Here is a 57,671-nt window from a genome sequence, read left to right as displayed (position 1 = left end):
GTGTTCCAGATGCACTTATGAAAGTCCTTCTTCACAATGAATGGGATTTACTTTCACTGATTACGCTTTATGTCCATTCTACAAATTTGCTATTTGAAGAGACAAGCGAAGAATCGGCAAAAACGTTTACAAATATCGGGAAATGGTATGCTGATTTAAAAGAGGGTTCACAGAGCGTAAAAGTTTTGGAAAAGGTAACGACCCAATTTGATGCACTTGAAGCAGGAAATGCACAATATTATTTAGCAATCCAGCATAAAAGAAATAAAAAGTTTAGTGAAGCGATCGATGCATTTGTGGCTGCTCTCCATTTCGTTGATCTACGAAAAAAGTTGCATGCATTAGAACAGCTCGCTATGATATATGAGCATCAAATGAAAGATTATGACCAGGCCCTTTATTATACGCAAGAGGGCATAAAATTAATTAAAAAGAATGAGCAATGGAGAGTAGAACAAAAGCAGAAATGGGAAATTTCGTGGGAAAAGAGGTTACTCAGGTTAGGAAATAAGAAATAATTTCCTGGGTAAGCGCAAGAAACGACAAGTTTAGCCTTACATTTGATGTTTTCAGACGATATAATGTGATGAAGTATGCTATAATGTAACGCATGTAGTGTGAGGAAGGGCGATGTGAATGGATATTAAATTAACGTCAAAAATGATCCTTGAAAAGGAATTTAAGAAAAATTTTAAAGGCTACAATGTAGAAGAAGTCGATTCATTTCTTGATGAGATAATACAAGACTATGAAACGTTTGAAAAAGTGGTGGCCCAACTTCGTGAAGAAAATAAACAGTTAAAAGAAGAAATGGATAATACGCCTAAGAGACAACCTGTCGCATCGGCTACTGGTACGACAAACTTTGATATTTTAAAACGTCTTTCGAATTTAGAGAAACACGTATTTGGTAGTAAGTTGTACGAATAATTTTTTATCAAATATATTGTATTTATCATAAAACTCTAGTATAATCTTTTTATCATCATGAAATTCTGGTAATCGCTGCGGCGCTAGACGTCGTAGAGGAAAGTCCATGCTCGCACGGTTCTGAGATGACCGTAGTGTTCGTGCTTACTGAAAAAATAAGGTAAGGCAGCTGTAAAGGCTGACGGCGGAAGGAAAACCTAAGTCTTAATGATATGGTTGAAACTTCCTGAAAGTGCCACAGTGACGTAGCTTGCTTGGAAACATGCAAGGTGGAACGAGGTAAACCCCACGAGTGAGAAACCCAAATTATGGTAGGGGCACTCTCTAGAAGGAATTGAACGGATAGAGGGACAGAGTTCGCTCTGTAGATAGATGATTACTACCCGGTCGTACGAGGCGATAGCTGTTTGAGTACTCGGGAACAAAACATGGCTTATGGAATTTTTTGATGCTTATTATGAAATGACAAGCGCTCTCCAATTTGGTGGAGAGCTTTTCTTTTGAATATAGTAAGAAAAAGTTACTTGTTAATCATGTCTAGGCATGCGCGATATACGTTTGAGAATAAGGCTGTACACTGCTGGTCATGCCTCTGTCGCTACGATTCGAAACATAAACATCTAATAAACTATTATCGCAACGATGTACATATTGTCTACATACGAGTAGACTGACGCAAAAGCGCTTTTCAGAAAAATGAGGGTAGTAAAGAGAGATAGGATGGAGCGGAAACATGAACGGAGTGAACGATAGTCTGGAGAAGCTAAATTCGATTTCCAAATATCCTACTGCATTAATGACAAAAATCTTCGAAAATGTATCTGAAGGCATCATGATTACGGATAAAGAGAAAAGAATAGAATTGGTCAATCCTGCATTTGAATTTGTAACCGGCTATAATCGTAATGAAGTAATTGGAAAAACGCCAGCCGTTTTACAGTCAGGTGTTCATGAATTGCAATTTTATTTAGATATGTGGCAAAAGATACGACAAGAAGGCAATTGGCAGGGGGAAATATGGAATCGTCGTAAAACCGGAGACGTATATCCAGAATGGTTAACAATAGTTGGTGTAGCCAATGATGAGGGAGAAATTACAAATTACTGTGGTATTTTCACAGATTTGTCTGAAAGAAAAATAGTAGAAAATGAACTAGAAAAGCGTTTATTAACGGACTCATTAACGGAAGTATCAAATCGATTTGCATATATTGAAAGAATGGATAATCTATTAGAATCAACTTCTACTATTTCTCATTCAGTACAGCATGCAGTCTATTTTTTAGATTTAGATCGATTTAAGCAGATTAATGATACGTTAGGTCATGCAGTCGGTGATACCATTTTAGTAGAAGTGGCAAAGCGCTTAAAAACATTGTTAAAAAATAAAGATATCATTGCTAGATATGGCGGTGACGAATTTATAATTACGTTAACAAACGTGAAGAATGCCAAAGAAGCCGCAAATTTTGCTGAACAAATTATTGGGATTATTGAACAGCCTTTGGATATTAATGGTCAAGATATTTTTATTTCTACGAGTATTGGTATCAGTATGTATCCATTAGATGGTGGAGCAACGGAGCAATTGATTCATAGCGCTGACAAGGCAATGACTTATTCAAAAAAGAATGGCCTCAACGACTATGCTTTTTATTTTGATGAATTGAAGACTGACTCTCAGCGTGTTTTATTATTAGATTCAGAACTACGGAGAGCAATCGAAAGCCGGGAATTTGAGCTGCATTTCCAACCTAAAGTATCTATGGAAAATGAAGAAATTCAAGGGTTAGAGGCACTTGTTCGTTGGAATAGTGAAAGACTAGGCTTTGTCTCTCCAGCAGAATTTATTCCGTATGCTGAGGAAACAGGATTAATCATTCCTTTAAGTGAAGTAATCATAGAAAAAGCTTGTGAGGCAGTAATAGAGATGCGTCAATGTGGCTACAAAACGCCAGTTGCTATTAATATTTCAAGCATTCACTTTAAGCAACAAAACTTTTTGGACTCTGTTCAGTCAATATTAGAGCGTTATAACACGGCTGCTAACAATTTTGAAATCGAAGTGACAGAACGTACTGTGATGAACAGTGCCAATGAAACGGTAAGCAAGCTTGTGCAACTGAAGAAAATGGGCTTTAAAATTTCTATTGATGATTTTGGGACAGGCTATTCGTCTCTTAGTTATTTAGTTCGCTTCCCCCTTGATTATTTAAAAATCGACCGAAGCTTCATTCAGCATATTGGCTCACTCGATGAAAAACAGGCAGTAGTGGATGCGATTATTCAAATGTCGCATCGCCTAAAAATGAAAGTTGTTGCTGAAGGTGTAGAACAAGCACAACAAGTGGATATACTACGTAAAATGAACTGTGATATAATTCAAGGTTATTACTACAGCAAACCATTGCCACTTCACGAACTTATTGAGTTTATGGAGTATTGGGAAATTGAACATCAAGGAAGGAATTAGTGTATGGCAAACTATAAATTAGTAGCAACTGCTGCAATGGGATTAGAGTCGATTGTAGCACAAGAGGTACAGGCATTAGGCTATGAAACGACAGTCGATAACGGCAAAGTGTATTTTGAAGGTGATGAAACAGCCATTGCACGAACAAACTTATGGCTACGTGTAGCTGACCGAGTAAAAATCGTTGTAGGACAGTTTCCTGCAAAATCTTTTGAACAGTTATTTGAAAGTGTAAAAGCTCTACCTTGGGAAAAATACTTACCAGTTGATGCAGCTTTCCCAGTATCGGGGAAATCTGTTAAATCCAAATTATTTAGTGTACCCGATTGTCAGGCAATTACTAAAAAAGCAATAGTAGAGCGCATGAAACAACATTATAAGCGTTTAGGATTTTTAGATGAATCCGGTGCAACTTATAAAATTGAAGTTTCAATTTTAAAAGATGTGGCTACACTTACTATTGATACTTCGGGTGCGGGCTTGCATAAGCGTGGTTATCGTCAAGCACAGGGCGAAGCACCATTAAAAGAAACATTAGCAGCGGCACTCGTACAAATTTCAAAGTGGAATCCGAATCGACCATTCGTTGATCCATTTTGCGGTTCAGGTACGATTGCATTAGAAGCAGCAATGTTTGGACAAAATATTGCACCGGGCTATAATCGTGAATTTATTTCAGAGAATTGGCCATGGATGAAGGCAAAAATTTGGGATGAAGTGCGAGATGAAGCGGATAGTTTAGCGAACTATGATCAACCATTAGAAATTATTGGGTCTGATATAGATCATCGCATGGTGAGTATTGCACAAGAAAATGCACTAGAAGCAGGATTTGGTGATATGATTGCGTTCAAGCAAATGCAAGCACGTGATTTTACAACTCAGCTAACAGATGGTGTTATGGTTGGTAATCCACCGTACGGAGAGCGTATTGGTGACATCGAAGTCGTGGAACAGGTAATTCGTGATTTAGGAAAAGTCATGAAAAACTATCCGACTTGGTCTGTATACATGTTATCCTCGATGAAAAACTTTGAGGAATTGTACGGTCGTCAAACGACGAAGAAGCGTAAATTATTCAATGGCTTTATTGAAACGAATTATTACCAGTTCTGGGGACAAAAGTCTAAAAGAGATTAACAAACGGTAACGGAAGATAAGATTTTTTCTTATCTTCCGTTTCGTCGCGTATAATAGGAACAGATAGTTAGAGGGGGAACGTCAATTGCGTAAATCTTTACCATTTGTATTAACGAAGGACCGCTCATTTTTTGAGTCATTAGGTGACTGGATGGGGGACGTCCTTTACGATGAATTACCTGAAAAGGGCTTTGAATGCCGTGATGAACAAATTTTTATGGCCTATCAAATTGAGCAGGCCCTAAAAGAGAAAAACGTGCTTTTTGCAGAGGCAGGTGTAGGGACTGGGAAAACAATTGCCTATTTACTACCAGCTGTATCTTATGCACGGTATACTGGAAAACCAGCCCTGATCGCATGTGCTGATGAAACCTTAATCGATCAGCTAGTAAAAGAGGGCGGCGATATTTATAAGCTACAGAAAACGTTAGGTCTTGAAATTGATGTTCGCTTAGCAAAGTCACGAGACCAATATTTATGCTTAAAACGTTTTGAGGAAGCTGAAAAAGTAGTGTCTGATGAATGGATCGACGATATTGCGTTTTCTATACCTGATGGAGTATATGCACAGGGCTCGATGATTGCTATACAACCTTATGGTGAACGTAGTGATTATCCAACTGTCAGTGATGAAGATTGGCAAAAAGTAAACTACAACTCGATTATGCAGTGTTCAGTATGTGACCAGCGTAATCGATGTGGTCAAACATTACATCGTGCACATTATCGTAAATCGGCGGATCTCATTATTTGTTCACAAGATTTTTTAATGGAGCATTTAGCTACAAAGGATTCTCGTGAACGTGAAGGGCAATTAGCTTTATTGCCTGAAGTGTCAATGATGGTGCTAGATGAAGGCCATTTATTAGAATATGCCGCACAAAAAGCAATGACGTATAAAGTACAGGCGACAACAATTGTTACATTGTTAGAGCGTTTAATGGTAGATGGTGTGCGAGAACGTACATTATATGCGATGGAAAAATTACAAGATGACCATGAGTTATTTTTTGACCAGCTACGAGATGATTTAGTAGCTTCTGAAGAAGAGCGTAAACGTATTAATAAATCGCCAAATCTATTGAAATACGGTAAACAACTTGTTGCTGATGTTGAAACATTACTCGAGGAATTTGTCTTTGAATCTGAAATGTATATGATTCCAGAGTATGAATTAAATATGGCAGAGGAGTATTTAGAACAATACGAGGCATCCTTACGTATTTTCATAGCGCAAGGAGATGCAGTCGATTGGTTGGAGGAAACTGATGGAGAGGAAACGCTCGTAATTATGCCGCGTCTCATCACAGAAGTTTTAGCAGAAAAATTATTCTCTAAAAAACTGCCAATAATATTCTCTTCAGCAACTTTATCAGTCAACAAAGATTTTTCCTATATTGCATATAGCTTAGGAATTCGTGATTATCAATCGTTTTCTGTTCCATCTCCATTCGATTATAAAGAAGTTATGCGAATTTATTTACATGAGCTATCTCAAAAGGGGAAAACGGCGCGTGTTCAACAGCTATTACGTGACGGTGAAAAAACATTAATTTTATTTAAATCAAAACAAGCAATGTTAGATTTCAAAGCGGAGTTACCTCTTATGGAACGGATGTATGTAGCGTTTGAGGGGGACCGTGAACTATCAGGAATTGTTCGTGATTTCCAAGAAGGCACCATCAAAACATTATGCTCCTATCATTTATGGGAAGGTCTAGATTTGCCAGAGGAGGCATTAACACGAGTTATTATTTATGATTTGCCTTTCCCTCCACATGATCCATTATTTGATGCGAAACGTACATTTGCAGAAAATCCATATGAAGAGGTGGAATTACCGTTTATGCAACTTCGTTTACAGCAAGGAATGGGGCGTTTAATTCGTACTTCAAACGACCATGGAGATATTCATATCTTGTTAAATGAAGAAGAATCAAAGCAACGTGAAACATTTGAAAATATATTAGCCGTTACACCAGAAATAAAGTAGAAAAAAGCGAGTTTGCAGCTGTTGCAAACTCGCTTTTTTATATATTAAAATAATATTTTTATCGTGCGATAATAATGAGTTTGAAAAAAGTGTTGAATATTTCTCTTTCAAGCTATATAGTTCTTTGTAATGCGATAAAAATTATTAAAATTATTTATTTTTTATATTGAAAATAATATTACAAAAGGTTTATAATAATGACAAGAAATTTCAAGAATAGTCAAAATAAATTTGTTTCAGCGGAAGTCCAAACTCCCGCTGAAACAAATTAAAGCCTCCGGACGCAATTATGCCGAGGCATAATTGATTTGTTGATTATTCCATGATAGGGGGTTTGAACCTGTCGAACATTCAATTGGTGTGCCAAAAATATACGAGCTTATCTGCCACAGATGTAGAAAAGTTAATAGAAATAGAAGCTACATTATCGTATTATGCTGAGTTGACAGATTGTTATATGTTCATAGATTGTATGCTGGAAAACTTACCACATGCAATTGTTGTGGCAGAGGCTTTCCCAAAAACAGAAAGTGGATTATACGAAAAATCTGTAATTGGCAAATTTGTATTTGAAAGCTTCGAACCAGCAGTATTTGCTGCGTTTAAAAATAAAGAAAAATCATCAATTACTAGAGCAATCACACAAGAAGGTTTAACGGTTGAACAAAACGTTGTCCCTCTCTTTAATGACCAACAACAGGTTATTGCAGTGTTAATCCAGGAAAAAAAGGTGGAAATGCAAACAACACCTATAGATGATTTTCGACATATGCCTTTTGCGTTAATTGAGCATATTGTAGAGCCAAATTCTCAACCGATTCCAGTGGTTTCTGATTTGCTAGTAGAATCAATTATTCTCACAAATCATGAAAACAAAGTGATCTATAGCAATCCTGCAGGTCACCGATTTATATCGGAACTATCAGGGCTAGAACGTTTTGACAACGTTGCATTGAATAAGATTTTACCTTTTTTACAGGAGGTCTATGATAAAGGCGATGATGTCTTTTTCTTAGAAATTACGATTGATCGTAAATCCTTTATTGTGAAGAAAATTCCTATTCGTGATCAAAACGATAAAGTGACACTCCTCATTATTCACGATCTTACAGAGCTTAAACTGAAAGAAAATGAACTAATGATGAAAACATTTGCTATACGAGAAATTCACCACCGAGTGAAAAATAATTTACAAACAGTTACAAGTCTATTGCGCTTGCAAATGCGAAATGACTTGTCAGCTTCTAGTGCAAGTGCTTTTCAAGAGGCGTTAAACCGAATATATAGTATTTCATCAGTTTATGAACTTATTTTAGAAAATGAGGATAATGCTGAAGAGAAAGTAGACGTTATCGCGTTGGCTAAAAAAATTGGACATAAAATGGTTGGGACATCCAACACACCATCTATTCAGTTAACTTTTCATGATGATAATGTACAGTTATTTTGTCATTCTAAAAAAGCTGTTTCGCTCGCGTTAATCATTTGTGAGCTACTGCAAAATGCACTGAAATATGCTTTTATTGGTCGTGAGGAGGGTACAATCAATATTCAATTTCAACAGGATGCTTCCACTATTTCACTTTATATTTCTGACAATGGCGTTGGAATGCAAGAGGTGAAGGCATCATTTGGAATGGAGATTATTACAAGGCTTGTTGAATATGATTTAGCTGGCACATTTTCAATTATCCCTAGCGAACAAGGTACACATACTCAAATTCAGTTCCCTGTAAGTGAGGAGGTATTTATCCTAAATGACTAGGAAAGTTATGATTGTCGAAGATGAGTCGCTTATTGCAATTGATTTGAAGTTTATACTAGAGGATAACGGTTACGAAGTGGTAGCACAAGCGAATAATGGAGAATCAGCAATTGAGTTGGCTTTTACACATAAGCCACAGTTAATCTTAATGGACATTAAAATGCCAAAGCTAGATGGTTTAAAGGCAAGCAAAATTATTGAACAGCAACTCGGTATACCGGTGTTATTTATATCAGCTTATAGTGAAAAAGAATTGTTACTGTACATGAAGCAGGACAATATTTTAGGCTATGTTATGAAACCGTTTTCTGAAAGGAATGTCCTTCCAGCATTGGAAGTGGCGTTTCACCAGATTGATAAGTTTAACCGTCTAAATGGAGAATTGCTGCATAAACAAACAGAATTAGAAAAGCGAAAGATCATCGAACGAGCAAAAGGTTTGCTAATGCAGTCAGAGAACCTTAGTGAGGACGAGGCTTATAAAAAAATTCGCAGTGAGAGTATGCAGACTCAACAGGAAATGGTGCTTATAGCAAGTCGCATAATCAATACATTACAAGTAAATAGATAAAGCAAAGACGCTTTAAAGAGAATTCCTCTTTAATGCGTCTTTTTTTTATAAATAACAAAATTAAATATTTTAGCAAAACTAAAGGGGTGATGAGAAGGATGGCAATGGTAGGAACGGTGATCGTTTATATTATTATGATTTGTGCAGTTTTAGGGGCAATCGGAGCAATTCGAGATGCTGAATATGGAATCGGGAAAGAGTTTATGAATGGTATTCATACGGTTGGACATATTTTTGTACCTGCTGCAGGGATCATGGCTGCTATACCTTACTTAACGTGGTTTATAAGTCATTTTATTAGTCCGATTTTTGAATTGATTGGTGCTGATCCAGCAATTGCAGCAACGACAATTTTAGCCTCAGACATGGGAGGATACCAATTAGCAAATGCATTAAAAGAGTCTTATGAAGGATGGGTTATGGCTCTAGTTGTTGGATTTATGTCAGGCGCAACAATCGTGTTCTCTATTCCAATGGGACTTGCCATGTTAGATAAGCGAGATCATAAATATATGGCTTTAGGTATTATGGCGGGTGTATTAACAATTCCGATTGGAGCATTTATTTCTTCCATCATGATTGTGACGTTTAATACAGACGTTCGTGAAGTGATTAGTACAACAGCTGCACCAACATATGTTTTTGCCATTTCAGTTTTACAAATATTAATTAATTTATTGCCTTTATTTATTTTCGTCGTGTTAATTGCGTTAGGTCTCAAGCTAATTCCAAATGGCATGATCAAAGGCTTCATGATTTTTGGACGCGTGATGGATGCTGCTATCAAGCTTGTGCTAGTGTTCTCGATTGTAGAAATTTTCACAGGTATTTTTACAAAGATTTTCGGTGCATGGGGCTTTGATCCGATCATGGCAGATAAAGTCGATCAATTCCGAGCACTAGAAACAGCTGGGTATATTGGTATTATGCTAGCGGGAGCATTCCCAATGGTGTACTTAATTAGAAAATATGCATCGAAACCTCTAGAAGCAATAGGTGGAAAATTAGGCTTATCATCAGTAGGAAGCGCAGGTCTTTTAGCGACGATTGCCAATATTTTAGCCATGTTTACACTCGTTCGACATATGCCACCGAAAGATAAGGTTATTAACATTGCCTTTGGTGTTTGTTCAGCATTCCTTCTAGGGGACCATTTATCGTTTACGGCTAACTTCCAGCCGACAATTATTTTACCTGTTATTACGGGTAAGTTTTTAGCAGGTGTGATCGCTATTATTTTAGCCTATAAGCTCTCTGTTCCAACAGCTCTAAGGCTAGAACAAGAGGATCGCAAGGCAGGCATTATTAAAGAAGGTGAATATCTAACAGATAAGAATCTTGAAAGAGGTGATGATGTGTGAGTGAAGAAAAGAAACGGTTTATTCAGGAGTTCGTGCCAGGAAAGCAACTAACATTGAGTCATCTAATAGCAAATCCTGATCCTGATATGTTTCAAAAGCTGGGCATTCAAGAAGCAGGTGCACTGGGCATCATGACATGTACACCGAGTGAGACAGTTATTATCGCAGGGGATTTAGCAACAAAGGCGGCCAATGTAAGACTAGGATTTTTAGATCGCTTTACTGGCAGTCTCGTTATTGTTGGGAGTGTTTCCGAGGTTGAAATGGCGATGTTAGAGATTAATCGTTTTCTATCAGAGATGCTAGGCTATACGCCATCAAAAATAACTAAGTCATAGGATGTGCCGTATGAAAAATCGAGTAATGATCATAGGTGGTGTGCAAGCAGGTAAGTCGACACTGATGAATGCGTTATTAGGGAAAAATAGACAAGCCAATAAAACACAGGCGCTCGTTTATGATGACTGGATAGTTGATACACCCGGAGAATATATAGAAAATCCGATGTATTACAGAAACATTATGGCAACATCGCTTGAAGTGACACATGTGATCTATTTGCAGGATGCCACTTCATCAAAGAGTGTTTTTCCTCCGCAATTTAGCTTAGGAATTCCTAAACTACAAATTGGTGTCATTACAAAAATTGATGCACCCCTTGCAGATGAAGAAAGAGCGATAAAGTTATTACAAAATGTCATGACGCATGGTCCAATTGTGAAAACCTCTTCATGGCAAAAGCTTGGTATTGAGTTTATTGCGCCACTTATTCAGCTCAATTCTGAAGAAGAAATTCGTCAGTTTGTCAAGGATCGTGATAGTCCTTATCTCATGTATTGCCCGTAGTGGCGAGAGGGGAGTGTAAGTTGAAGACAGAAAAAATTTATAGTGCAGGTATTGATATAGGTACAAGTACAACAAAGATGGTTGTCAGTAGTTTTCTGTTGAAAAACGTTGCAGGTGTAACGCATGTGCCACGCATAGAAATTATTGAAAAAACGGTTTTGTATCAAAGCCCTATTATTAAAACACCGTTTATTAATAAAGAAATTATCGATATGGAAAAAATCGAGCAATTTATTTTTCAGCAATATCAATTGGCCCAGATTTCACCAGCAGAAATTTCAACCGGTGCCATTATCATTACGGGCGAGTCTGCCACAAAGGAAAATGCCAGCGAAGTTGTTCATGCGATTGCAGATACAGCCGGGCACTTTTTAGTTGCTACGGCTGGACCCGATTTGGAAGGTATCATTGCAGCAAAAGGCGCAGGTACCTTACAGCAATCAAAAAATACTGCCAAAGTTATCGCGAACATCGATATCGGCGGTGGTACTGCAAATATTGCGGCAATGCAGTTTGGCGAAGTAATTGGTACGTGTACATTGCATGTCGGTGGAAGACTAATAGAATTTCAGAATGGCGGTGTTCAATCGATTTCACCACCCATTATGAAACTAATGGAGAGATGGTCAAAGCCATTAGAGGTTGGTAATTCAGCAGAAGATGTACGTGTCACACAAGTCATCCAAGAAATGGCGGATACAGTAGCGATGACGCTAAGTGGACAATTAACAGACGAACAGCATCCTTTATTATTAGGACATTTGCCAACTTGGGATAAACCGATTGATGCAATCGTATTTTCCGGTGGAGTAGCCGCCTGTATTTATGAAAATGAATGTACAAATCGACAGTATGATGATATCGGTGAAAAATTGGCAAAAAGGCTTTTACAGCATGAACAGTTACAATCCTTTTTATGGATAAAACCAGAGGAAACAGCTCGGGCAACAGTGACTGGTGCAGGTACGCAAACAACTGAGATCAGTGGTGCAACGATTCAAGTAGATGCGGAAGTTTTGCCTTTAAAAAATGTGCCTGTTTTCAATTGTCATATAGATACGCACAGCAAAGAATTCGACTATGCGGTGAAAACAGCTGTTGCACGAGCTGATGCTCTATTTTCTATACAGGAGAATCGTTCTCCGTTTGCACTTTATTTTAGTCATTTACCCTATTTAAGCTTCCCGGATGTCCATGCATTATGTGAGGCCATTTTGAAGCACTTAGCGACGAGAAGCTCCAAGGAAATACCAATTATCATAGTCATTCAATCAGATTATGCAAAAGTTATTGGGCAAACGATACAAGCGATCAATCAAACAGTTCCCATCATTTGCATCGATCAAATCAAAGTAGAAACAGGTGATTATATTGACATTGGGGAAGTACTACCGTCTGGTGTTGTCCCGGTCGTTGTAAAAACACTTGCTTTCCACTCAAAGTAAGGAGGATGAATGTGAATTTATCGGTGATATTTGGTGGAGAAAAATATAATTTTAATTCATTAAAGGATGTATTGGCTAAGGCCAACGAAGAAAAATCAGGAGATCAGCTAGCTGGAATTGCGGCTGAATCTGTACAGCAACGAATAGCGGCAAAGGCCGTTCTCAGTGAGCTGTTAGTGAAGGACATAAGAGAAAATCCATTAGTTCCCCCTGAAAATGATGAAGTGTCACGCATTATTGAAGGTGATATTAATGAGCAAATTTATGGAGAAATTAAAAACTGGAGTATCGAGCAACTAAGAGAATACATTTTATCCAATGACACAGGCGATCGAGAATTAAAACGATTAAGCAAGGGCATGAATTCAGAAGTTATTGCGGCGGTTACAAAGCTGATGTCCAACTTAGATCTCGTCCATGCTGCCAATAAAGTGGAAATATTGTCAACTTGTAATATTACTATCGGACAAAAGGGTACGCTTTCCTCAAGATTGCAGCCTAATCATCCAACAGACAATATTGACGGTATTATTGCCTCGTTAAAAGAGGGATTGTCCTATGGTATTGGCGATGCGGTCATAGGGATTAACCCAGTAGATGACTCAGTTGAAAGTGTGAAAAAAGTATTGCAAGCCACAAAGGAGTTTATCCATGATTGGTCGATTCCTACACAAAACTGTGTGTTAGCACATATTACAACACAAATGAAAGCTATTAAACAAGGTGCCCCAGCCGATATGATTTTCCAAAGTATTGCAGGAACGGAAATTGCCAATCGCTCGTTTGGGATTTCTGCTGACTTAATAAGAGAAGCAGAAGAGCTTGTGAAAAAGCAAGGAACAGGAACGGGCCCGAACTTATTCTATTTTGAAACTGGACAAGGCTCGGAGTTATCTGCTGAGGCACATATGGGTATTGACCAAGTAACACTTGAATCGCGCAATTACGGATTTGCAAGACATTTTAATCCGTATATTGTGAACACGGTTGTTGGTTTTATTGGTCCGGAGTATTTATACAATAACAAACAGGTTATACGTGCAGGACTAGAAGATCACTTTATGGGCAAAATGCACGGCATCCCAATGGGCGTTGATATTTGTTACACAAACCATATTAAGGCAGACCAAAATGATGTTGAAGATTTAAGTGTTTTACTAACAGCAGCTGGTGTCAACTTTATTATCGCTGCAGCTATGGGCGACGATGTTATGTTGAACTATCAGTCAATGAGCTTCCATGATGTCGCGACATTACTTCAAACGTTTGGTAAAAAACCAGCTCCTGAATTTCTAGCGTGGTTAGAAAAAATGGGCATTTATGAAAATGGTCGTCTTTCAGCTAGAGCTGGTGATTTATCTATATTTGAAAGGTAGGTGAGTCCAATGAATGACCAACTAGTATCCATGATTACACAGCTCGTTATGGAAAAGATGGGGAACAATACATCGGTGAATTCTCCAAAAGAAACAGCTGTGTCAGAAGAAAAACCAAATGAACCGATGATTAAGTTTTATGATACGGTAGCGGATCGTACTGATGAAGTGACAACTTCAATTGAACATACAATTGAACCATCAAATGAACCATTGATTAAGCTTTATCAAAATGATTCAATTCATCAGCAACAATCGTATCACAGTACAAATCATGATGAACCTTCATACAACGCGGCACCTGTCAAAGCCTTTGAATTTGAAGTGGGTGACGTGTCTGAAAGTATACAGGCAGCTAGAAAGCATACACCTGCAAGAATAGGTGTTGGCAGAGCTGGGACAAGGCCTAAAACAAAAACTTGGCTAAAGTTCCGACTCGATCATGCAGCGGCAGTAGATGCAGTATATGGAGAAGTGACAGAAGGGCTACTACAAAAGCTTGATGTCTTTCAAGTAACAACAAGAGTGTCAGATAAAGAAGAATACATTACTAGACCAGATTTAGGTCGTCGTTTATCAGATGAAGCAAAGACACTTATTCAATCTAAATGTACAAAAAATCCAAAAGTACAAATCATTATTTCTAACGGATTAAGTGCAAGTGCGATTGAAGAAAATGTGCAAGATGTTTACTTAGCGTTACAGCAAAGTCTTCGTAATTTAAATATTGAAATAGGAACTACTTTCTATATTGATAAAGGGCGTGTTGCTCTTATGGATGAAATTGGCGAGCTTTTACAAGCAGAAGTAATCGTTTATTTAATCGGTGAGCGTCCTGGACTTGTATCGGCTGAGTCCATGAGTGCCTATATATGCTATCAACCTAGAATGGGCACAGTAGAAGCTGATCGAATGGTCGTTTCGAACATTCATAAAGGTGGTATCCCGCCATTAGAGGCAGGTGCTTATTTAGGAACAGTCGTTCAAAAAATATTGCATTACAAGGCAAGTGGAGTAGGTCTTGTGGCAAAAGAAGGTTAGGGGGCCAAACAATGAATCCTCAAAAAATTATGGCAGAAATTTTGGCAATGCAAATCATTCCAAGAGTGAATAGTGAATTAGCGGAGCAATTAAATTTAAAGCCATATCACAATAGCATTGGACTCGTAACTCTAACAATAGATGACGTTGGATATGTAGCGTTGGACGATGCTACGAAAAAAGCAGATGTTGATGTTGTTTATGCAAAAAGCTTTTATGCTGGAGCGGCACATGCATCTGGACCATTATCTGGTGAGGTTATTGGCATCATTGCTGGTAGCTCGCCGGATGAAATACGCAGTGGTTTAGATGCGATTCAGCAGAAAATCCAGTTTGATACGTATTTTGAAGCCATTCTTCAAAATGAAAACCACGCACTTTTTGCACATACTGTAGCGAGCTGTGGTACGTATCTGGCAGAGCTAGCAAACGTTAAGGTTGGAACAGCCCTTGCTTATTTAATAGCACCACCACTTGAGGCTGTCGTAGGTTTAGATGCTGCATTAAAAGCGGCGGATGTTGAGTTAAAGGTTTTCTTTGGTCCACCATCTGAAACCAATTTCGGTGGCGGTTTAGTAAGTGGTAGCCAATCTTCTTGCCAAGCTGCTGCAAATGCTTTTAGAGAAGCTATTGAAAATTTAGCGAGAAACCCAGTTGTATAGAAAGGAGGGGCTTTAGTGGCCACACTAGATAAAGATTTATTAGCAATTCAAGAAATGAGAGACGCCGTGAGACATGCCAATATTGCACAGGCTGCTTACATGCAGTATTCACAGCAGCAAGTTGATCATATCGTCAAGGCTGTTGCAGATGCGGCATTTAAAGAGGCAGAACGTTTGGCAAATATGGCCGTTCAAGAAACAGGGATGGGCATACCTAATCATAAAAAAATGAAAAATGAGGTAGCCTCTAGAGATGTCTATGAAGATATTAAAGATTTGAAAACTGTTGGTGTCGTTGGTGTCGATCGAATGAAGAAAGTGACAGAGATTGCTAGTCCGTTTGGAGTCATCGCGGGCATTGTACCAACGACAAATCCAACATCAACAGCAATCTTTAAAACACTTATCTCATTGAAAACTAGAAATGGTCTTGTACTAAGCCCACACCCATATGCGGTTGATTGTACAAAGGAAGCTTTAGAGATTTGTAGAGTAGCTGCAGAACAAGCAGGAGCACCAGAAGGATTGCTACATTGTTTAACAATGTCTTCTATGGAAGCTACGCAGCAATTAATGAAGCACCCAGATATTCACCTAATATTAGCGACTGGTGGCGGTGCTCTAGTAAAAGCAGCCTATAGTTCAGGCAAACCTGCTTATGGTGTAGGACCAGGAAATGTTCCAGCTTACATTGAAAGATCGGCGAATATATCCAAATCTGTTCGCCAGCTTGTACAAAGTAAGTCTTTTGATAACGGTACAATTTGTGCTACAGAGCAATCGATTATTGTAGATAAAGTCATTGCCGAACAAGTTTTAACAGAGCTAAAGAAAAACAATGCTTATATTTTGAGTGATGAAGAGAAGGTGAAAATGGAGAAGCTAATTTCTCCTGTCCCAGGGAAAGTAAATCCTCAAATTGTAGGTAAATCAGCAGCTTGCTTAGCAGATTCTATCGGTATTACCGTGCCGGAAGATACAAAAGTACTTGTTGGTATGGAAACGATGATCGGCAAGAATATTCCATTTTCACTAGAAAAACTGTCACCGATATTTGCATTATACACAGTCGAGGACAGCACAGAGGCAAAACAGGTGATGATTGATTTACTAAACATTGGTGGACGCGGTCATTCATGCTCGCTTCATACAGAAAATACAGCTTTAGCTGAGCAGTTTTCAATCGATTTACCAGTGTCCAGAATTGTTGTTAATACATTATCTTCTATTGGCGCTGTTGGTGGAACTACTGGATTGGCACCATCCTTTACATTAGGGTGTGGTACGTTTGGAGGTAATATTACGTCCGATAACATTACAGCGAGACACTTATTGAATATTAAACGTATGGCTTATGGCATTAAAGATGTAGAAGTGCCAAAACCAGAATTCTTAGTACAACCAGTAGTAGAGAATATCAAGGCACAAGATCCAACTTTGGATACAGCCGTAGTTCAACAAATTGTTGATCAAGTATTAAAACAAATAACATTACAAAATAAATAATTTGGAGGAATGACAAATGAGTACAGCATTAGGAATGGTAGAAACAAAAGGATTAGTAGGAGCAATTGAAGCAGCAGATGCAATGGTGAAGGCAGCTAGCGTTAATTTAGTAGGGAAAGTACATGTTGGTGGCGGTATTGTCACTGTATTAGTTCGTGGTGATGTAGGCGCAGTAAAAGCAGCTACTGATGCAGGTGCAGCAGCGGCCCAACGTGTTGGAGAACTTTTATCAGTTCATGTAATCCCACGCCCACACCATGAATTAGAATTAATTTTACCAAAAGCAGAAGCTTAATTTTATTTACGGTCCGGACAAGGGCGACGGAAAGAACCATCGAAGCGACGGAAAGAATCCCCGGAGAGACGGAAAGAAGTCAAAGCGACGGAATGAAGGTCCGAGGCGAAGGATAGAAAAGCCGAAGCGACGGAAAGAGCCCCCGGAGAGACGGATAGAAGTCAAGGCGACGGAAAGAATAGCCAAAACGACGGAAAGAACCCTCGAAGAGACGGATAGAACATCATAAAGGAAAGGGCAGGATGTTACACATTGCGCTTCATCCTGCTACATTTCCTATAACAATATAGCGAAATTGATATAGAGGTGGCTAACTTGAATACAGCGACAAAAACATTTCCTGTGGCCATTTCAGCTCGTCATATACATGTCAGTGAAGAGGATTTACAGGCACTTTTTGGTCCGAATGCAGCGCTAACGAAGGATTTTGATCTTTCGCAGCCAGGGCAGTTTGCAGCCAAGGAGCGTGTCTCCATAGAGGGACCAAAAGGTGTTCTTCACAATGTACGTGTATTAGGTCCAGTAAGAGCGGCAACACAGGTGGAAATTAGTCGAACAGATGCAATGAAACTAGGATTAACCCCTCCTTTGAGACAATCGGGAGATATCGAAAGTTCAGCTGGCATTAAATTAATCAATCAAGAACAAGAAATAATCATCAAGCAGGGAGTCATTATTGCACAGGCACATATTCATATGACGGAAGAAGATGCGTTGGCATTGGACGTACAAAATAATGAATTAGTATCTGTTGAAGTTGATAGTGAGCGACCTGTGACATTTCGTGGGGTTGTAGTTCGTGTATCAAACGATTTTAGTCTAGAAATGCATATCGATACAGATGAAGCGAATGCTGGCTTTATTAAACAGCAAGCCCAAGGAAGAATTATTAGATCATTGACATAAGGAGGAGGTTAGATGCAGGAAAATTTAGTCCAAAAAATTGTTGAAGAAGTATTGCAGCAAGTTTTAAAAAATCAGCCTCCCTCTCAGCATGATGGAAAAATCCCTGTTGGTGTATCAGCGCGACATGTACATCTTGCTCAAACGGAAGTGGAGCAACTTTTTGGTGAGAACTATCAATTAACACCTAAGTTTGAGCTTTCACAGCCAGGACAGTTTGCAGCTGAGGAAACAGTTGTTATTGCTGGTCCAAAGGGATCCATTGAGCGAGTACGCATTTTAGGCCCAGCTCGTTCATTATCTCAAGTAGAAATTAGCTGGACTGACGCGATGAAATTAGGGGTTAAGCCACCTTTAAGGGTATCAGGAGATATAAAAGGCTCTAGCCCGGTTACACTTATTGGTCCAAAGGGCAGTGTCGTGCTAAATGAGGGGCTCATTATTGCACAAGCACATATTCATATGGCACCGACTGACAGTGCTCGGTTCCAAGTAGTGGACGGACAATCGGTACAAATTAAAATAGAAGGTATAAGACCGATTATTTTATCAAATGTAATGATTCGCGTTTCAGAGCGTTATCGATTGGAGATGCATATCGATACAGATGAGGCAAATGCCGGTTTAATCCAGCAAGGTGCTTTTGCGGAAATTGTCAATGCTCAAGCTATGGGACAAATGAATGTTCAAGAGCTTTCGCCAGTCGTAAGTCAGGCTGAAAAACCATTAAGCTATCAATTTGATAAGAAACTACTTTCGCAAGTAGAAGTGCTTGAAATAGATGCGCAGGAAATTGTGGTTCCTAAAAAAACAATTGTGACAGCATTGGCGTATGACAAAATACGAGAGCTGAATAAGACGTTAACAATTCGCTCTGAGTAATCATAGTCCATACGGGATAAAGAGGTGAAGTTCATGCAGATGGGAAGAGTGATAGGTAGTGTATGGGCAACACGTAAAGAAGAAGGGTTGAATGGCTTAAAATTATTAATTATTCAACCAATCGATTCCAATCAACAGCCGATTCGTACAGAAATTGTAGCAGCTGACCGTATCGGGGCAGGAATTGGAGATGATGTGCTCATTACAAGTGGTGGATCATCCCGTTATATTATGAAAGAAAATCCATTACCTATCGATGCGGTCGTTATAGGTATTATTGATTCTACGGAAGTGATGCGAGGTGAGGAAAATGGGTAGCGCAATTGGAATGATTGAGACGAAAGGATTAGTTGGTTCTTATGAGGCAGCAGACGCGATGATAAAGGCGGCAGATGTGACCATCGTCAAACAAGAATTTGTTGATGGTGGCATCGTTACTGTAGTAGTTAAAGGTGATGTAGGCTCAGTTCAAGCAGCTGTAGATGCTGGAAAAGAGGCGGCTAAGCGCGTTGGAGAACTATTAGGCGCTCACGTAATTCCGAGACCTGATGAAGATGTTTTTCAGATGATTAAAGGACCGGAAGCACCGAAGAAAAAGCCGGCACCAGCAGCAACACGTGCTAAAAAAACGACGGAAACAGCTGCTACTGAAAATCGAGGTGAGGCAAAATGACATTTCGAAAAAGTAAAATTGCAGTAATTGGTGCTGGTCATACTGGTGCAACTTTAAGCTTATTTTTGGCACAAAAAGAGCTAGGTGATGTTGTCCTGTTAGATATTCCAGAAGCGGAGAATCCAACAAAAGGAAAGGCGCTGGATTTATTACAAACAGGACCAATTGAAAAGTTTAATGTTTCTATTAAAGGAACGAGCAATTATGAGGATATAGCAGGAGCAAATATTGTCATTATTACAGCTGGAATTCCTCGTAAACCAGGCATGAGCCGAGATGATTTAGTGACGACGAATGCAAAAATTATTCAACAAGTATCTAGACAAATAAAACATTATGCTCCAAATAGCATAGTCCTTATATTAAGCAATCCAGTCGATGCCATGACCTATGTCTGCTATAAGGAAACAGGCTTTCCGAAAAATCGTATCATCGGTCAATCAGGTGTATTAGATACAGCGCGTTTTAATACATTTGTAGCACAAGAACTGCAAATTGCACCAGAGGATGTATCAGGATTCGTCTTAGGTGGACATGGCGACGAAATGGTCCCTTTAATTCGATATTCCTATGCTGGAGGGATCCCATTAGAAAAACTGATTCCTCAAGACAGACTGCAGCAAATCGTAGAACGTACACGTAAAGGTGGCGGAGAAATTGTTGGTTTGTTAGGCAATGGTAGTGCTTATTATGCGCCAGCTGCTGCCTGTGCACAGATGGTTGAAATCATCATGAAAGATCAACGTAAAATAATTCCTTCTATCGCCCTATTAGAAGGAGAGTACGGTTACCAAGAATTATTTTTAGGAGTGCCGACAATATTAGGTGGCAATGGCATTGAATCAGTCATTGAATTGCACCTGACAAATGAAGAAAAAGCAGCGCTCCATCAATCGGCAGAAGCCGTTAAACAAGTATTAACAATTTGTCAAAACATTTAACTTCTTTGATGTGTAGGATCCCCAACTATATATCTGTTGTTATAAAATTTAGCTCTTGAAAATGTTTGATTGGAAACCGAACATTGACCTTGAAAGCTAGTTAAAATTCCCCGTATATATAGAATAAGAAGCTCTCTTTGATCGTGAAAGTTACGAAGAGAGCTTCTTTTTGTTGAGGAAAACGCCATTGGATAAAGTTAATTTTATCGTTGACTTTGTCCTTAGGGGAAGGTGTATAAATGAATTGTAGCAAGTAACAAATCAATGAGTGAGGTGGTTTTGTGCTATCAATTGGAGAATTCTCGAAGATATGTGGTGTCTCGACAAAAACACTTCGATATTACGATGAAATTGGATTAATAAACCCAGATGAGATTAATGCTGAAAGCGGTTATAGGTATTATTCCATCGAACAACTTAAAAGGATGCTCTATATCAACCGTTTAAAATCGTATCATTTTTCTCTTGAAGAAATTAAAACAATGTTGGAGTTAGAAGAGGATCAATCCGAAGAAATGCTTTATTCGGCGCTTGACCATAAGAGAAATGAGATGCAAGAAAAACTAAAGGCTTTTGAATATCTTGTAAAACAACTAAGTCATGATATTGCAAACTTAGAAAAGGGGATGCCAATCATGTCGTATCTTGACGATATCGAGGTACAGCTGGTTGAAACAAAGCCAATAAATATCCTTTTTAAGCGTCTAATAATGAGCGGTGATGACTATTCATCGGGATACGGTAACTATTTTAGCAAGCTATATGAAAAGATTGCGATGGAGCAGCTCACTTTACTCGGTAAACCGATGACGATTTACCACAGCCCTGAATTTAATCCTACTGGTAATGATACTGAGTTCGCTATTCCAATAGCTGAGTCTGTCAAAGGAACGAGAGATTTGCCTGGTAGCCTCTGTGCTAAATCCGTTTTAAAGGGAGCATATCCTGAATTAACATCTGTCTATGCTAATTTGATGAAGTGGATTGAAAACGAAGGTTATGAATTGATATTGCCGCCATATGAAATATATGTAACAGATCCACATCGAGCAAACGCCCCTGAGGATCTTGTTACTGAGGTATATTTTCCTGTAAAGAAAAAATGACAAAACTAACAATAGGAGGTTCCTATGCAAACAACAATAAATTGGCACATGGTAAAGCCTAAATGCATATATATGAACAGTGAAAAGCTTTCTAAGCTTGAGCACACGGTAAAAAGTGATTATAACAATATAAATGGTATTGTTATAATTAGAAATGGTCATTTAGCATATGAAAAATATTTTAACGGCAAAGGTCCTGATGATTGTCACCATGTAGCATCTGTAACTAAAAGTGTACTATCTGCACTTATAGGCATCGCTATCGATAAAGGGTATATTAAAAGCGTTGAAGAAAAGGTGGTAGATTTTTTCCCTAAATATATTTCTGATGCAGATAAGCAGAAACAACAGATTACTATACGACATCTTCTTACGATGACAGTACCATATCCATTTGAGGATTGGCATGAGCCGCTAGATGTTCTATGTCAACAGCAGGATTGGATAAAATATACACTTGATATAATGGGTGAAAATGGGGATTTAGGCGCATTTAAATACTCCACAGCTGGAGCACATTTATTGTCAGCTATTCTTACTCAAAGAACAGGTAAGAGTGCACGAGCGTTCGCTAATGAACATTTGTTTACACCGCTTGGCATGAAAGAAATTCCTGACTATCAAATGAACGCATATGGTTTTGATGATTTATTCGGGAAAAACGTTAAGGGGTGGGTTCATGATCCAAACGGTCATTCGACAGGTGGATGGGGGCTAACATTAACTACTCGTGATATGGCCCGTTTTGGCTACCTCTATTTAAATAAGGGCATTTGGGATGATAATAGAGTTCTCTCAGAGACATGGATTCGTGAATCCAAGGAAATGAACCATAATAATTACGGTTATTTATGGTGGCTACGACAAGAAGATGGACTTTCTACATATTCAGCAATGGGGGATGGAGGCAACATGATTTGTTGTATACCAAAATTGAATATGGTTGTGGCAATTAGTTCAGAATTCATCATGAATCCACGAGATAGATGGCCATTAATGAAAGAGTATATAATCCAAGCGGTATTATAATTTTTCTGTTGTACATAAAAGTAGATATATGAGTTATCAAAATTACAACTACTTATACCCAATCTTACAATTAAGTTGATCCTCTCCGAGTAGAAATGAAAAGGTGGCAAAAGTCATTTACATTCCTAACTAGGGAGGTTTTTTTTGAGGACAGTAGTTCAAAAAATAATCTAAAAAATGGACTATTTTTATCTTCTATTAACTTCTTTCAGCCATTATTTCTGTAGCGAAAACAAAGCGGCAGTTCAGAAGTATACCACTTCTAGAAGAATGCGGTTTTAAGTCACTTTTAAGCGGGTATCCAATCATCCACTGAAAGAAGTTAAAGCCTCCGGACACAATTATGCCGAGGCATAATTGATATTATACTTTTAGTAAGAATTTATTAAATAAAGAGAGGGAAAGAAATGAGTAGTTACTTGGTTATCCTTTTAGTCATTATTCTTCTTATGTTAAGGGAGAAAAAAGTTAGACCAACTCGAATGTGGATAATACCGATTTTGTTAATTGGGATAACGTGTACTTCTATTTTAAGTTCAGATAAATTAACGCCGATAAGCTTTGTCTTGTACTTCATTTGTTTAACAATTGGCGTAGGTATCGGGATATGGAGAGGAAAATTAGAAAAAATCCGTGTTAATCATGAAAGAGGCATCGTAACTACACAAAGCTCTGTCGCTGGAGTTATTTTATTTCTCGGCATACTTCTTTTGCGTCTACTTGCAGCAAAATGGGGAAAAGAGCATGCTGTCATATCATTAACGAATGCTCTTATGTTTATACCGCTTGGTAGTATATGTGCTCGTCGGTTTATTATTTATATGAGATACAAACAACTTACGGGATGAAAAAAATATGGATTTAAAATGTTTCTTTCGCATTTTTACAAAAAAATTGGTGCAGAGGATTGAACACAAGCGGTTGTATATGCTATTCGCAATAGAATAGTTTTGTAGATATAAAATTGTGAACAGTTATTATTGCTGTAAAAAATACTATAAAGTCCATAATATACAAAATTTTCGAAAATATGATAAACTAGTAGCGTGAAAAGGAGGATGAAGTATGACTGTTCAACAATTTACTGATTATGTAAAAAAGATGAAGCACTACGGAGAAGCATTAAGTGTGATTTATTGGGATATGCGTACGGGGGCACCTAAGAAGGGGTTAGCTCAGCGTTCAGAGGTAGTCGGAACATTATCTGCCTCCTTATTTAACATGCAAACTAGTGAAGAGTTAGGGCAATTACTAACGGATCTTGAGGGGCAAAAGGAAGATCTCGATTATGTTACGCTGCGTTTAGTAGAGGAAGTACGTAAAGAGTATGACCAAAATAAAAAAATTCCGGCTGATGAATATAAGGAATTCGTCATTCTACAATCTAAAGCGGAAACAGCATGGGAAGAAGCAAAGGCAACTAATAATTTTGCTTTATTCCTACCTTATTTAGAGGAAATTATAGGCTGGCAGAAGAAATTTATTCAATATTGGGGTATTAAAAATGGTTCTCCTTACAATACATTACTAGATTTATATGAACCTGATATGACGACAGATGTTTTAGATCAAGTTTTTGGTGAATTACGTGAAACAATCGTTTCTCTTGTACAAAAAATTTCAGATTCACCAAATAAACCAGATACAAGCATATTATTTAAGCATTTCCCTCGTGAATCTCAGCGTGCATTATCATTAGAAATGTTAGCACAACTTGGCTATGATTTTGATGCAGGTCGCTTAGACGAAAGTGTGCATCCATTTATGATTGGCTTAAATCATGGAGATAATCGTATTACAACGAAATATGATGAAAATGATTTCCGCTCAGCAATTTTTGGAACAATCCATGAGTGTGGACACGCCATGTACGAACAAAATATCGATGTGAAGCTTGATGGTTTACCGTTAGCAACGGGTACATCTATGGGAATACATGAATCACAATCTTTATTTTATGAAAATTTTGTAGGTAGGAACGAAAAGTTCTGGGCGCATAACTACGAGCGACTGCAAAAGTATTCACCTGAGCAATTTGGTGATGTAGCATTAGCTGACTTCCTGCGAGCAATTAATATGGTGGAGCCATCGTTTATTCGCATTGAAGCAGATGAGTTAACATATCCACTACATATTATGATTCGCTATGAAATTGAACGTGACTTATTCAACGGCGATCTTCAAGCGAAGGATCTTCCGCAAGTATGGAATGATAAATACGAGGAATACTTGGGCATTCGTCCTGAGACAGATGCAAAAGGGGTACTACAAGATATGCACTGGTCAGGGGGCATGTTTGGCTATTTCCCATCTTATGCTCTAGGAATGATTTACGCTGCCCAATGGAAGCATGCAATGGATAAAGATATTCCAAACTTTGATGAGCTGCTTGAAAAGGGAGAGCTTCTTCCAATTCGAGAGTGGTTAACAGACAAAGTCCATCAATACGGTGCGCTGAAGAAGCCATTCGAATTGCTACAGAATGCGACAGGCGAAGGTCTAAACGCAAAGTATTTAGCACACTATTTACAAGAAAAGTATACGAAGCTGTATCAGCTTTAAAGGAAAAAGCGATTTCTCAATTACAGAGAAATCGCTTTTAATAATGCCGAAAAACAAAATGGTCAAGAATATCATTATGAATGTTGTGGCGTTTGCGGTGAGGGTTGTTCTAAGCTACTCGCATCCCTTAGAAAGGCGTCGCGCCACTCCCTCCACTTACGTATGTTGCTGTTGTTACGTTTTCGCACATAAAAAAACATTTACTGAAATTTTTTTTATCGATATAAATTAGAGTGACATGCAAGAAGATAAATGTTATGTGAAGTGAATGATTGGAGTGGGGCTAAGTGACTCCTTGGGAATCAGCAATAGAGGAACGAAGGCTAAAACCATCACATCCTGAGATAACGCTTTCGTAACCAACATCGTTGCCGCTTCGTTAGCACTACGTTTTCGCGTAGAAAACATCTGTTGACCCGAGACCCTGGAGCGAGCAAGTTGGGGAACGAAGGCTAAGAACATCACGTCCTGAGATAACGCTTTCGTGACCAACATCCTGCTGCTGTCGCTTCGCTTTCGCGCAAAAAACATCCTGCTGCTGTCGCTTCGCTTTCGCGCAAAAAACATCCTGCTGCTGTCGCTTCGCTTTCGCGCAAAAAACATCCTGCTGCTGTCGCTTCGCTTTCGCGCAAAAAACATCTAGTTTCTCCAAGCGACTCATCGGACGCCCCAGGAAGCTTTGCTCTGCGCGAAAGCGAAACGTCAGCGACAAATCGACCGGTCGGAACGGAATTCAACTCCTCGTTGTGCAGATAAGCCATATTTTATTTATTATGAAACCTTAAATTTATTGAGATAATTGGTTTTATACAACATGAAAAAAGACCGAGACAAAACCCTTCTCTAATACCAAAAAGCCGGTGGAATTTTACCCGTCGTAAAATTTCACCGGCTTTATATTCTTCATTTTTTTCGCTATGTTTTATCTTTCTTTCGAAAATCAATTTCCTCATAATCCGTATTATCGACTTCAATTGATTAAAACTGATATAATACAAAATGGTTATTTAGACATCCCCTATCAAGATACATATTGATAGTTAAAAATAATAGGGATTCACAAAAAAACGGAGGTACGAAAGTGGCAAAGAATTCAAGTAAAATAGGTGTAGTAATCGCTGGGCTATTGTTAGCGATTTTAATGGCTGCAATGGATAATACAATTGTAGCAACGGCAATCAGTACAATTGTCGGAGATCTTGGTGGATATGACAAACTTGTCTGGGTGACATCAGCTTATATGATCGCGTCGGTTGCAGGTATGCCGATTTTTGGTAAATTATCCGATATGTATGGTCGTAAAAGATTCTTTATTTTCGGTTTAGTAGTATTTTTAATCGGTTCGGCGCTAGCCGGTACAGCAAACTCAATCATTCAGCTTAGTATTTACCGTGCAATTCAAGGTATTGGCGGTGGTGCATTAATGCCAATCGCATTCACAATTATGTTTGATGTAGTGTCTCCAGATAAACGCGGTAAAATGGGTGGCTTATTCGGGGCAGTATTTGGTCTATCGAGTATCTTTGGTCCGCTTCTTGGAGCCTATTTAACAGATTATGTTCATTGGTCTTGGATTTTCTATATTAATTTACCACTTGGGCTAATTGCTTTTGTGATAGTTGCCAAATTTTACGATGAATCTGTTGTACATGCCAAGCAAAAAATCGACTACTTTGGCGCAGCTACTTTAGTTAGTTCGGTAGTTAGTTTAATGTTTGCTCTTGAGCTAGGCGGCAAAGAATATGCTTGGGATTCCGCAATGATTCTTGGATTATTCGCTCTATTTGCAGTGCTTTTTATTAGCTTTATCTTAATTGAACTACGTGTAGAAGAGCCTATTATTTCCTTTAAAATGTTTAAAAGTCGTCTCTATGCAACGAGTAATATCATTTCAATATTTGCTGGTGCTGCTTACATTACTGCTGCCATCTACATTCCAATTTTTGTTCAAGGGGTACTTGGAGGCTCAGCAACGAACTCAGGTCTTATTTTACTTCCGATGATGGTCGGTTCGGTTGTAACAGCATCTGGAGGTGGAGCTCTCCTCACGAAATTTAAGTATCGAACGATTATGTTACCGACTTTAACTCTATTCGTTGTTGGTATCACCTTGCTTACAACATTGACAACTGAAACGTCGCACTTTATGGTAACAATCTTTATGATACTTGTTGGTCTTGGCATTGGCTCGTCTTTCTCTGTATTGAGCAATGCTGTTATTCATGGTCTTAGTATGAGACAACGTGGCTCAGCTAACTCAACGCTAAACTTCAATCGAGAACTTGGAATGACATTAGGAATAACAGTGTTTGGGATTATCCAAAACCATATTTTCTCAAATAAATTAACGTCCGCGTTTAGTGGTCAAGCACCTACTGGTATGGATTTAAGTGATCCGAGTGTTATCCTAACACCTGAAACTCGAAACTTCATTCCTGTAGAGGTTCTCGATAAAATGCAAGAAGCGCTTACTATTTCAGTTGCTCATACTTTTGCTTGGGCGATAATCCCAGCTGCTATTGCGCTAATTATGGCATTTGCTATGGGTAGAGAGCAATTCGACCCTGCTTCTGAAATGGAAACGTACAATCACGACACATCACATTAATATATGAGCCTGTGTTTCACAAATTATCAAAATTCGGCCTCTCCTCAATTAAAACTGTTATTATACGAAACGTTTATTTTAAAACATTTCATATTCGAAATAGCGATAAAGATTGAGGTAGTCGTATGAAAAAGCAGCTGAGATTGCGAAATTTACGCATACAAAAATAGAAAAAGAGAGCTAGCTAAAAAGTATTTCAAAAAATGGTCGGTGAGCAAAAAGTGAGCCATCATGCTAATTTAGATACCTTTACTAAGAGGCAGGGACAAACCCCTCCTCTGATACCAAAAAGCCGGTGAAATTTTACGACATGTAAAATTTCACCGGTTTTATACTTTTCGTAATAAGCACTCGAACCGTTTATACGAAGTACGGGTTGTCCTGCCTATCATCCAAGCATGGTGCTTAAACTGATTTTATGCGCCTATACGTAAGTGAAAACGAAGCTCTCAGAAGAAAAAACGAACGCCATTTATGTCAAAATTGATGTGGAACCAGTTTTTGGATTCTTGAAGGCTAATTCGCGTTTCACTCGATTTTCTGTCCGAGGTAAATTGAAAGTATATAACGAAATAGGTCTTGCATTTATGGCTGTAAATTTGAGAAAATTCACGACCATTCACTTAGAAGTGTAAGTTAAAATAGAGAAAAATCGAAAAAAGTGAAATTAAGCACACTCATTTTTAGATACGCCAAAGAGACCTGACGAATTTTATTTTTTTCGAAAGGTCGTCATTATGATATAGTTCTATGTAGGTGATTACGATTTCTGAGCTGGTAGTGCGGACTCATAATCGTAAAGAATGCCACGCGTCAGTAACTGAAATGTCACTTTCAGAAACTTATTGATGCAGGCGATGATCGCAACCTTATGAGGCTTCCTCTGAGGTTGCTTTTTTAATTTGTAGTAATAGTCCACAAAATGATTCGGTTTTCCTTTAGCCATAAGCATGGCGCACACCATAAAATATAAAATCTTACGTAGATGTTTGTTTCCTCGTTTATTAATCCTGTCTCGATATTGCGTATTTCCAGACTGGTACCGCATAATATCAATGCCTGCGAAAGCGTTCAGTTGTTTCGCATTTTGAAAACGGCGGATGTCACCAATTTCTCCAATTAATCGGCACGCCGTTGAATCGCCAACCCCAGGAATCGAACGAAATACTAGATATTCTTTTCGTCCTTCCGACAATTCCACCATCTGTTTCACAAGCGCATCTTTCTTCTCTAGTAAATCCGCAATGCGAGCAGCGTAATCTCGTGCTTGATCACAACGAAAATCTGTGGGTTTAATCGCCGGGTAACTATTTTCAGCTGCTTCTAATAATGTAATAGCTTTAGCCTCCGCACGCATTAGCGATAGGTTTTTTCGCGTATTGACCTTTAAACGATTTTTAATAATCGTTTTTGAATGGGCCTGTAAAAGTGCGGGGTGAGGATATAGTTGTACAATATTTAAAAATAGTGCTGAACTCGGTGTAATCAGCTTTTCTAATTCTGGAAAACTCAGCTGTAAAATGGCATGCATTCTACTTTTGAGTAAAATGATTTCTTCGTCAATTTCATCGTAATAACGAGTCAGTGCACGCATCTGTTCATAATAATCGTCTTGTATGTACGTTGTTTTGCGTTCCATTTTGAAATGTGTCTTCGCGAGTTCATGGGCATCACTGATATCGGTTTTATTGCGACGCATCGTTGCCATCTGTAAATTCGCTTCAAGTGGATTCATGCGGCAGTATGCATAGCCGTAATCTTGGAAAAATGCTTCGACAGGTTTTGAATAGATGCCTGTTGCTTCAAATACGATATCTGGCACTTGTCCATCTTGTTTTGTCATCTCTTCCATTCGTTCGTGTAATCGCTCAAAATCACCCCGTGTATGATGCAGCACACCTTCAAACTCACATTGGCGTTGACCATCATAAATCGCAACGGTACTTTTTCCTTTACTGACATCTAAAGCAATGACATGCTTCATCTAATTCTTCTCATTTTGACCAATCATAGAAGCCTTCACAGTACCTTATCGATTCCACTTTCTTATACACGATCTCTTAGGACCCAACATACTAAACTGATTCATATAAGGGCATGAAGTTAGCCGGTTTTATATACGGACTCACAAATGGTCCCAGAGGCTAGTCGGCTTTTCTTCACTTCTACTATAAAAAAATAGTAGCACAAACCATGGCCTTGGTTTGTACTACTAATGTTAGTATGTTTTATAAGATGCAAAACATTGTTACCAAAGCTTATAGCCTTTAGAACCAGGAGGGGAATTAGAAATAATATCGATAATTGGAATAGTATAAGCAAATAAAATTAATGCTACTAAAATAACAAGCCATACTTTAAAGTTCTCTAAGATAGCTGGAGTAGTACCACCGTTTTCATGTACTTCACCAACTGGGAATTCCTCTTCTCCTTTTGGTGCAAACCATGCTAATTTCACCACAATATAAAGGATGATTAAGATAGCGATGAATAGAATCGTACCACCAACAGCTTGAGCGATTTGATAAGGAATCCAATCATAAGCTTGTTGAGCACCGCCATACTCAGAGTAATCAGATCGACGAGGTGCTCCGATCAGACCAGCGATATGCATAGCGGAAGACATAATTGTCATACCAGTAGCCCATAAAATAGCTGCAAAATTACCAAGATTGTTTAAAGATTTAGTCAATGTACGACCTGTTAAATATGGAATTAACCAAAATGCCGCACCGAAATAAGTTAAAACGGCTGTTGTTGCAATCGTTAAATGGAAATGCCCTGTAACCCAAATAGTATTATGGATTAATTGGTTCATTTGGTAAGAAGCATTGATGATACCGCCAGCGCCACCAGGAATAAATGCTAGCATACCGATAAATGGCACGAAGAAACGAGCATCTTTCCATGGTAACTTTTTGAACCAGCCGAAAAGCCCTTTACCACCTAATTCGCGACCACGTAGTTCAAACATTGCAAACATCGAAAAGGCGGTCATTAAGGATGGTACGATTACGGCAAACGTTAATACAACTTGTATGAATTTCCATGTGCCTGCAATACCAGGCTCTGTTAATTGGTGATGAATCCCAACTGGTACAGAGAAAATTAAGAAGAGCATAAATGATAGTCTTGCTAAAGAATCAGAGAAAATTTTCCCGCCAATAACTTTTGGAATAATGACATACCAAACCATGTAAGCTGGTAATAACCAGAAATACACAAGCGCATGACCAAAATACCAGAATAATGTACGGGATAGTGCTATGTCGACACGTTCAACAAAGCCTAGGGACCATGGTAGTAACTGGAATAGAACAGAAGCAGCTACACCTAGAGTTGCTACGAACCACATTAAATTATTGACAACAACCATAAATGATAATAATGGGCTTCGTTGTCCGCTTCCTTTGTTTTCTTTGCGCCACTGTGCATAGCGTAATATTTGACCCGCGCCGCCAAACCAAGAACCAACCACGACTAATGTAAGGCCAAAATAGAATATCCAGTGAGCTTTTAATGGGGCATAGAACGTATATAAAACAGATGCCTCATTAAGTAGTACCATGGTTGCAGCTGCTGCTGTACCGATAGTCATTAACCAGAAGCCGATCCAGCCAAGGCGACGTTGAGCGTCTGAAAAAGTCCCTGACGTACGGCTAACACTAGCAATTTGGAAACCAAAAATAAAGAATGTTGTTAAAATAAGACCGAGTAAAACACCATGTACGGTTAAAACTTGATAGTAACCAATGCCAGCTGGTAATGTAAATTGACCAGAACGAACGAAAACTTGTAATAAACCTGCAAGACCCCCTAATAACAATGCGATGAATGCCACGTAAATATGTGCCATCGCTAGCTTCGCATCACGACGATCCACTTTCGTCAAATTATTATTTAGACTCATTTGGCTTCACCACCTTTAGCATAGAGTGCATCATCGTATGTCCTGTACCACAGTATTCGTTACAAACGATTAAAAACTCTCCTTCTTTATTTACAGTAGTAACATATTCAGAAATGTAACCTGGTTCAAGCATCATGTTAATATTTGTACCTGCAACTTCAAAACCGTGCATTACATCTGCACTTGTTGCAATAAATTTCACTTTAGCTCCAAGTGGCACTTCAATTTCTGGAGGATTGTAGTTAAATGCTGATGCTAAAACAACTACTTCGTAATCCCAATCCTTACCTTCTACTTTATGTACACCCGGGTTATCAAAGGGTGCAAATTCTCTTACTTTCTCATAATCTAGTGTTTTTTTACCATTGTTCGGATGTGAGCCTTGATGGAATGCACCGATGCCTAGAATGATAAGGAATGCTACTAAAGTAGCGACTCCGAACACAAGCCAATACTTCTCATACTTATGTAAGTGCATATGTCTCTGTCCTTTCTTAGTAGAATCAATTATGCCTCGTCATAATTGTGTCTAGAATCGGCTTTGTGCTTAGGCCTGCACGATGCAGGTCAGTTAGCCGTTATCGCATGGATGCGATGGTCTTAGGCTAACCTCCTATATTGAACTCCTTTCCGATTCCGTGACATCCGCCGGAGGCTTAACTTCTTTCAGCGGGCGTTTGGATACTCGCTGAAAAGTAGCTTAAATTCGCATTCATCTACCACCTATAGAGGTGGAAGTTAAAAACGATTGATGAACAAATCGAAGCAGTACACCCAAAGCAAGATAATGATGATTCCTACTCCAAATACCGCATAGAGTGAACCTTTTAAATCTTCATCTGACTTTTTTTTATTTGCCATTTTTGCTCCTCCTACGCTTTTATTGTGTCTTTCTTATTGCCATGATATATAAATAGATTTCTTTTTGATGTGAAAAAAATCACATATATTAGCGGAATATGTGAAAAAAATGTGAAAAATTGAGGAGAGAATAAAAAATAGCCACCTCAATAGTCATTGAGATAGCTACTTATTGGTTAGAATTAGAGGAATTATTATTATAATCTCTTATTTTTCAAGAAATTTTACTAACTGAATTTTGGACTTAAGCCTAATGGGGCATCCTCTGTTAATAATAGAGAATGACAAAGTGTATTCATAAATGTTTAATTAATTGGCATAGTATATATCATTTGGAATAGTTCGATATTCTAGTACTCTATTCTCCTTCAATTGTTAAAAGAACTGTCAGCGGACCAACACTTGGAATTGTAACAGGGAGTACAAATGCCTTTTCAAAGCCGTATAACTTTGTATTGCCAACCATCACTGTTGGCGGTGTGATATCAATTTCTAAGCTTTCTTGACCTACAGTAGTACATAAATTTCCTGCAATCATATTTCCGAATTCCCCTGTAAAGGATTCCAACATTTCTCCTTCAAGAGGCATACCAAACATTGTATTGCCGATGCCACTAAAAGTTTCAGGAGAGGAATCAATGATTACACGGCCCTTTAAATCTCCTATTAAACCAATTAAAACACCCATTTGCTGTTGTTGAAATGGTTCCGAAATAATACTAGGTGTTTTTACCTCTATATCCATAGGAAGGATCGATTTTAAAGCGTGAATTGTCCCATTTAAAATAGTTTGAAAGTACTTCGAATTACTCATCATTACCGCATCCTTTTTCCGACTTTTCTACATCTTACCATGTTGAATGGGTAAGATGAAAGTATGTCTTGACGAATTAATGGGAAATTTATATTATATTAATGAGAATGATTTTCAAAATCAATAAATGAACGTTTAAGTCTTTTCGAATAAAAATTTATATAAAAAGGAGCGGTCAGCGATGACATTCGTATTTATTGGAGCGGCAGTGGTTATCTATATTGGAGTGGGAATACACGTCATGAAACAGACGACTGCACATTTGAAATAAGAGAATTTCAATTTTTATACAGGTAGAGCATGGTCCGAGTAATTTTGAGATCATGCTTTTTTTGTATTTATCTATAATACTTTAGTTGCAATGAAGAGAAAAAGAGTTATTTGTTTTTTCTGAAATATATTGTAAATGGGGATTGTTTTTTTGTAGAATTAAATAAATCAGTAAATCAATACGATATGGTAAGTGTAGACAATCATTCAAGTTAAAGTATCTGCACCAGAATTAAAAATAATAAAAATAGATGGGCAATCAAGCAACGTCCTATAGAAATTTAGGTGAAGAAAAAAACATGACAAAAATATTATTAACAGGATTTGTACCATTTCTAGCGTATAAAATAAATCCAACAATGCAAATTGTAGAAAATTTACATGGAGAAGTGATGGATGACTTTGAAATTGTAGGACGCATTTTGTCTGTGGATTTTCAACAATCTGCTCAGCAGCTGAAACAATATATTGCTGAGATACAGCCACAAATCATTATTTCTTTAGGATTAGCTGGAGGACGTTTTAAAATAACGCCAGAGCGAATTGCGATTAATATTAAAGATGGTGAAGCGGATAATAATGGTTATACACCAACTGATGAGAGCATTTATGATGGTGGTGAAGACGCGTATATAACGAATTTACCTATTAGAAATATGGTGAATCGATTAGGCAATGAGGGGTATCCAGCGGAAATATCAAATACGGCGGGTACCTATTTATGCAATAATGTTATGTATGAAGGGCTAGTTTACGCAAAGCAACATAAAGGGGTCCGCGCTGGATTTATTCATATTCCTGCGTCATTTGATTTGGCGATTCAGCATGGAAAAATACCGGGATGGAATATTCAAGATTTAATAACTTCTATTAGACTTTGTATCGAGGAGACCATTCGTGCAACGAATGATTGATTTTCCTCATACGATGTGAGTTAGCCAACACACAAATCGTTTTGTATTTATGGATGCCCTAAAATATTTTAAGGCATCCATTTTTTATTTATATGAGCTTTATTCTTTTATTCATGAAACAAAGTATCTCAGGTCTGCTTAAGGTGATTAAAGTGTAGTCACTAATTCAACAGCCTCAACAATAATTGGTGTTCCTGCAGGTAAAGTGCCTGTAACAGTATGGAATGTTAATTCTGTTGCAGAAACTGAGTATGAACCACCTTCCTGAAGCACCCCATTTATATATAAATTATAGTACCCATTTGTTACGACTGGGAAAGTAGTTGCAGTAGTACCGCTATCATTTAAAAAGGTAGTAGAGGCAACCGTTGTACCATCAGAGATTGTTAAGGGTGTAGCTAAAACATTGAAAAATCTAGTCGAAGTACCAGTAACATTAACATGAATATTAATAATAGAAAGTGCCACTTATTTTCACCCCCTTTCAGGTTTGTTATTTACATTGTAGAAAATCCTAATGATTCTATGATGATTGGAGTACCTTTATAAATTGTTGAATTATCTGGACTTAAGGTTAACGAGGTTGGGGTTATAGTGTAAATTCCACCTTCCTGCATTACGGCATTGATGTAAAGATTAACGTAGCCATTCGGATTAAAAATTTTAAATTCAATTGCTGTGTTCCCATCATCACCCCAAAATTGACTAGCAGATAGAGTCGCCCCATTCGTTAAATTAATATCTGATGTAGCGATATGGAAATATCTATTTACTGTTGGAATGATATTTCCATTAGGTTCAATGACTGGGGGAGGGTCTACCGGAGGAAGAGTACTAGCTTTTATACGAGGCCAAATAAACCGATCTTCACACCCACATTCACATTCTTGCTCGAGTTTTTGGTGATTCCTAAAGTTCACCATTTTTTTATCACTCCATTTAATTATTTTTTCCCCAAGTTAACTTTGTAATTTCCACTATTATTAGTATTGCAATCACACATTAAACTTTTTTAAATCTTAATTTGCCTTACCTTAAAATATGAAGAGAATAATAAATTGCTTAGTTGTGCAACCATTTTGAAATAGAAATTAGTAGTTTTTTTTAAAATATTGGCCCATCACTACAAATTGACAATGACATTTTGTTAAAACGTATGAAATGCATAAATTGATTGGAGTGGAGACTGGACGACTCCTTGGGGATTAGCAATAGAGGAACGAAGGCTAAAACCATCACATCCTGTGATAACGCCTTCGTGACCAACATCGTGTTGGCTCGAGACCCTGGAGCGAAGCGGCTCATCGGACGCCCCCAGGAAGCTCTGCTCTGCGCGAAAGCAAAGCGACAGCTACAAAGCGCCCAGTCGGAACGGAAATCAACCCCACGTTTTGATAGTAAGCCTGAATAATGCATTTTTTTGGTTAAACAGGACGAGATGGATGAATATGGCGTCTGAAACCTATATATATATGCTTTTCAAAGTAAATTAGTGTTATACTTTGTTTGTCGAATAAGGTAGAATACTAATTATGACTATCTTCATTCAGAAAAACTACCACCTCTGAAGTGGTAAGATGAATGCGGATATAGTTCCGTTCCAAACAAGACGAAATAGAGGAACTCAGTTTAAGAACGCCACGTCCTGTGGCAACGACTGAGTGACCAACATCGTGTTGGCCTAAAGCCTCCGGCGGATGTCACGGATTTTTAAAGGAGTGAATTGTGCTCGCACAATTCAAAATCCGGACGCATTGTTTATCTGTGCGAAAGCGCAACGACAGCAACAATTACGCCAAGGCGAAATTGATTAATATGAATAAAGGGGTTACTGGTTTTATGAATGATTTTGAACAACAGTTGGAGGCGCTATTAAAGCAAGCTTCGTTACAATACATAATTTATCAGCATAATGGTGATACAGAGCGTATGGATAAGACATCACTTTTTGCACGTAAAATACAGCAAAAAGAATATGTTATCGGCTTTGCTGGCCATTTCTCTGCTGGTAAGTCGAGTATGATTAACGCGCTATCAGGTGAAGATTTACTTGCGTCAAGCCCTATTCCAACGAGTGCCAATATCGTCAAAGTCCATAAATCAGATGAAGACTTTGCGATTGTCTATATGCACAATGAGAAGCCTGTAAAATTTGAAGCGGGTTATGATTTTAAAACAGTGAAAGAGCTTAGTAAAAATGGGGACCTAGTGTCTCAAATTGAAATTGGTCATAGTACATCGACATTACCATTAGGCGTCACAGTTATGGATACGCCAGGTGTCGATTCGACAGATGATGCACACCGTATGTCAACAGAGTCAGCCCTTCATATTGCTGATATCGTATTTTATACAATGGACTACAATCACGTGCAATCAGAATTGAATTTTCAATTTACAAAGCAATTAATGAAGTACAATCCAAACGTTTATTTAATCGTTAACATGATTGATAAGCATAATGAAAATGAATTAAGTTTTGAGGAATTTAAAGCAACAGTTCACAATTCCTTTGCGGCTTGGGGTGTAGTACCAAAAGGTGTATTTTTCACTTCATTAAGAGAGCCTGAGCACCCTAATAACGATTTTAAAGCTGTTAAGAAAATTGTTATGGATAGTATGAATGATTGGCAGGATCAACTTGTACAGACAGCATCAAATACGCTGCGTTTATTACAAAGTGAGCATGACACTTATTTAACAGAAGAAAGAGAAGATCGTTTAGACATCGATGAAGATGTATTAAGTGCCGATGACTGGGCAAACCATAAAGATATTTTAGAGCAGTACAATAAGCTAAATCGCCAAGTTGAATTGTTCTCGATTGAGGCATGGAATGAAACCTTCGAGGAGCAACGTAAAGAACTTCTTGCGAATGCTGCCATTATGCCAGCTGATTTACGCGATAAATTACGTCTGTATTTAGAGAGTCAGCAGGATGATTTCAAGGTAGGAGGCTTATTTACTGCTAAGAAGAAAACAGAAGAAGAGCGTAACCGCCGTAAAGAGGATGCCTATAGTGCCTATCAAAATGTTGTGCATGCACAGATTACTGGACATTTAAAAGGGCTAATGAAAAAGGTGTTAAAGGATGTTAGTGCATTAAATGAAGAACGTGCTACAGCTATTGATGCCTACGCCTTTGAATTACCATTCTCCCTTATTGAGCAGCAGGTACAAGTTGGTGCTATATTAACTGGAGATGCCGTTCTAAACTTCGCAAACCGCGTGGCAGAGGCAACTAAACGCTACTTCATCCAGGAAACAGATAATTGGAAGGATGCACAAGCAACAACTTTAGAAGCAGTGGCTACTGAAACAGCAGCTCCATCTAAATTAAAAATGGCTGGGATGCAAGCGAAAGTTGATGCTATTCAGGCAGTGCTTGAAATCGAGGGCTATCAGCAATATAGTGCAAGTATTATGCATCAGGCAAGCAATGAAATACGTCAGCTAGCAAATCAACAGCTTACAAATTGGGATCATGCCTTTAAGAAAGATTTAGCAGATATTCGATTGTTTGATGAATCGATGTTAAAGCCAAAAGAGGAAGCGTTACAGCAGGAAGAGGTACAGCAAGCAGTAAGTGCAACAAGCCTTCCTATTGAGGGTGTAGTGAAGCGTGCACTTCATACGGCAAATTCGGTAAAAGATGTACAAGGCTTTGCGGAAGTAGCAACTTACTTAGAAAATAAAGTAGAACGATTACAGAAAAAGGATTTCACAATCGCGCTTTTCGGTGCATTTAGTGCAGGGAAATCTTCATTCTCTAATGCGTTAATGGGTGCTAAAGTTTTACCTGTATCACCAAACCCTACAACAGCGGCTATTAATAAAATTCGTCCTGTAACACCAGAGCATCCGCATGAAACAGCAGATGTACTGTTAAAAACAGCTGACCAAATGCTAGAGGATATTCAAGCTTCATATGCAGCAGTTGGTTTATCGGTTTCTTCTTTAGAAGAGGCGTATAATCGTGCAGATGAAGGACTTGCGGTACAGTTATCAGACGAACGCTTAAATGTGCATAAATCATTTATTCGTGCATTTAAAGAAGGATTCCCTACATTTAAGTCTGAGCTTGGAAAAGTATTACGTGTTAATCGTGAAGAGTTCGAAAAATTTGTTGCGCAGGAAAATAAATCATGCTTTGTCGATAATATTGACTTCTATTATGATAGTCCGTTAACACGCATGGGTGTGACACTTGTTGACACACCAGGAGCAGATTCTATTAATGCGCGTCATACAGGTGTTGCGTTTGAATATATTCGTAATGCTGATGCAATCTTGTTTATTACTTATTATAATCATGCTTTTGCTAAAGCTGACCGTGAGTTTTTAATTCAGCTAGGGCGTGTGAAGGATGCCTTCGAACTTGATAAAATGTTCTTTATCGTCAATGCGATAGATTTAGCGACAACAGAAGAAGAGCAGGAAGATGTAAAAGGCTATGTACGTTCAGAGCTACAACGCTTTGGCATTCGCTTCCCTCGACTTTACGGTGTGTCGAGCTTATTGGCATTAAAGGAAAAAGTAGAGGGTGGTGATTTAACATCAGGTATGCCACCTTTCGAAGATGCCTTCCACACATTCTTAAATGATGAATTAAGTGCATTGGCTGTTCAGGCACTTGCTGAGGAAGTCGATAAAACGGAGCAACGTTTAGGTGACTTAATTGCGCAGACAGAAGAGAACTTAAAGCGTAAGGATGAGCGTTTAGAGGAATTAACAACTCTTGAGCAGCATATAACATCGAAGTTTAATACGCTTAATACAAGTATGTTAGAAAGTGAAACGAAGCAAGAGCTTGATGAATTATTGTATTATGTTCTTCAACGTGTGTATTATCGTTACCCAGAGTTCTTTAAGGAAGGTTATAATCCTTCAACATTTGCTGCAATGCCAGCTCAGTATGCATTAGAGCATGCTCTAAAAGAAGTAATGCAAAGTTTACGCTTTGACTTTACACAAGAAATGCGTGTAACAAACTTCCGTTTATCACAGTTTATTAGTAAGAAGATGCAATTACGCTTTAAAGATGAAGTACGTGAGCTGAAAGAATTAAACCGTAGCTTCTCATTCTTAGCGTTTGAATCTTCTGAGCCAGATTTACTTGATTTTGAGGGCCCATTTACAGATATCACGAAATATTCGGGTGTTAAATCACACTTCCGCAATCAAAAGGCATTCTTTGAGAAGAATGAAAAATTGAAGCTAAGTGAGGCGCTTGAAGTATTAACAAAACCAGATGCGCAAAACTATTTAGATTCACAGAAAGTATCCCTCATGACATGGGCTATTACCTATATTGCTGAGGAGGCAGAGAAATTACGTCTGCATATTTACCATCAAGCACTTGAACAAATTGCCACAGAAAGACTTGCACTTCAGGAAGAAAGTCGTTTAGCTTCTTGGAAAGCTATTTACGAACAATTACAATACGCATGAGGTGATTCATTTGGGAAAAGTATTCAAATCAGTTGAGGAAATTCAGTTAGATGGAGTCCGTTTCGTAGATGCTCGCTTTGATTTACAAAACAAAGAGGCGGGGAATACACTATTTGAAGTGGGACATGCACCAGGAGCGATTTATATCGATCTGGAGCAGGATCTATCAGATATGGGGTCTAGCAATGGTCGCCATCCTATGCCAAATAAAGAAAAGCTATCGGCAGTATTTCAAGGATTAGGATTAAGCTATGAGGATCAAATTATCATTTACGATCAAGGCGCAGCGCCATTTGCACCACGTGCTTGGTGGATGCTGACATATGCAGGTTTTCCAAATGTAGTGATTGTGAATGGTGGTGCACCTGCGCTCGAGGAAAAAATATCTTTCACAAAAGATATTATAAAATATCCACCGACTACGATTGAATTTGTTTGGCGAGATGAACTATATGCTCCACGTGAAGCAGTTAAAGCTATTGTAGATGGAGAAGTCAATGCGACGTTGCTAGATGCACGTGCCGCAGCTCGCTACCGTGGTGATGTTGAGCCCCTTGATATGGTAGCTGGACATATTCCTACAGCGAAAAACTTTGACTGGGAACAATTAAAGTTAGATGGTCGTCTACAAGCTAATGATGAGCTACGCAGCAAGGTTGCTCATGATGAGCATGTTGTTGTGTATTGTGGCAGCGGTGTTACCGCATCACCATTGTATGCAGTGCTAGCAGATGAAGGTTATGAAAATATTCAATTGTATGTAGGCAGCTTTAGTGACTGGATTACACAATATGATGTAGAAAAAGGAACAAATGAATAAATGATGGAGGAAGAAACGCTCACTTTGGTGGGCGTTTTTTTGCTTTTATTGGTGTGGAAAGGGTAGCACGGATGAGACGGATAGAGCGGTCAAAGCGACGGAAAGAATTAGCAGAGCGACGGATAGAATCGTCAGAACGACGGAAAGTGGTCGAAGTGACGGAAAGAGTGGCAGAAACGACGGAAAGAATAGTCGAAGTGACGGAAAGCATGATCAGAGCGACGGATAGAATCGTCAGAACGACGGAAAGTGGTCGAAGTGACGGAAAGAGTGGCAGAAACGACGGAAAGAATAGTCGAAGCGACGGAAAGCATGATCAGAACGACGGATAGAATCGTCAGAACGACGGAAAGTGGTCGAAGTGACGGAAAGAGTGGCAGAAACGACGGAAAGAGTAGTCGAAGCGACGGAAAGCATGATCAGAGCGACGGATAGAATCGTCAGAACGACGGAAAGTGGTCGAAGTGACGGAAAGAGTGGCAGAAGCGACGGAAAGAATAGTCGAAGTGACGGAAAGCATGGTCAAAGCGACGGATAGAATGATCAGAACGACGGAAAGTGGTCGAAGTGACGGAAAGAGTGGCAGAAACGACGGAAAGAATAGTCGAAGCGACGGAAAGCATGATCAGAGCGACGGATAGAATCGCCGAGGTGACGGATAGAATCGTCAAAGCGACGGATAGAGAAGCCAAAGTCGTGGATAGCCCCGCCAAAATCGTGGATAGAACCGCTAGAGCGACGAATTATGAAACAATATATGTGGATTGTACCCTCTGCTACAGCATGCTGGATTTTTCTAATGAATATAGAATACGATGCAATGGTCTCACTATAATAGTAGGAGCTATTTTAATAGCAATCTTCAATTTACATTTATTTCCCTTGCATCATTTGACAAAGGATATTACATCAACAATGCGAGTTGTGATGTATTCATAAAATGACTGATTATTCATTTTATGCTACACTCTTTTTACAAAGGGGGGAAAAGGATGTTTGAACGAGTGAAAAGTATAGACATTCAGCGAAATCGTGAAGTGCAATGTGCTCATGGTGAAGTGGCAGTTCAGGGGATTGGAATGAGTGTTTATAGCTTTTTTGTAGATGGATTACTAATTGATACAGGCTCATGTTCACTTTCGCAGGAGTTCCAATCCTTTTTTAACGAAATACCGATTGAACAATTGGCGCTCACTCATTCTCATGAGGATCACTCAGGAAATGCAGCATGGATTCAGCAACATAAGAATGTACCTATCTATATTCATCGTGATTCGATAAGTATTTGTGCAAAGGATGGAGAGTATCCTTTTTATCGACAGGCATTATGGGGGGAGCGGCCAGCGTTTAATGTTCAACCGTTAGGCGATACATTGAAAACGAAATCAGCTACATGGGACGTTATCGAAACACCAGGGCATACGACAGATCATGTATCATTTTACAATCGAGAAACAGGTGCTATGTTTACAGGAGATTTGTATATACAGACGAAAACTAAGGTTGTCCTTGATGAAGAAAATATCGTACATACCTTGGCGTCTTTGAAGAAAATATTAAACTATGATTTCGAAGTCGTTTATTGCTGTCATGCGGGCTTTTTAGCGGATGGTCGAGCGAAAATACAAGAAAAAATTGCTTATTTAGAAGAAATGGAGAGTAATATAAGGCGAATATTTGATAAAGGTTATTCGGTAGAAGAAATGACAAAATCAATCTTTTCACGTGATTATCCGATTACAAAAGTATCAGGAGAACAGTGGTCTTCCAAGCATATTATCACTGCTTTTATAAATAAATTTACGCATGAGTCCTTAAAATAAGGGCTCTTTTTTGTTTTGAAATCGAGGGGTTCAGAAAATAAAAAAAGAATACTTGAGAATGCATAGTAAAAAACTTTGTGAAAAAATGTGAAGAAAATGTGACGGAACCAGATGGAATAATGGATACGCTTACATTAGTTTGTGAAAAATTTCTCATTTACACAAGAAAAATACTATGTGAAAAGTTGAACAGGCTTAATGGCGGCATTTGTACATTTTTTATAAGGCAAATCGATGTTTTTATTATATTAAAAAAATTGATTGTGAAGTTGATAACAAAACAAATAAGTGACTTTAATGATAATAAATAGCGCTATTTCGAAGGGGAAATAAAATTGACAGAAAATTCATTGACTTTACTTTCACAAAGTATTATGATTCTAAAATATATAATAATTCAAAAGAAAAGGATGGGATTGAATGGACATTATGAAAAAGGCTTTAGAAATGCACGAGTATTATAGTGGGAAATTAGAGGTGATTTCTAAGGTTCCTGTGCAAGATTCATATGATTTAAGTCTTGCGTATTCGCCAGGGGTAGCTGCACCTTGTGTAGAGATTGAAAGAAATCCATCACTTGTTTACGACTATACAATGAAAGGTAATATGGTAGCGGTTGTTTCAGATGGTACGGCGGTATTAGGGTTAGGGGATATTGGTCCGAAGGCAGCATTACCAGTAATGGAGGGGAAGGCTATTTTATTAAAGCGTTTTGCCAATGTTGATGCTTTTCCTATTTGTTTAGATACGAAGAATACGGATGAAATCGTCAGCATTGTGAAGGCGCTTGCTCCCACTTTTGGTGCTGTAAATTTAGAAGATATTTCAGCGCCGAGATGCTTTGAAATTGAAGATCGTCTGCGCCAAGAATGTGATATCCCTGTATTCCATGATGACCAGCATGGAACGGCGATTGTAGTAGGTGCAGGGATGATTAATGCCAATCGTATTGTGAAAAAAGATGTGGCAACGATGAAGGTCGTAATTAATGGTGCCGGAGCAGCGGGTATTGCTATTTTGCGTATCCTTGTACAAATGGGTTATAAAAATATTTATATGTGCGATACAAAAGGTATCATTTATGAAGGTCGCGCTGAAGGTATGAATCCAATTAAAGAAACGGTGGCCCATTTAACAAATCCTGAAAAAATACATGGAACATTGGACGATGCCATTAAAGGTGCTGACGTCTTTATCGGTGTATCGGTTGCCAATTTATTAACAGAAGCACATATTGCTTCAATGAATGAGGATCCAGTCGTGTTTGCACTAGCAAATCCAAATCCTGAAATTACGTATGAAAATGCTAAAGCATGGGGTGTACGTATTATGGGGACAGGGCGCTCCGATTATCCAAATCAAATTAATAATGTGCTTGCTTTCCCTGGTATTTTCCGTGGAGCATTGGATGTTCGAGCAACAGATATTAATGAGGCAATGAAAATAGCTGCAGTGGAAGCGATAGCCGCTCTTGTAAGTGATGAGGAATTAACGGAGGAATATATAGTACCTAAATCATTAGATGAGCGAGTTGTTGAAATTGTTTCGCAAGCTGTAAGTGGTGCAGCTGTTGAGTCAGGTGTGTCAGAGCTGTTCCAACAAAATACAGTGCTTTCGGTTTAACGTGAATAATCTACTATACTTAAACAATTGTGAATCTAAAAAATCTCCCACTCTCATAGAGAGAGGGGAGATTTTTTACATCGTTCCGGCAAAAACGCCGACAATTAAAAAGAGAACAATCATCAGAATAATGAGTAGGATAATGAAAATAATGCTTGGAATAAAGAGTGTAAAGAAGGCCATCCAATTGTTTATTTGGTGTGCTTCTGCAACAATTCCTACTGTAATAACGGCGTTCCAAATTGCAACCACAAGCGATAATAAAATTGCAGGCCAAATAATCCAAGGGTAAGACCCGGCGAAGTCAGGATCCATTAAAGACTCAGGTGATGTAAATAACCAAACTAAATAAAAAGGAATAAGTACCATAGCTGGAATAGCAGTTAAACTTAGCCCTTTGAATAGGTTTAAATACGTACCTGTTCCTTTAAAAAGTTTACCGACCAGCCAAGCGATTAGTGCAACAAAAGCCGTACTGATTATTCCACCAATCGGTGATAGAATAGCACAAAATAGTAGGATAAGCCAAGGAGACCAGTTTATCATAAATGTCTCATCGATAACTTCTGAAAGTGTAACACCAATATAACCAATTGACAAAAGAAGAATCGCAAAACCTATTGATTTTTCTTCTATCATGTAACGGGTTGTTTGCTTTGGATGCAACCAAATAGACAAAAATGGATTAACCTTTAACCTTTCTTGTGATGTTTCATTAAAGTCATCCATTAAATTACCTCCAAAATAATAGTATAAATGCATTATGCGTATAATTAGTATACGACTGAACGAATGAAAAGTTTCGAAAAAACATCTTAGCAACAAAAAGAGCCGCAAGAAAGCGACTCTTTTTGATTACTCGTATCTAGTCAGGCATGGCATTTTAATAGAATGGTTTTTTATTCAGCTAACATAATTTTTTCAAGCTCTAATGGTTCTATGTATTGTTCGCCTTTGTAAGCACGCATATTACCACCTGAAATTTCATCTATTAATAAAATTTCATTTGTTTTAGCATCGCGGCCAAACTCTAGTTTAATATCATAAAGTGTTAACCCTTTTTTGTCAAGCTCAGCAGCAACAAATTTAGCAATTTCAATTGTGCGTTGCTTTAAAATTGCGTATTCTTCGTGTGTTAACAGGTTTAACATGGCTAAAGCATCTTCAGAAATAGGAGGATCTAGTCGATCGTCATCTTTGATTGTAACTTCTACGAAAGAATCTAAGTCTTGTCCTTCTTTAACGTAAGCACCATAGCGACGTAGGAAAGAGCCTACTGCCTTGAAGCGGCAAATGACCTCTAACCCTTTACCGAAAACAGTTGCAGGCTTTACTGTCATTGTTGCATCGTTGAAGTTTGCATCAACGTAGTGAGTAGGAACACCTTGTTCGTTTAGTTTTGAGTAGAAATAAGAAGTTAAGCGAAGTCCAGCTAATCCAGCACCGTCGATTGTTAATCCAACAGTATTAGCACCTGGATCGAATACGCCGTTCTCTCCAGTTACATCATCTTTAAATTTTAATAAGTAATGACCATCTTCTAATTGAAACACATTTTTCGTTTTACCTGTATACAATAATTCCACAAAAAACCCTCCAATATTTCGTAGTACTCCATTATTATAACACGAATGTTTTAAATGTTTAATAGTAAAAATGTTCGTTTTAGATGATGGTTTTTATGTTTTTTAACTTCGTTTCTAATGGAAAATAAGATGATAACGAATATTCGTTATCATCTTAGGATGGGTTAAAAGGATTCTGAAATTGTAATTAATAAACGCCTTCAGCTAGCATACCATCAGCAACTTTAATGAAGCCAGCGATGTTCGCGCCAACTACAAGGTTCCCAGGGTAACCATATTTTTCGGCAGCTGCTTTACTGTCCGCATAAATGTTTTTCATAATTTCATGTAATTTAGCATCTACTTTTTCAAATGACCAGAAAACGCGACTTGAATCTTGCGCCATTTCAAGAGCAGATACAGCAACACCTCCAGCATTAGCAGCTTTAGCAGGACCGAATAATACGCCAGCATTTAAGAATTCGTTAATGGCTTCAAGATCTGATGGCATGTTTGCACCTTCACCAATAGCTTTCACTCCGTTAGAGATTAAAGTACGAGCTGAATCGCCATTAATTTCATTTTGTGTAGCACATGGAAGCGCGATGTCACAAGGGATCGTCCAGATACCAGTGCAACCTTCTGTAAATGTAGCAGTTGGACGATAGTTAAGGTATGTGGAGATACGATCGCCTTTTACTTCTTTAATTTCTTTAATTGCATCAAGATCTAAACCTTCTGGGTCGTAAATATAGCCTGAAGAGTCAGAGCAAGCAACCACTTTTGCGCCATAAGCTTGTGCTTTTTCAATAGCATATGTTGAAACGTTACCAGAACCAGAAACTACAACTGTTTTACCTTCGAATGAATCGTTGACATCTTTTAGCATTTCATTTACAAAATATACAGTACCATACCCAGTTGCCTCTTTACGGGCTAAAGAACCACCGTAGCCAGGAGTTTTACCAGTTAATACACCAGATTCGTTTGCGTTTGTTAAACGCTTATATTGGCCCCATAAATAACCTACTTCACGAGCGCCAACACCAATATCACCTGCTGGAACATCGACATCTGGACCAATATGGCGGTATAATTCAGTCATGAATGCTTGACAGAAACGCATGATTTCCGAATCTGATTTACCTTTAGGATCGAAGTTTGAACCACCTTTACCACCACCGATTGGTTGGCCTGTTAAAGCATTTTTAAAGATTTGTTCAAAACCTAAAAATTTGATAATGGATTCATTTACGGAAGGGTGGAAGCGAAGACCGCCTTTGTACGGGCCCATTACGTTGCTGTATTGTACACGGTAACCGCGGTTTACTTGGACTTCATTGTTATCATCTTGCCAAGCTACACGGAAAGAAATGATACGATCTGGCTCAACGATACGAGATAAGATATTAGCTTTAATATATTCAGGGTGTTGTGCAAATACAGGCACTAATGAAATGAAAATTTCTTCAGCTGCTTGTAAGAACTCCGCTTGATAACTATTTTGTTGTTTTAGTTGCTCGAATACGCCATCAACGTATTCTTTTGCTAATTGTTCGTTGCTTACAGTTGTAGTTGTCATAGTAAAAAACCTCCAGTTATTTGATATTTGTATCGTATATCTATTTTTCGCACTATTCAATAAAATACTTTTTCTAACAGTCTAAAGTTTGTGAAAAATTGAACAAATAGGGGTGGGAATTTATTATACCAAAATAATAATAGGTCGAGTGATTTATCTAATTATGAGAAAGGAATGATGCTTTATTGTGAAGGTTTTAATTGACGCTGATGCCTGTCCAGTCGTGGATTTAGCGCTTTCTATATCATCTGAGTTTGAGATTGAAACAATCTTGTTTTGCGATACATCCCACCGTATTGAACGTGATAATGTAATAACAATTATGGTTCCTAAGGGTCCAGATTCGGTTGATTTTACGCTAGTGAATGCGCTTTCAAAGCATGATATTGTCATTACACAGGATTACGGTTTAGCAGCTATGGTTTTGGCAAGAGGAGGTTATCCAATCGATCAAAATGGACGAGAGATGTCCAATGAAAACATCGAACGTTTGCTCGATATGCGCCATGTTGGACAGAAAATTAGACGAGCTGGAGGACGTACGAAAGGACCTAAAAAACGAACTCAAGAAAACAATATTTCGTTTGAATTGAAATTTCGACAAATTTGTGAACGAGCGATTTTAGCTCAGAAAACGGAGGAATCTTAAGATGAAAAATGAACTTAAACACGAACTATTTAATCAATTTCCGAGACTAAATGATTTAGCAAATTATAATACTGTACTTTGGGAAAATACAAATCGAGAAAAAAAGGCGCAAACAAATCTTTTTTCAATGGAGGAAGTTGAGGAGGCAGAAGAAACACTTAAACGCTTTTCTTCCTATTTAACTTTAGCATTTCCAGAGCTTTTGGAAAGCAAAGGGCTTATTGAATCATCTTTACTAGATATACCTTTCATGAAGAAAGCTCTTGAAAAGGAATTTGATGTTTTAATACCAGGTCAATTTATCTTAAAATGCGATCATGCCTTGCCAATTTCCGGCTCTATTAAAGCCCGTGGTGGTATATTTGAAGTATTAAGGCATGCAGAACGACTTGCGATTGCTAGTGGTAAGCTAACAAAAGAGGATAGTTATGCCGTGTTGGCAACAGAGGACTTGCAATCGTTCTTTCAACAATACACAATTGCCGTAGGTTCTACAGGTAATTTAGGATTGAGTATCGGCATTATGGGCAAAAAACTCGGCTTTAATGTCGTTGTACATATGTCGAGTGATGCAAAAGAGTGGAAAAAAGCATTGCTGCGTGAAAAAGGTGCGACGGTTATTGAATATGAAGCAGATTATAGTGTTGCTGTAGAACAAGGTCGTCGAGAGGCTGAACAAGATCCTATGTGTCATTTTATTGATGATGAAAATTCGAAGGACCTATTTGCCGGCTATGCAGTAGCGGCGAAGCGTTTAAAAGCACAGTTTGAAAAGACGAATATTACTGTGGATGCTGCCCATCCATTGTTCGTGTATTTACCATGTGGTGTAGGTGGAGGACCGGGAGGAGTTGCGTACGGCATACGTGAAATTTTTGGAGAACATGCCCATATCTTTTTCGCTGAGCCCGTAGCATCCCCTTGTATGACAATTGGCTTAATGACAGGTTTACATGATGAGATTAGTGTAGAAGATATCGGCCTTAATAATAAAACCGAAGCGGATGGCCTTGCTGTTGGTCGTGCGTCAAAATTTGTTGGTAAAGTGATGGAAACTTATATTAGCGGCTGTTATACAGTGAAAGATGAAGAATTATTTACGTCGCTCGGTTTAGCGATGGATTCGGAAGGTCTATTTTTAGAGCCATCTGCGCATGCAGGGATGTTCGGACCAATTCAGCTAATGAAAAATGGACAAAGTTATTTAGAAAAGCATGATTTAGTTGATAAGATGGAGCAAGCTACCCATCTTGTATGGGCAACAGGTGGAAGTATGGTGCCGGTGGAAATGCGTGAGGAATACATGGCAAAGGTAATGAAGTAGCAAGAATTAAAGATTAAGGTAGTTAGTTAAAGAGAAAACGCAAGAATGCTATCGGAATCAACATTCTTGCGTTTATTACTTTTAAAGTTATTTATATAAATAGTCCAACGCTTGATAATCTTGCTGATAGCGTCCACCGTCCGCTACTTCAGCGTGATATAGAGCTTTTAAAGCATAATTTTTTTGCAAATCCATTTCGGACATTAACTCTTTTAGGCGATCATGTAATTCACGGTTTTCTTTCACAAGTTGCTGCATTTGTGGTTTAAAATATTTCATACTGTCTAACTCCTCAATTTATAACGTGCTTAATAGTATAACACTTTTAGCTTTTGAAAATGCACTCATATTCATAATCCTGGCTGTAAAAGATTATTCAGTCTATTCTGTCGTGAAGTATTGGCCTAAATTGTAATTTTACTTAGGTGTATCGTTTTCTTGTACAGTCCTACTTTTCAAATCAGTCAGTAGGGGAGATGGCCTCTTTTGAAGTTTATGGCTATCCGATGTTAAGAATATAGAGCGCGTGTCATAGCATCTAAATAATTCTGACTAGCTCGTTGACTTACTTCCGCTTCTGGCACAAAGACTTCAAAGCAATGGAAGCTACCAGGATAGAGTTGGAATTCAACATCTACTCCTGCTTGGGCAAGACGTGTCACGTAATCAATGGTTTCATCTCGGAATAAATCGAGTTGACCTATACATGTATAAGTTGGAGGTAGTCCTGCTAAGTTATCTGCTCTTGAAGGGACCGCATACGGAGATCGCTCATGGGTGTCCTTTTCCTCACCTAAGTACATACACCAAGCGGCCAAATTATTAGTTCTACTCCATATTGCATGATCCTCGGTAATCTCGTAGCTGGAAGGTGTTTCATTTCGGTTATCAAGCATTGGATACAGTGGCATCTGGAATATAATTGAGGGTCCTCCTTTATCACGAGCCATTAATGCTAGAGCTGCTGTTAGTCCTCCGCCACCACTTGCGCCTGCAATCGCCACCCGTTTGACATCGATGCCAATGGAAGTTGCTTCGGTTGTCATCCATACTAACCCTGCATAACAATCTTCTATTGCTGCCGGGTAGGGATGCTCAGGAGCAAGTCGATAATCAACCGAAACGACAACGCAATTAGCAGTCTGAACAAAGCGTTCACATAAAATATCATCCATATCAGGGTGTCCCATAACGAAGCCACCGCCATGAATCCAAAGTATCGCTGGAAGTTGTTTACTATTTCGTTCAACAGGTTCATAAATTTTAACCAACATCTCGTCTCCATCACCTCTGGGAATCATACGATTTGATGTGTGTACAAGTTCTGACTTCTCCGAAGGCGGGGTGGACAAAAGACTTCGACTCCACTCTAAATCTTTCTCCAATCGAAAGCCTGGAAATTGGGAGTAAGTCTGTCTTAATTCTGGCAAGATTCGATTATTGATCGTCATATAAATTCCTCCTGTTAAATAATGATATCTTAAAGAAATGGATGTCCTTCTAGTGCCATTTCCTTCTCCCATTTGGCAACTTCCTCACGTACACGAGGAGCAACTTTTGTTCCGAGCAATTCTATAGCTTGCATGACTTGATCATGTGGCATTGTACTTAATGGTACGTACAGCATAAAACGTGTAATCCCTACATGTTTACGAAGGTGGATGATTTTTTCAGCAACTATATCTGGATCACCTACATATAACGCTCCTTCAAAACTTCGTGCAGCATCATAGCTAGAGCGATCATAATATCGCCAACCCCGTTCTTTGCCTAATTTATTCATGCCCGCCTTTGTTGATGGGAAGAATGTATCCGCTGCCCATTCAGTATTCGGGCCAACAAAACCTATTGAATGAGATCCCACCTGAAGTTTTGATAAATCATGCCCTGCTTGAGCAGCTGCCTTTTTATAGAGCTGTACGATAGGTGCAAACTGCATTGGACTGCCACCAATGATTGCTAGCATAAGTGGTAATCCTAAAAGTCCTGCACGGATGGCAGATTGTTGATTTCCGCCACTACCAACCCATATTGGTAAGGAGTTTTGAACAGGTCTTGGATACACACCTAAATTATTGATTGCTGGTCGATGTCTACCTTCCCATACTACTTTTTCTGACTCGCGAATCTTGAGGAGTAAGTCCAAATGTTCCTCAAATAGTTCATCATAATCATTTAAATTGTAGCCAAACAAGGGGAAGGATTCGATAAAGGAACCACGACCTGCCATAATCTCAGCACGACCATTTGAAAGTCCATCTAATGTGGAAAAATCCTGAAAGACACGTACAGGATCAGCCGAAGATAGAACTGTTACTGCACTTGTGAGCCGAATCTTTTTTGTTTGTGGAGCTGCAGCAGATAGCACCATTGCTGGAGAGGAAGCAGCATAATCTTCTCGATGGTGCTCGCCAACACCAAACACATCCAGCCCCACTTGATCTGCAAGAATGATTTCTTCAACCACTTCACGCAAACGTTGTGCATGACTAATCATTTCACCGCTATGAACATCTGGTTTTGTTTCTACAAAAGAGGTAATTCCTATTTCCATTTGTTATCTCTCCTTATCAAATCTAATATTTTGTAAACCGTTTAGTCGTAACCCAAAAAATAAGAGCAATTGCACTGATTAAAGCTCCGAGGAAAGAAACCCCTCCCCAACCGAAGTGTGCATATATCTGTGTAGAAGCAATTGAGCCACCAGCACTGCCGATGGAATAATACATCATATATCCAGCGGTAAGTCGACTACGTGCTTCTGTACGTAATGGAAGAATCATTGTCTGATTAGTGACATGTACTGCCTGTACGGCTAAATCAAGCATCACAATACCTACAATTAATGCCAATAACGACTGTTCTAGATAGTTGATAAACAGCCATGAAATGAGTAATAGAACTAAAGCAATACCTGTCGTTCTTTGTCCGAAACCTCGATCGGCCAGTTTCCCGGCCTGTGCTGCGGCTAGTGCACCAGCCACTCCAACGAGACCAAATGCACCAATTACACTATGTGAAAGAGCTAATGGTGGAGCACTAAGTGGCAAAACAAGTGAAGTCCACAAAATACTGAAATCAGCAAAAATTAGCATGGCTAGAACTGAGCGGATCCGTAATGTTCTTTCTTGTATAAACAGAGTGAACACGGATTTAATTAGCTGATGATAGGGGAGTGATTTTACTTCACGCTCCACCTTTGGTAACACCTTCAGAAACATACAAACCATTACAAGCATGAGGGCGGCAGAGACTAGATAGACGGAACGCCATCCTGCAAGGTCTGTTAATAGACCAGCGAAGGTTCGAGCAAGCAGAATGCCAATGACGATCCCGCTTGTAACAATACCAACAACACGTCCACGTTCTGTAGGGGAAGCCATAGTTGCTGCAAACGCCACAAGTGTCTGCGTCACAACTGCAAGTAGACCTACTAAGCCCATACCTGTAAAAAGCACCACGCTAAAAGAAGCAGTACTAACTATAAGCAAAGCCGTTGTGGATAATAGCATCTGTCCGATAATCAAGCGTCGTTGGTTTAGTAAATCTCCAAGAGGTACCAGTAGTAATAAGCCCAACCCATAAAAGATCTGCGTGATGGTAATTACAATACCTATTGTCGAGTGATCAATATTAAATTCATTAGACAATTGATCAAGCAACGGCTGTGCGAAATAAATATTGGCGACAGACATTCCGCAGGCTGTTGCGAATAATAAAGTTACAGTTCTAGACATAGAAGGTTGTAGATTCAACGCAGATGCATCAACTTCTTGCCTCAGGTCATTGTTCACACTATATCCTCCGTTCGTATTGGATTTTAACTATAACATACCGTTCGGTACAATATAATTATTGGTAAATATATCTTAGTGTTATTTGTAATGTCAAGGTTTTGTTTGAAATTATTTTTCTCCTTATTTACAATATACAATGGAAATTGACAATAAAAGCAGCTGATTATACAATGTTTACATACTGTTTGGTATTTAAAATTTTATAGTGACAAACTCAATAACTCTTAAACAATGGAGGTGGATTTTTTATGGCAAGGATCCGTGAATTTGATGAGGAAAAAGTTTTAGAGGCTGCCATGCAGTTATTTTGGGAGAAGGGCTATGAAGCTACTTCTTTAAGTGATCTCACTGCTAGAATGGGGATTCAACGTCCGAGTATTTATTCAACCTTTGGTGATAAAAAGGAACTATTCGAAGCAGCACTTCGTAGATATACGACATCTCGTGCAGCTGATATACGAGCTAGACTTCAAAGTCATGCCTCTGTAAAACAGGCATTTGCTATTTTTTTTGAAGAAGTGATTGCTACTGAATATACGAAAGATCTTAGTAACGGCTGTTTTTGCATCAATACAATGGTTGAACTAGCTCCTCATGATGAAAGATTTGAAATCTTAACGAGAGAACATCAACTTTATCTAGCCGTCATTTTTCAGGAGACAATTGAACGAGGAATCCAATCGGGTGAGTTAGAGGAAGAAACGGATGCAAAGTCTTTAGCCCAGGCTCTAATTGTGGCGTTAATTGGATTAACGGTCATGATGAAATCTCAACCGCAAAAATCATTTATTGACAATGCAATCGCAACAACTCTCACATTACTCAAATAAATTTTGTAAATTATTAATAGCTTTCAAAAAAAAGTGAAATCGACGCCGCGATTTCACTTTTTCTCGAGAATATTTATGTCCAAGCCTCAATAAAAAAGGCCATAACGAAAAGTTTTTTTGGGACCCATTGAAACTATAGGGATTAAATTTATGAAATTAACTCAAATAAATAAACAAACCTCCAAACCCATACAGAGATTTGGAGGTTTAAAGCTTTATCCCACATTAGCAAGCAGTAAAATGGAGAATAACTACCCATATAAGCCCGATTAGTTAAGACAAATCATCGATGGAGATCTCTGATTAAAGTTTCACTTTATCGTGGCATTGTTTTCGCTGAGCGGTTAAAAATACTTCCTGTGCTGCCCGTACACCTGCACCTGGCTCGAAGTCATATTCAAAGTCTTGAAGTGCTGCTTCCATTAAAGAAACGGCCTGTATAATATCACTTGGGAAGCAATAGCCCATATGGCCGAATCTGAAAATTTTCCCCTGCAAATCTCCGAGTCCTCCAGCGAAATCTAAATGATAGTGTTGCTTTAAATGTGACAAGAAGTCACCAAGTACAATCCCTTTTGGTGCCATAATTGCTGTAATAGTTGGCGAAGCATGCTCATTAGTAGTGAGAAGTTCAATATTAAGGGCATTCATTGCATCACGTACCATGTTTTTCATTAGTTCGTGGCGGGCAACTGTATGTTCAAAGCCTCCTTCTTCCTCTATAAGTTTACATACTTCGTGAAGCCCATATATAAGTGTGACAGTAGGCGTGTTTGGCGTCATCCCTTTTTCTGCCCAGTTACGATAGCTTAATAAGTTTAAATAATAGGACGGTGTATTATTTTCTTCAATTACGTTCCAAGCTCTGTCACTAACGCTGACAAGAGAAAGTCCTGGAGGTAGCATCATCGATTTTTGAGATCCAGTAACAAGAATATCGATTCCCCAGGCATCCATTTCAGCAGGAGCTCCACCTATGCAACTTACACCATCGACAATACATAATGCATCCGTTTCCTCACGTACAACTTGTGCTAATTCAGCAATTGGGTTTAAGATACCAGTCGAAGTTTCATTGTATGTGATAAAAACAGCTTTAATATCTTTCAACGGCAGCAAGAATTCTCGTAACTCCTTAGCTGTGCAAGCTTGTCCCCATTCTTTTTCAAGCTTATGTACATGAAAGCCGTATTTCTCACAAATCGAAACGAAATAGTCTCCGAATGCTCCAACAGTGATCACAACAACATTTTCACCAGCAGAAACAGTGTTAACCGCCGCGGCCTCTAAAGCTGCTGTACCTCCTGATGGAAGGAGTAAAACATCCTGCTTTGTCCCGAAAACAGGTTTTACTAATTCAATGGTTTCACGGTAAAGCTCTACAAATTCATTGCTTCGATGACTAATAATATCGCGATTCATCGCAAGCTGAACCTTTTTCGGAATTGGCGTAGGTCCTGGATGTCTTAAAATATTTTCATACACAATCATCAAACCCCTTTGTAATTAATGATTAGAAATTCTAAATTTTCTAACTATAATATAGCATATTTTTTCTGTTATCTAACTTCTTTTTCAAAATTTGATTAGTCAAGTGTTGTAAGAGAGTTGAAAATACGACGAATCATTCCCAATTTTTATATGGTAAAATTTTTATAAAAGGGGGGTTGAGTTATGGAATCAAAAGCAAATTATCCATATATTTATTTTTTACTGGAATCAAATACGGTTTTTGTCTATCGAATTAAAACACATAATTATCTGAACGCATCGGATTTGATAGATAGGAGTGAATGGGAAGCTTATGAATTACAGCATCATGTTCAATTTGAAGCATTCAATCATGAAGAAAGTGAAGCAACTTAGGGGTGGAGTTACTGGCTTGAGCAAGATAAATTAAGCGACATAGTAGAAATTATCAATGACTGTATTCAAAAACATCGTTCTGTAGATCAACGAATAGCAACGCAGGCAGTTCATATTGTGAGTTCTGAATCTGCTGCTGGTTCAGTGAGAGTAGCACTAGCACCACCTAAACATGTGATTGGATTCCCTGATGGCTTCTCAATTGGACCATTGTGGAAGCTAGAGGAGAAAAGAGGTCAAACATTCCGATATAATTGGTTATTTCAAAATATTAATGATGGACAGGAAGATGTTTATCAAAATAAGTTTACAAATACTTTGCGTGAAATAGAAGATATTTCTAATCATGTTCCTATTTATATTTGGTATGGTAATAATGCTGATGAACAATGTGGGCTCCGTTTTTTCCTCTATTTATTGCGAGATAAATCGAATGAGATTTTTCTTATTAATACAACAGAACATAGTAAGGCTAATTGTGCGACAAGTCATCTTAGTTCACAGCAATTAGCACAGCTTTTTATCAACATAGAAGAAAAAAAGCCATTAACTATTCAGGACCGTCGAATTTTCAAAAATGAATGGGAAACATTATCACAAACTAACGATATTCTGCGCTTATGGATTAATAATGAAATAAAAGGGGTTCCAGAAAATTATTTTGATCCACTTATTATAGAGACGATCGAAAGGCTACATAATGAACAAACAACAAAAGATTTTATAAAGACGGGGATAGTGATTGCGGAACTATTACCTTTAATAGAAGCGTTTCCAAGTGTATTCTTTTTAGAATGTAGAATAAGATTTTTAGTCTATAGTGGGGTGCTTGCATTAAAAGGTATTCCTAAGTCCATGAGACACTATAGTGTAAAATTACGTGAATAAGTTGAAAACCTCTTAATTGAACTGCACCCCAATTGTTAGACACATCTAACAATTGGAGGTGCAGTTTTTCTATGGCTAAATATACTGTAGAAGATAAATTACAAGCAGTTGAGCGTTACTTAAATGGAAATGAAAGTGCTAATAAAATAGCTAAATCTTTGGGGACTGATAAACAGGCAATTTTTAAATGGGTTAAGCAATATGAATACAATGGTGCGGAAGCTTTTATTAAGCCATATACAAATTACACACTAACGTTTAAAATGGATGTACTAAATTTTATGATTGAAAACGGTACGTCCTTAAACGAAACGGCAGCGATTTTTAAAATACCTGCCCCTTCAACAATTAGTGTTTGGAGAAAGCAATTTGAAACTCAAGGATTAAATGCCCTTCAATCAAAGAAAAAGGGGCGTCCATCCATGAAAAAAGAATTCAATAAACAATCGAAACAATCAAAACAATCACCAGTCGAAGGCTCTACCGAAACACTTGAAGCACGTATTAAACAACTAGAAATGGAAAATGAGTATTTAAAAAAGTTGAATGCCTTAGTTCAAAACAAGGAAAAATCAC

56 protein-coding genes, 1 other RNA gene and 2 pseudogenes (1 of these 59 running past the window's edge) are annotated in these 57,671 nt (G+C 38.4%); 39 read left to right on the top strand and 20 right to left on the bottom strand.

From position 1 onward, the window contains the following. From ACYQ73_RS00295 to ACYQ73_RS00215, 17 genes are all read left to right on the top strand, one after another. On the top strand, positions 1-518 hold the 3' portion of the coding sequence (locus ACYQ73_RS00295) for a ribonuclease H-like domain-containing protein (protein ID WP_460010620.1). 739 nt of this gene lie to the left of the window's left edge; the window shows 518 of its 1,257 coding nt (coding positions 740-1,257); the start codon falls outside the window, past its left edge; the stop codon is at positions 516-518. A gap of 118 nt (positions 519-636) precedes the next feature. Continuing rightward, a complete protein-coding gene (gene gpsB / locus ACYQ73_RS00290) occupies positions 637-930 on the top strand; it encodes a cell division regulator GpsB (protein ID WP_460010619.1) in 294 nt (97 codons plus the stop codon). 60 nt (positions 931-990) lie between these two features. Next, positions 991-1,371: RNase P RNA component class B (gene rnpB / locus ACYQ73_RS00285), an RNA gene on the top strand. A gap of 292 nt (positions 1,372-1,663) precedes the next feature. Next, a complete protein-coding gene (locus ACYQ73_RS00280) occupies positions 1,664-3,403 on the top strand; it encodes an EAL domain-containing protein (protein ID WP_460010618.1) in 1,740 nt (579 codons plus the stop codon). 3 nt (positions 3,404-3,406) lie between these two features. Next, complete coding sequence (locus ACYQ73_RS00275) at positions 3,407-4,543, top strand: THUMP domain-containing class I SAM-dependent RNA methyltransferase (RefSeq protein ID WP_460010617.1); 1,137 nt, start codon at positions 3,407-3,409, stop codon at positions 4,541-4,543. 85 nt (positions 4,544-4,628) lie between these two features. Beyond that, entirely contained in the window at positions 4,629-6,536 is a 1,908-nt protein-coding gene (locus tag ACYQ73_RS00270) for an ATP-dependent DNA helicase (protein WP_460010616.1), read from the top strand. Between the two features lie 322 nt (positions 6,537-6,858). After that, positions 6,859-8,301 carry a sensor histidine kinase gene (locus ACYQ73_RS00265; protein ID WP_460010615.1) on the top strand — a complete coding sequence of 481 codons (1,443 nt, stop codon included), beginning with the start codon at positions 6,859-6,861 and terminating at the stop codon, positions 8,299-8,301. Continuing rightward, positions 8,294-8,872 (top strand): ANTAR domain-containing response regulator, encoded by a 579-nt coding sequence (locus tag ACYQ73_RS00260; protein ID WP_460010614.1) that lies wholly within the window; start codon positions 8,294-8,296, stop codon positions 8,870-8,872. Before ACYQ73_RS00265 ends, ACYQ73_RS00260 begins: the two co-directional genes overlap by 8 nt. 98 nt (positions 8,873-8,970) lie before the next feature. Continuing rightward, positions 8,971-10,233, top strand: coding sequence for an ethanolamine utilization protein EutH (gene eutH / locus ACYQ73_RS00255; protein ID WP_460010613.1), 1,263 nt, complete (start codon positions 8,971-8,973; stop codon positions 10,231-10,233). Continuing rightward, on the top strand, positions 10,230-10,571 hold the full coding sequence (gene eutS / locus ACYQ73_RS00250) for an ethanolamine utilization microcompartment protein EutS (protein WP_053593758.1): 342 nt from the start codon (positions 10,230-10,232) through the stop codon (positions 10,569-10,571). The genes eutH and eutS overlap by 4 nt, the downstream gene beginning before the upstream one ends. A 10-nt stretch (positions 10,572-10,581) precedes the next feature. Next, the gene (locus ACYQ73_RS00245; RefSeq protein ID WP_460010612.1) at positions 10,582-11,079 is read left to right on the top strand and encodes a EutP/PduV family microcompartment system protein; all 498 of its coding nucleotides are present in this window, start codon (positions 10,582-10,584) and stop codon (positions 11,077-11,079) included. A gap of 20 nt (positions 11,080-11,099) precedes the next feature. Next, entirely contained in the window at positions 11,100-12,524 is a 1,425-nt protein-coding gene (locus ACYQ73_RS00240; protein ID WP_460010611.1) for an ethanolamine ammonia-lyase reactivating factor EutA, read from the top strand. 5 nt (positions 12,525-12,529) lie between these two features. After that, positions 12,530-13,900, top strand: a complete 1,371-nt coding sequence (locus tag ACYQ73_RS00235) for an ethanolamine ammonia-lyase subunit EutB (protein WP_460010610.1) — start codon at positions 12,530-12,532, stop codon at positions 13,898-13,900. A gap of 9 nt (positions 13,901-13,909) precedes the next feature. After that, the gene (gene eutC / locus ACYQ73_RS00230) at positions 13,910-14,941 is read left to right on the top strand and encodes an ethanolamine ammonia-lyase subunit EutC (RefSeq protein WP_460010609.1); all 1,032 of its coding nucleotides are present in this window, start codon (positions 13,910-13,912) and stop codon (positions 14,939-14,941) included. Positions 14,942-14,952: 11 nt separating this feature from the next. Further along, positions 14,953-15,603 (top strand): ethanolamine utilization microcompartment protein EutL, encoded by a 651-nt coding sequence (gene eutL, locus ACYQ73_RS00225; protein WP_460010608.1) that lies wholly within the window; start codon positions 14,953-14,955, stop codon positions 15,601-15,603. A gap of 15 nt (positions 15,604-15,618) precedes the next feature. Continuing rightward, entirely contained in the window at positions 15,619-17,109 is a 1,491-nt protein-coding gene (locus tag ACYQ73_RS00220) for an aldehyde dehydrogenase family protein (RefSeq protein WP_460010607.1), read from the top strand. A 16-nt stretch (positions 17,110-17,125) separates the two neighbouring features. Next, the gene (locus ACYQ73_RS00215; RefSeq protein ID WP_053482447.1) at positions 17,126-17,404 is read left to right on the top strand and encodes a BMC domain-containing protein; all 279 of its coding nucleotides are present in this window, start codon (positions 17,126-17,128) and stop codon (positions 17,402-17,404) included. A gap of 6 nt (positions 17,405-17,410) precedes the next feature. Here ACYQ73_RS00215 and ACYQ73_RS00210 read toward each other — a convergent pair whose 3' ends face one another. Next, positions 17,411-17,590, bottom strand: coding sequence for a hypothetical protein (locus ACYQ73_RS00210; RefSeq protein ID WP_460010606.1), 180 nt, complete (start codon positions 17,588-17,590; stop codon positions 17,411-17,413). Positions 17,591-17,719: 129 nt separating this feature from the next. Between ACYQ73_RS00210 and ACYQ73_RS00205 the strand changes: the two genes are divergently transcribed. The 9 genes from ACYQ73_RS00205 (at position 17,720) to ACYQ73_RS00165 (ending at position 25,500) form a co-directional block, all read left to right on the top strand. After that, positions 17,720-18,310 (top strand): phosphate propanoyltransferase, encoded by a 591-nt coding sequence (locus ACYQ73_RS00205; protein WP_460010605.1) that lies wholly within the window; start codon positions 17,720-17,722, stop codon positions 18,308-18,310. Positions 18,311-18,322: 12 nt separating this feature from the next. Then, the gene (locus tag ACYQ73_RS00200) at positions 18,323-19,189 is read left to right on the top strand and encodes a phosphate propanoyltransferase (protein WP_460010604.1); all 867 of its coding nucleotides are present in this window, start codon (positions 18,323-18,325) and stop codon (positions 19,187-19,189) included. A gap of 33 nt (positions 19,190-19,222) precedes the next feature. Then, complete coding sequence (locus tag ACYQ73_RS00195) at positions 19,223-19,507, top strand: EutN/CcmL family microcompartment protein (protein ID WP_132359031.1); 285 nt, start codon at positions 19,223-19,225, stop codon at positions 19,505-19,507. Next, positions 19,500-19,862: a BMC domain-containing protein gene (locus ACYQ73_RS00190; RefSeq protein WP_460010603.1), complete on the top strand. Its 363-nt coding sequence runs from the start codon at positions 19,500-19,502 to the stop codon at positions 19,860-19,862. Before ACYQ73_RS00195 ends, ACYQ73_RS00190 begins: the two co-directional genes overlap by 8 nt. After that, complete coding sequence (gene mdh / locus ACYQ73_RS00185; RefSeq protein ID WP_460010602.1) at positions 19,859-20,803, top strand: malate dehydrogenase; 945 nt, start codon at positions 19,859-19,861, stop codon at positions 20,801-20,803. The genes ACYQ73_RS00190 and mdh overlap by 4 nt, the downstream gene beginning before the upstream one ends. Positions 20,804-21,084: 281 nt before the next feature. Further along, positions 21,085-21,909, top strand: a complete 825-nt coding sequence (locus ACYQ73_RS00180; protein ID WP_460010601.1) for a MerR family transcriptional regulator — start codon at positions 21,085-21,087, stop codon at positions 21,907-21,909. Positions 21,910-21,933: 24 nt separating this feature from the next. Continuing rightward, positions 21,934-22,938, top strand: coding sequence for a serine hydrolase domain-containing protein (locus ACYQ73_RS00175; protein WP_460010600.1), 1,005 nt, complete (start codon positions 21,934-21,936; stop codon positions 22,936-22,938). Between the two features lie 407 nt (positions 22,939-23,345). After that, positions 23,346-23,786, top strand: coding sequence for a hypothetical protein (locus ACYQ73_RS00170; RefSeq protein ID WP_460010599.1), 441 nt, complete (start codon positions 23,346-23,348; stop codon positions 23,784-23,786). A gap of 217 nt (positions 23,787-24,003) precedes the next feature. Continuing rightward, positions 24,004-25,500, top strand: coding sequence for a carboxypeptidase M32 (locus ACYQ73_RS00165; RefSeq protein ID WP_460010598.1), 1,497 nt, complete (start codon positions 24,004-24,006; stop codon positions 25,498-25,500). Positions 25,501-25,885: 385 nt separating this feature from the next. On the opposite strand, the gene ACYQ73_RS00160 is transcribed toward ACYQ73_RS00165, so the two are convergent. Next, positions 25,886-26,161, bottom strand: coding sequence for a hypothetical protein (locus tag ACYQ73_RS00160; protein WP_460010597.1), 276 nt, complete (start codon positions 26,159-26,161; stop codon positions 25,886-25,888). A 420-nt stretch (positions 26,162-26,581) separates the two neighbouring features. On the opposite strand from ACYQ73_RS00160, the gene ACYQ73_RS00155 reads away from it, so the two are divergent. Both ACYQ73_RS00155 and ACYQ73_RS00150 read left to right on the top strand, forming a co-directional pair. Beyond that, positions 26,582-28,108 carry an MDR family MFS transporter gene (locus tag ACYQ73_RS00155; RefSeq protein WP_460010596.1) on the top strand — a complete coding sequence of 509 codons (1,527 nt, stop codon included), beginning with the start codon at positions 26,582-26,584 and terminating at the stop codon, positions 28,106-28,108. Between the two features lie 434 nt (positions 28,109-28,542). Next, positions 28,543-28,743, top strand: a pseudogene (locus ACYQ73_RS00150) (transposase); the annotation flags it as partial. 125 nt (positions 28,744-28,868) lie between these two features. Here ACYQ73_RS00150 and ACYQ73_RS00145 read toward each other — a convergent pair. The 5 genes from ACYQ73_RS00145 to ACYQ73_RS00125 all read right to left on the bottom strand — a co-directional run bounded on the left by ACYQ73_RS00145 (position 28,869) and on the right by ACYQ73_RS00125 (position 33,693). Next, positions 28,869-30,092: an IS110 family RNA-guided transposase gene (locus tag ACYQ73_RS00145; protein WP_460010595.1), complete on the bottom strand. Its 1,224-nt coding sequence runs from the start codon at positions 30,090-30,092 to the stop codon at positions 28,869-28,871. Between the two features lie 264 nt (positions 30,093-30,356). Then, positions 30,357-32,018 carry a b(o/a)3-type cytochrome-c oxidase subunit 1 gene (locus ACYQ73_RS00140; protein ID WP_460010594.1) on the bottom strand — a complete coding sequence of 554 codons (1,662 nt, stop codon included), beginning with the start codon at positions 32,016-32,018 and terminating at the stop codon, positions 30,357-30,359. Further along, on the bottom strand, positions 32,005-32,496 hold the full coding sequence (locus ACYQ73_RS00135) for a cytochrome c oxidase subunit II (protein WP_460010593.1): 492 nt from the start codon (positions 32,494-32,496) through the stop codon (positions 32,005-32,007). The genes ACYQ73_RS00140 and ACYQ73_RS00135 overlap by 14 nt, the downstream gene beginning before the upstream one ends. 260 nt (positions 32,497-32,756) lie before the next feature. Then, entirely contained in the window at positions 32,757-32,879 is a 123-nt protein-coding gene (locus tag ACYQ73_RS00130; RefSeq protein ID WP_460010592.1) for a hypothetical protein, read from the bottom strand. 358 nt (positions 32,880-33,237) lie between these two features. Then, positions 33,238-33,693: a chemotaxis protein CheX gene (locus ACYQ73_RS00125; RefSeq protein WP_460010591.1), complete on the bottom strand. Its 456-nt coding sequence runs from the start codon at positions 33,691-33,693 to the stop codon at positions 33,238-33,240. A gap of 569 nt (positions 33,694-34,262) precedes the next feature. On the opposite strand from ACYQ73_RS00125, the gene ACYQ73_RS00120 reads away from it, so the two are divergent. Then, positions 34,263-34,877, top strand: coding sequence for a pyroglutamyl-peptidase I (locus ACYQ73_RS00120; RefSeq protein WP_460010590.1), 615 nt, complete (start codon positions 34,263-34,265; stop codon positions 34,875-34,877). Between the two features lie 147 nt (positions 34,878-35,024). Here the strand turns inward: ACYQ73_RS00120 and ACYQ73_RS00115 are convergent, their stop codons facing one another. Both ACYQ73_RS00115 and ACYQ73_RS00110 read right to left on the bottom strand, forming a co-directional pair. Further along, positions 35,025-35,345: a DUF4183 domain-containing protein gene (locus tag ACYQ73_RS00115; RefSeq protein WP_460010589.1), complete on the bottom strand. Its 321-nt coding sequence runs from the start codon at positions 35,343-35,345 to the stop codon at positions 35,025-35,027. Between the two features lie 29 nt (positions 35,346-35,374). Further along, positions 35,375-35,800 carry a DUF4183 domain-containing protein gene (locus ACYQ73_RS00110; protein ID WP_460010588.1) on the bottom strand — a complete coding sequence of 142 codons (426 nt, stop codon included), beginning with the start codon at positions 35,798-35,800 and terminating at the stop codon, positions 35,375-35,377. A gap of 916 nt (positions 35,801-36,716) precedes the next feature. On the opposite strand from ACYQ73_RS00110, the gene ACYQ73_RS00105 reads away from it, so the two are divergent. Together ACYQ73_RS00105 and ACYQ73_RS00100 are read left to right on the top strand one after the other, a co-directional pair. Further along, complete coding sequence (locus ACYQ73_RS00105) at positions 36,717-40,328, top strand: dynamin family protein (protein WP_460010587.1); 3,612 nt, start codon at positions 36,717-36,719, stop codon at positions 40,326-40,328. Between the two features lie 10 nt (positions 40,329-40,338). Then, on the top strand, positions 40,339-41,148 hold the full coding sequence (locus ACYQ73_RS00100) for a sulfurtransferase (RefSeq protein WP_460010586.1): 810 nt from the start codon (positions 40,339-40,341) through the stop codon (positions 41,146-41,148). Positions 41,149-41,167: 19 nt separating this feature from the next. Here the strand turns inward: ACYQ73_RS00100 and ACYQ73_RS00095 are convergent, their stop codons facing one another. The 3 genes from ACYQ73_RS00095 to ACYQ73_RS00085 are packed head-to-tail and all read right to left on the bottom strand — an operon-like array spanning position 41,168 to position 41,861. Beyond that, positions 41,168-41,359 carry a hypothetical protein gene (locus ACYQ73_RS00095; RefSeq protein WP_460010585.1) on the bottom strand — a complete coding sequence of 64 codons (192 nt, stop codon included), beginning with the start codon at positions 41,357-41,359 and terminating at the stop codon, positions 41,168-41,170. A gap of 23 nt (positions 41,360-41,382) precedes the next feature. Further along, complete coding sequence (locus ACYQ73_RS00090) at positions 41,383-41,565, bottom strand: hypothetical protein (RefSeq protein ID WP_460010584.1); 183 nt, start codon at positions 41,563-41,565, stop codon at positions 41,383-41,385. 23 nt (positions 41,566-41,588) lie between these two features. Then, positions 41,589-41,861 carry a hypothetical protein gene (locus ACYQ73_RS00085; protein ID WP_460010583.1) on the bottom strand — a complete coding sequence of 91 codons (273 nt, stop codon included), beginning with the start codon at positions 41,859-41,861 and terminating at the stop codon, positions 41,589-41,591. Positions 41,862-42,140: 279 nt separating this feature from the next. Here ACYQ73_RS00085 and ACYQ73_RS00080 point away from each other — a divergent pair, with 279 nt between their 5' ends. After that, the gene (locus ACYQ73_RS00080) at positions 42,141-42,971 is read left to right on the top strand and encodes an MBL fold metallo-hydrolase (protein ID WP_460010582.1); all 831 of its coding nucleotides are present in this window, start codon (positions 42,141-42,143) and stop codon (positions 42,969-42,971) included. A 420-nt stretch (positions 42,972-43,391) separates the two neighbouring features. After that, a complete protein-coding gene (locus ACYQ73_RS00075) occupies positions 43,392-44,594 on the top strand; it encodes an NAD(P)-dependent malic enzyme (protein ID WP_460010581.1) in 1,203 nt (400 codons plus the stop codon). 75 nt (positions 44,595-44,669) lie between these two features. Here the strand turns inward: ACYQ73_RS00075 and ACYQ73_RS00070 are convergent, their stop codons facing one another. From ACYQ73_RS00070 to gdhA, 3 genes are all read right to left on the bottom strand, one after another. Then, the gene (locus tag ACYQ73_RS00070) at positions 44,670-45,323 is read right to left on the bottom strand and encodes a Yip1 family protein (protein ID WP_460010580.1); all 654 of its coding nucleotides are present in this window, start codon (positions 45,321-45,323) and stop codon (positions 44,670-44,672) included. A gap of 170 nt (positions 45,324-45,493) precedes the next feature. Then, a complete protein-coding gene (locus ACYQ73_RS00065) occupies positions 45,494-46,180 on the bottom strand; it encodes a phosphoribosylaminoimidazolesuccinocarboxamide synthase (protein ID WP_323653865.1) in 687 nt (228 codons plus the stop codon). A 187-nt stretch (positions 46,181-46,367) separates the two neighbouring features. Continuing rightward, positions 46,368-47,741: an NADP-specific glutamate dehydrogenase gene (gene gdhA, locus ACYQ73_RS00060; protein ID WP_460010579.1), complete on the bottom strand. Its 1,374-nt coding sequence runs from the start codon at positions 47,739-47,741 to the stop codon at positions 46,368-46,370. 187 nt (positions 47,742-47,928) lie between these two features. Here gdhA and ACYQ73_RS00055 point away from each other — a divergent pair, with 187 nt between their 5' ends. After that, positions 47,929-48,390: a YaiI/YqxD family protein gene (locus ACYQ73_RS00055; protein WP_460010578.1), complete on the top strand. Its 462-nt coding sequence runs from the start codon at positions 47,929-47,931 to the stop codon at positions 48,388-48,390. A gap of 1 nt (position 48,391) precedes the next feature. Further along, positions 48,392-49,714: a D-serine ammonia-lyase gene (locus ACYQ73_RS00050; RefSeq protein ID WP_460010577.1), complete on the top strand. Its 1,323-nt coding sequence runs from the start codon at positions 48,392-48,394 to the stop codon at positions 49,712-49,714. 87 nt (positions 49,715-49,801) lie between these two features. Here the strand turns inward: ACYQ73_RS00050 and ACYQ73_RS00045 are convergent, their stop codons facing one another. From ACYQ73_RS00045 to ACYQ73_RS00030, 4 genes are all read right to left on the bottom strand, one after another. After that, on the bottom strand, positions 49,802-49,993 hold the full coding sequence (locus ACYQ73_RS00045) for a hypothetical protein (RefSeq protein ID WP_049666523.1): 192 nt from the start codon (positions 49,991-49,993) through the stop codon (positions 49,802-49,804). Positions 49,994-50,223: 230 nt separating this feature from the next. Next, positions 50,224-51,165 (bottom strand): alpha/beta hydrolase, encoded by a 942-nt coding sequence (locus ACYQ73_RS00040; RefSeq protein ID WP_460010576.1) that lies wholly within the window; start codon positions 51,163-51,165, stop codon positions 50,224-50,226. A gap of 29 nt (positions 51,166-51,194) precedes the next feature. Beyond that, positions 51,195-52,268, bottom strand: coding sequence for an LLM class flavin-dependent oxidoreductase (locus tag ACYQ73_RS00035; RefSeq protein WP_460010575.1), 1,074 nt, complete (start codon positions 52,266-52,268; stop codon positions 51,195-51,197). 22 nt (positions 52,269-52,290) lie between these two features. Next, the gene (locus tag ACYQ73_RS00030) at positions 52,291-53,451 is read right to left on the bottom strand and encodes an MFS transporter (protein ID WP_460011491.1); all 1,161 of its coding nucleotides are present in this window, start codon (positions 53,449-53,451) and stop codon (positions 52,291-52,293) included. Between the two features lie 308 nt (positions 53,452-53,759). On the opposite strand from ACYQ73_RS00030, the gene ACYQ73_RS00025 reads away from it, so the two are divergent. After that, positions 53,760-54,341 (top strand): TetR/AcrR family transcriptional regulator, encoded by a 582-nt coding sequence (locus tag ACYQ73_RS00025; protein ID WP_460010574.1) that lies wholly within the window; start codon positions 53,760-53,762, stop codon positions 54,339-54,341. 303 nt (positions 54,342-54,644) lie between these two features. On the opposite strand, the gene ACYQ73_RS00020 is transcribed toward ACYQ73_RS00025, so the two are convergent. Further along, positions 54,645-55,826 (bottom strand): pyridoxal-phosphate-dependent aminotransferase family protein, encoded by a 1,182-nt coding sequence (locus tag ACYQ73_RS00020; protein WP_460010573.1) that lies wholly within the window; start codon positions 55,824-55,826, stop codon positions 54,645-54,647. Positions 55,827-56,015: 189 nt separating this feature from the next. Here ACYQ73_RS00020 and ACYQ73_RS00015 point away from each other — a divergent pair, with 189 nt between their 5' ends. From ACYQ73_RS00015 to ACYQ73_RS00005, 3 genes and pseudogenes are all read left to right on the top strand, one after another. Next, the gene (locus ACYQ73_RS00015; protein ID WP_460010572.1) at positions 56,016-56,207 is read left to right on the top strand and encodes a hypothetical protein; all 192 of its coding nucleotides are present in this window, start codon (positions 56,016-56,018) and stop codon (positions 56,205-56,207) included. 117 nt (positions 56,208-56,324) lie between these two features. Continuing rightward, entirely contained in the window at positions 56,325-57,095 is a 771-nt protein-coding gene (locus ACYQ73_RS00010; protein ID WP_460010571.1) for a DUF1835 domain-containing protein, read from the top strand. A gap of 71 nt (positions 57,096-57,166) precedes the next feature. Then, positions 57,167-57,671: pseudogene (locus ACYQ73_RS00005) on the top strand (transposase); the annotation flags it as partial.

This window comes from Lysinibacillus sp. CTST325 (genome assembly GCF_054665055.1).
This window is presented reverse-complemented; position numbering and strand designations above follow the sequence as displayed.

Coding starts and splice junctions, on each gene's coding strand:
- ACYQ73_RS00105 (WP_460010587.1), top strand. CDS start 36,717: ATGAATGATTTTGAACAACAGTTGGAGGCGCTATTAAAGCAAGCTTCG.
- ACYQ73_RS00160 (WP_460010597.1), bottom strand. CDS start 26,161: ATGAGTCGCTTGGAGAAACTAGATGTTTTTTGCGCGAAAGCGAAGCGA.
- ACYQ73_RS00190 (WP_460010603.1), top strand. CDS start 19,500: ATGGGTAGCGCAATTGGAATGATTGAGACGAAAGGATTAGTTGGTTCT.
- eutH (WP_460010613.1), top strand. CDS start 8,971: ATGGCAATGGTAGGAACGGTGATCGTTTATATTATTATGATTTGTGCA.
- ACYQ73_RS00110 (WP_460010588.1), bottom strand. CDS start 35,800: ATGGTGAACTTTAGGAATCACCAAAAACTCGAGCAAGAATGTGAATGT.
- ACYQ73_RS00045 (WP_049666523.1), bottom strand. CDS start 49,993: ATGAAATATTTTAAACCACAAATGCAGCAACTTGTGAAAGAAAACCGT.
- ACYQ73_RS00235 (WP_460010610.1), top strand. CDS start 12,530: ATGAATGTGAATTTATCGGTGATATTTGGTGGAGAAAAATATAATTTT.
- ACYQ73_RS00080 (WP_460010582.1), top strand. CDS start 42,141: ATGTTTGAACGAGTGAAAAGTATAGACATTCAGCGAAATCGTGAAGTG.
- ACYQ73_RS00215 (WP_053482447.1), top strand. CDS start 17,126: ATGAGTACAGCATTAGGAATGGTAGAAACAAAAGGATTAGTAGGAGCA.
- ACYQ73_RS00260 (WP_460010614.1), top strand. CDS start 8,294: ATGACTAGGAAAGTTATGATTGTCGAAGATGAGTCGCTTATTGCAATT.
- gpsB (WP_460010619.1), top strand. CDS start 637: ATGGATATTAAATTAACGTCAAAAATGATCCTTGAAAAGGAATTTAAG.
- ACYQ73_RS00125 (WP_460010591.1), bottom strand. CDS start 33,693: ATGAGTAATTCGAAGTACTTTCAAACTATTTTAAATGGGACAATTCAC.
- ACYQ73_RS00245 (WP_460010612.1), top strand. CDS start 10,582: ATGAAAAATCGAGTAATGATCATAGGTGGTGTGCAAGCAGGTAAGTCG.
- gdhA (WP_460010579.1), bottom strand. CDS start 47,741: ATGACAACTACAACTGTAAGCAACGAACAATTAGCAAAAGAATACGTT.
- ACYQ73_RS00135 (WP_460010593.1), bottom strand. CDS start 32,496: ATGCACTTACATAAGTATGAGAAGTATTGGCTTGTGTTCGGAGTCGCT.
- ACYQ73_RS00170 (WP_460010599.1), top strand. CDS start 23,346: ATGAGTAGTTACTTGGTTATCCTTTTAGTCATTATTCTTCTTATGTTA.
- ACYQ73_RS00095 (WP_460010585.1), bottom strand. CDS start 41,359: ATGCTTTCCGTCACTTCGACTATTCTTTCCGTCGTTTCTGCCACTCTT.
- ACYQ73_RS00275 (WP_460010617.1), top strand. CDS start 3,407: ATGGCAAACTATAAATTAGTAGCAACTGCTGCAATGGGATTAGAGTCG.
- ACYQ73_RS00015 (WP_460010572.1), top strand. CDS start 56,016: ATGGAATCAAAAGCAAATTATCCATATATTTATTTTTTACTGGAATCA.
- ACYQ73_RS00030 (WP_460011491.1), bottom strand. CDS start 53,451: ATGTCTAGAACTGTAACTTTATTATTCGCAACAGCCTGCGGAATGTCT.
- ACYQ73_RS00075 (WP_460010581.1), top strand. CDS start 43,392: ATGGACATTATGAAAAAGGCTTTAGAAATGCACGAGTATTATAGTGGG.
- ACYQ73_RS00035 (WP_460010575.1), bottom strand. CDS start 52,268: ATGGAAATAGGAATTACCTCTTTTGTAGAAACAAAACCAGATGTTCAT.
- ACYQ73_RS00165 (WP_460010598.1), top strand. CDS start 24,004: ATGACTGTTCAACAATTTACTGATTATGTAAAAAAGATGAAGCACTAC.
- mdh (WP_460010602.1), top strand. CDS start 19,859: ATGACATTTCGAAAAAGTAAAATTGCAGTAATTGGTGCTGGTCATACT.
- ACYQ73_RS00050 (WP_460010577.1), top strand. CDS start 48,392: ATGAAAAATGAACTTAAACACGAACTATTTAATCAATTTCCGAGACTA.
- ACYQ73_RS00130 (WP_460010592.1), bottom strand. CDS start 32,879: ATGGCAAATAAAAAAAAGTCAGATGAAGATTTAAAAGGTTCACTCTAT.
- eutC (WP_460010609.1), top strand. CDS start 13,910: ATGAATGACCAACTAGTATCCATGATTACACAGCTCGTTATGGAAAAG.
- ACYQ73_RS00265 (WP_460010615.1), top strand. CDS start 6,859: ATGATAGGGGGTTTGAACCTGTCGAACATTCAATTGGTGTGCCAAAAA.
- ACYQ73_RS00195 (WP_132359031.1), top strand. CDS start 19,223: ATGCAGATGGGAAGAGTGATAGGTAGTGTATGGGCAACACGTAAAGAA.
- ACYQ73_RS00175 (WP_460010600.1), top strand. CDS start 21,934: ATGCAAACAACAATAAATTGGCACATGGTAAAGCCTAAATGCATATAT.
- ACYQ73_RS00090 (WP_460010584.1), bottom strand. CDS start 41,565: ATGCTTTCCGTCGCTTCGACTACTCTTTCCGTCGTTTCTGCCACTCTT.
- eutL (WP_460010608.1), top strand. CDS start 14,953: ATGAATCCTCAAAAAATTATGGCAGAAATTTTGGCAATGCAAATCATT.
- ACYQ73_RS00070 (WP_460010580.1), bottom strand. CDS start 45,323: ATGGATGACTTTAATGAAACATCACAAGAAAGGTTAAAGGTTAATCCA.
- ACYQ73_RS00140 (WP_460010594.1), bottom strand. CDS start 32,018: ATGAGTCTAAATAATAATTTGACGAAAGTGGATCGTCGTGATGCGAAG.
- ACYQ73_RS00280 (WP_460010618.1), top strand. CDS start 1,664: ATGAACGGAGTGAACGATAGTCTGGAGAAGCTAAATTCGATTTCCAAA.
- ACYQ73_RS00040 (WP_460010576.1), bottom strand. CDS start 51,165: ATGACGATCAATAATCGAATCTTGCCAGAATTAAGACAGACTTACTCC.
- ACYQ73_RS00200 (WP_460010604.1), top strand. CDS start 18,323: ATGCAGGAAAATTTAGTCCAAAAAATTGTTGAAGAAGTATTGCAGCAA.
- ACYQ73_RS00025 (WP_460010574.1), top strand. CDS start 53,760: ATGGCAAGGATCCGTGAATTTGATGAGGAAAAAGTTTTAGAGGCTGCC.
- ACYQ73_RS00120 (WP_460010590.1), top strand. CDS start 34,263: ATGACAAAAATATTATTAACAGGATTTGTACCATTTCTAGCGTATAAA.
- ACYQ73_RS00145 (WP_460010595.1), bottom strand. CDS start 30,092: ATGAAGCATGTCATTGCTTTAGATGTCAGTAAAGGAAAAAGTACCGTT.